Raw genomic sequence first — 43,912 nt, 5'->3', positions numbered from 1 at the left:
GGGCGAGCCTTGCTGCGCTGGCCGTTCAGCCTTCGTACATTACCTGGCCTTCGACCAGCGTGTAGCGCACCTTGCCCGGCAGTTCCATGCCGAGGAAAGGCGTGTTCTTGCCCTGGCTCTTCAGCGTGTCGTGGGCGATGGTGACGTGGGTGGCGGGGTCGAACACGCAGATGTCGGCACGGGCGCCCGGCGACAGGTGGCCGGCCTTGGTGATGCCGATGATCTTCGCTGCATCCGAGGTGATGCGGGCGAGGCCGTCGAGCAGCGGCAGGCCGGCGCGTTCGGCCCATTTCAGCGTCAGCGGCAGCAGTAGTTCGAGGCCGGTGGCGCCGGGTTCGGATTCGGCGAAGGGCGTCTGCTTGCCGTCATCGTCAACCGGCGTGTGGTCCGAGCACAGCGCATCGATGCGGCCTTCGGCCAGGCCTCGGCACAACGCTTCGCGGTCGCGCTGGCTGCGCAGCGGCGGGATCAGATGGCAGTTGGGGTTGAAGTAGCCGATGTCCATGTCGCACAGGTGGACATGGTTGATCGACACGTCGCAAGTCACGTCCATGCCTTCGGTCCGTGCGCGCTCGATCAGTTCCAGGCCGGCGGCGGACGACAGGCGGGTGATGTGCAAGCGCGCGCCGGTGATCTTGGCCAGTTCGAGGTAGGTGTACAGCGCCACCGTCTCGGCCGCCACCGGCATGCCGGCGAGGCCGAGACGGGTGGCGACTTCGCCGTCGTGGGCGTTGCCGCCGCGGGCGAGGAAAGGCGCTAGCGGCTGCAGCCATACGCGGAAGCCGAAGGTGGCCGCGTACTGCATCGCGCGCATCAGCACGCCGTTGTCGACGATCGGCACGTTGGCCTGCGAGAAGGCGACGCAGCCGGCTTCGACCAGTTCGGCCATCTCGGACAGGCGCTCGCCCTTGAGGCCGATGGTGAGCGCGCCGACCGGATAGATGTGGGCGCGGTTCAGCTTCTTGGCGCGGTAGGTCAGCATCTCGACCAGGCCGGGCTCGTCCAGCGCGGGATCGGTGTCCGGCGGGATCGCCAGGCTGGTGACGCCGCCGGCCATCGCCGCTTCCATCTCGGATTCGAGCGTGGCGCGGTATTCGAAGCCGGGCTCGCGCAGGCGGGCGGCGAGGTCGATGAAGCCGGGGGCGACGACCAGCCCGCCGGCGTCGAGCGTGCGTTCGGCGACGAAGCCGTCGGGGGCGTCGCCGAGGGCGACGATCTTGCCGCCGGCGACATAGACGTTCTGCACCGCGTCGGTGCGGCGGGCCGGATCGACGACGCGGCCGTTGGAAATCAGGATGTTCATTCGCGAATCCTTGTGCCTGTTCTGTCCGGGGCTCAGTGGCTGCCCAGCATGCTCATCACCGCCATGCGCACGGCGATGCCGAAGGTAACCTGGGGCAGGATCACCGCCTGCGCGCCGTCGGCCACGGCGGAGTCGATCTCGACGCCGCGGTTCATCGGCCCCGGGTGCAGCACGATCGCGTCGGGCTTGGCCAGCGCCAGCTTGTCGGCGGTCAGGCCCCAGACCTTGAAGTATTCCTGCGGCGTGGGCAGCAGCGCGCCGTTCATGCGTTCGTTCTGCAGGCGCAGCATCATCACCACGTCCACGCCCTTTAGGCCTTCGCGCATGTCGTGGAACACGCGCACGCCGAGCTTCTCGACTTCGGTCGGCAGCAGGGTCCTGGGGCCGATCACGCGCACTTCGGGCACGCCGAGCGTGGTCAGCGCGGCGATCTGGCTGCGCGCCACGCGCGAGTGCAGCACGTCGCCGACGATGGCCACCGTCAACTGGCTGAAGTCCTGCTTGAAGTGGCGGATGGTGTACATGTCCAGCAGGCCCTGCGTCGGGTGCGCATGGCGGCCGTCGCCGGCATTGACGACGTGGATGTGGTCGCGGCCGGTGGCCTGCAGGTGCTGGGCGATCAGCATCGGCGCGCCGCTGGCGGCGTGGCGGACGACGAACATGTCGGCCTGCATCGCGCACAGGTTGTCGACGGTGTCGAGCAGGCTCTCGCCCTTCGAGGCCGAGCTGGTGTTGATGTTCAGGTTCACCACGTCGGCCGACAGGCGCTTGGCGGCGATCTCGAAAGTGGTGCGGGTGCGCGTTGAGTTCTCGAAGAACAGGTTGAACACGCTCTTGCCGCGCAGCAGCGGCAGCTTCTTGACCTCGCGCTCGGCCACTTCGGTGAAGGGCGCGGCGGTGTCGAGGATGGCGGTGATGATGTCGCGCGGGAGACCGTCGAGCGTCAGCAGATGCTGAAGTTCGCCGTGCTTGTTGAGCTGGGGGTTGCGCATCGGGCTTGCCTCGGAATCAGCGATTGGCGATGGGGTGTAAGGGTTTTGTCGGAAGCGTGTTACGGCAGATCGGGCATCAGCCGAGCTGGGTCAGTTCCAGCGTGAGTCGGCCGGCTTCGTCGCGCTGCAGTTCCAGGTTCTGGTCGCGCGGCAGGGCTTCGGGCAGGGTGTGGGCGCAGTAGCGGGCGGCGATCGGCAACTCGCGGCTGCCGCGGTCGACCAGCACTGCCAGCTCGATCCTGGCCGGGCGGCCGAAGTCGAACAGGCCGTTCAGCGCGGCGCGGGTGGTGCGGCCGGTGTAGAGCACGTCGTCGACCAGGATGATGTGCGCGCTTTCGACGCTGAACGGGATCCCGGTGCGCTGCGGCTTGGCGTGCAGGCCCTTGCTGCCGTAGTCGTCGCGGTAGAAGGAAACGTCGATCGCGCCCAGCGGCTGGCTGATGCCGAGTTCCTTGTGCAGGCGTTCGGCCAGCCACAGGCCGCCGGTGTAGATGCCGACCAGCGCGGTGGCCGGCGTGACGTGGGGGCGGATCTGCTCGGCGAGCTGCCGGCACAGGGCTTCAGCATCGAGAATGTTCATGGCGATGGGCGTCCAGGAAGGTTTGCAGGATGATCCGGGCGGCAGCGGCGTCGAGCACCGCCTTGCGTTCGCCCCAGCCCTTGAGGCCGGCGCGGGAGAGTTCGGCTTCGGCGGCGACCGAGGACAGGCGTTCGTCGGCGGGGAAGACCGGCAGGCCGAAGCGGCCGTGCAACTGGTTGGCGAAGCGGCGGCAGCGGGCCGTGAGTTCGTGTTCGCTGCCGTCGAGATGGACGGGGATGCCGACCACCAGCGCCACCGGCCGCCATTCGGCGATCAGCCTGGCGATGGCCTTGAAGCGGGCGTCGTTGGATTCGTCGTGCAGCGTGGTCAGCGCGCTGGCATGGCCGGTTTCGAGTTCGCCGCCGGCCACGCCGATGCGTGCCAGGCCGAAATCGAAGCCGAGCAGGGTGCCGCGCGCGGGCAGGGTAGGCGGGGCGGCGGATGCCGCGTCAGGCATGCCCCGCGACCTCGCTGAGGTTGGCGAAATCGACGCCCAGCTTCTGCATCGCGGCGGCCAGGCGTTCTTCGGGCGGCAGTTCAAACACGATCGACATGTCCGCCGGCACCGTCAGCCAGGCGTTGTCCATCAGTTCCTGTTCCAGTTGGCCGGCGGTCCAGCCGGCATAACCGAGCGTGACCAGCACTTCGCGCGGCTCGCCCTGGGCGCCGATCGCCTGCAGCACGTCGCGGCTGCTGGTGAGGCCGACCTCGTCGCTGACCTTCAGCGTCGAGTGCCAGTCGCCGAGCGGCCGGTGCAGCACGAAGCCGCGATCGGTCTGCACCGGCCCGCCGAAATACACCGGCTGGGTGTCGAAGCCTTCTGCTTCGAGCGGCACCTCGATGCGTTCGAACAGCGTGGCCAGCGTCATGTCGATCGGGCGGTTGACGATGATGCCCAGCGCGCCCTGTTCGTTGTGCTCGGCGATGTAGGTCAGCGCGCGGGCGAAATGGGGATCGGCCATGTGGGGCATGGCGATCAGGAAGTGATGCGTGAAGTTGGCCGTGGGGGTTTCCATGCCTGCCATTTTACGCACTTCGCCCGCGTTCTTGTGTGGCGAGGAAAGGATGCCGGCCGCGATTCCGGCTCTGCTGCGGGCCTGCGTCGCAGAAACGGCCGGGTGAGCCGATAATCGCTTCCCGTCCATCCGGATCGCAACGATGAATTCAGCCCTCGTCTGGTTTCGCCGCGACCTGCGCAGCTTCGATCACGCCGCGCTGTATCGGGCGCTGCGTTTCGCCGGCCGCGTGCATTGCGCCTTCGTGTTCGATACCGCCATCCTCGACGCCTTGCCGTCGCGCCGCGACCGCCGCGTCGAGTTCATCCATGCCAGCCTCGCCGAGCTGGATGCTGCGCTCGACGCCATGTCGCGCGCGGCCGGCGGACAGGGGGCGGGCATCATCGTGCGCCACGGGCGCGCCGAGGACGAAATCCCGCGTCTCGCGGTGGAGCTGGGCGTGGCCAAGGTCTTCGTCAATCGCGACTACGAGCCGGACGCGATCGTGCGCGACAGCCGGGTGGCGCAGCGGCTGGCCGAGGCCGGCATCGGCTACGAGGACTTCAAGGACCAGGTGGCCTTCGAGCGCGGCGAGGTGCTGACCCAGGCCGGCAAGCCTTTCAGCGTGTTCACCCCGTACCGGAACGCGTGGCTGAAGGCGGTCGACGATTTCCAGGTGAAGCCCTACCCGGTGGAGCGGTACGCGCACCGCCTGGCGCCCAAACCCGCGGGCGAAGCGCTGCCCCGCCTTGCCGGCATCGGTTTCGAGCCGGCCGGCCTTGCCGAGCTGCGGATGCCGACGGGCATGAGCGGCGGGCGCAGGTTGTTCGAGGACTTCGCCGCGCGCATCGGACGCTATGCGCAGACGCGGGATTTTCCGGCGATCAAGGGCGTCAGCTACCTGTCGGTCCATCTGCGCTTCGGCACCGTGTCGATCCGCCAGCTCGCCGCGCACGCCTGGCGCGATGGCGGCGAAGGCGCGCAAGCCTGGCTGGGCGAGCTGATCTGGCGCGATTTCTACCACCAGATCCTGTGGCATCACCCGCATGTGGTGGCGCGGGCCTTCCGGCCCGAGTACGACGGCGTGGCGTGGGACGACGCGCCCGAGCTGTTCGCCGCCTGGGCCGAGGCGCGCACCGGCTACCCGATCGTCGACGCCGCGATGCGGCAACTGGCGCAGACCGGCTACATGCACAACCGCCTGCGCATGATCGTCGCCTCTTTCCTGAGCAAGGACCTCGGCATCGACTGGCGCCTTGGCGAGCGCAATTTCGCCGTACACCTGAACGACTACGACCTCGCCGCCAACAATGGCGGTTGGCAGTGGGCCGCGTCGACCGGCTGCGATGCGCAGCCGTACTTCCGCATCTTCAATCCGGTGACGCAATCGCAGAAGTTCGACCCCGGAGGACGCTTCATCCGCCGCTACCTGCCGGAACTGGCGCGTGTGCCCGACGCCTTCATCCATGCGCCGTGGACCATGGGCGGCATCGACCAGAATGCGTGCCGCACCCGGATCGGCGTCGACTACCCCGCGCCGGTCGTCGACCATGCGGCGGCACGCGAGCGCACGCTGAAGCGCTTCGGCGTGTTGAAGGCCTGATCGAAACACTGGATACATCGTGCAGTTGCGGGACAATGCAGGGCCCTGTTCCCGACTGTCTGCCGACCATGAACGCCCCAGACCATTCCGCCGCCCCGTTCGACTTCGACTGCATCATCGACCGCCGCGGCACGCCGGGCGAGAAGTGGGGCCGCTATGCCGGCCGTGACGTGCTGCCGCTGTGGGTGGCGGACATGGACTTCGCTGCGCCGCCTGCCGTCATCGAAGCGCTGCGCCGGCGCCTCGACCATGGCGTGTTCGGCTACACCGATGCCTGGCCTTCGCTGGAGCAGGCGGTGGCCGAGGGCCTGCAGCGCGACCATGGCTGGACGATCGAGCCCGACTGGCTGGTGTGGCTGCCCGGCGTGGTGACGGGCTTCAACCTCGCCTGCCTGCTGGCCGGCGAGCCGGGCGACGGCGTGCTGACCGCCGCGCCGGTCTATCCGCCTTTCCTGTCCGCGCCGGCCAACACCGGCCGCGTGCTGCAGCGCTGCGAACTGGTGCTGCGCGACGGCCGCTGGCAATGGGACTGGAATGCGCTCGAAAGCGTGGCGGATGCACGCAGCCGCATGCTGCTGCTGTGCTCGCCGCACAACCCGGTCGGGCGCGTGTTCGACACCGGCGAACTGCGCCGGCTGGCAGATTTTGCCGAGCGCAGGGATCTGCTGATCTGCGCCGACGAAATCCACTGCGGCCTGGTGCTCGACGAGGAGCGTCCGCACCGGCCCATCGCCGCGCTGGACGAGGCCACGGCACGGCGTACGATCACGCTGATGGCGCCGTCCAAGACCTGGAACATTCCCGCGCTGTACTGCGCTTTCGCGGTCATCCCGGACGCCGCGCTGCGCCTCCGCTACCGCCATGCGATGCGCGGCCTGATACCGCACGCCAACGTGCTGGGCATGGTGGCGACCGAAGCCGCCTACCGCGACGGCGGGCCGTGGCGCGCCGCGCTGCTCGACTACCTGCGCGGCAATCGCGCCCGCGTGCTGGAAGCGGTGGCGGCGATGCCGGGCCTGGCGACGATCTCGCCCGAAGCCACCTACCTGGCCTGGATCGACTGCCGCGGCCTGATGGCCGAGCGCGGCATCGACCACCCGGCGGCCTTCTTCGAAGCCGCCGGCGTCGGCCTCTCGGACGGCCGCCCCTTCGGCGCGCTAGGCTGGCTGCGGCTGAACTTCGGCTGCCCACGCGCGACGCTGGACGAGGCGCTGCGGCGGATGGCGGCGGCGCTCACGAGGTAAGGACGAAGCGGTTGCATCATCTGCCTTCCGCGTGTTGTTGCAGAAGTTGCAGCAGACGCTTGCTTGCCTCGATGTCGCCTTTTGCATCGCCGTGCCGGGCGCACCAACGTTCGAGTACGAATTTCTCCTGGTCATATAGCGTTGCCCATGCGTTGGGCGAGGGCACGCGGCTGTAAAGATCCTGGAACAACGCTTCGATCTGCGGCAGCGCCTGCTGCAGCCGGCCTTCGGCCATGGCGAGATACAGGTCGAGTTCGATGCGGCTGGCCACCAGCCAGAAATCGGCCTTGCGTGCGAGCTGCTCGTCCAGTGACTGGCGCACGGCCGCTACGTCCTCGGCCGGGAACCCTGTCTTGCCGGGCCTTTGCGGGCATACCAGCATGGCCGCGATGTAGTTGATGGCGGGATAGAAGAACTGCGGGTGACCCTGTTCGAGGGCAAGTTCCTTGCCACGCTTGTAGGCAGCCGCCATCGCTTCCAGCGCTTTGTCCTCAGCCTTCTGGCAAGCAGTCAGTTGCTGCTGCGCATCCTTGTTCGCGGCTTCGTCCTTGCCGGCGGTTTCCAGCCACGCCTGCGCGATGCCGCATGCCTTGCGCTCGACCATGGCAAGGCGTTTGCAAGCCGAGCCGTTCAATGAATGGCGTTCGATCGTGGGCTTCAGCTTCACCAGGGTTTCGAGCGCATGCCGTGCGCTCGTGATCTCGTCGCGAGCGGATTCGAGCTTGTCGTCGAGCTCCTTGCGGATTTTGCCCTGTTTCGATTTTGGCGCACCGGCGTCGACATCCAGCTTTGAAACGCGCTTCCATGCCCGCCGCGCGCGCTGGTTGGCCAGTTGTTCGGCAGCCCTCAGCGAGGCGCTGCCGTCTTCGACGGTCAGCGCATGCTCATACCATTCGATGCCTTCATCGACGAGCCCGCTCTCGATGCATGCGGCGCCGAGCGCCTCGGCCACTGATCCGATGTTCCGCCCCCAGCCGGCCCCGAAGCGTGCAGCAAGGTGGCGCACGTGCTCCTGCAGCACGCTGCGGTCGCCCTGGCCATATCGGGCATCGGTGGCGATCTTCTCCAGCGCGATCTTCAGGCCCGTCGCCGAGGCGATGCCGCTGTATTCGCTCTGCACATCCGTGATCGCTGCGGGTTTTGCGGCATCGTCGTCGTTCGGGCTGCGCAGGCGCCATTCCGGATCGCCGTAGCATTGATAAGCCGCCCAGGTGTTGCTGTCGGGATAGCTGCGCCAGGTCGCCTCGCGCGCATTGCCGACGGCTTCCATGAAGGTCCTGCGGTCCAGCAAGGCCTGGTAGAAGGTTTCCGCAAACAACTGGGCCGGTTCGTCGTCCACTGCCCAGCCCGCTGCCACCACGCAGCGCACGCCGATTTCGATCAGCGCCTCGGCCGTGCTGGCGGCGAAGTCGCTGCGGTTGAACGGGTCCGGCGCCTGGGCGAATTGCTGTGTCGGCAGTGCCGCCAGATGGCAGCAGTTGACGAACACCAGCTCCGGCACCGCACGCATCTGCCTGATCTCGCGCGGCCCCAGCACCGTGCCTTCGGACAGCACCACGCCGCCTTCGGCGCCGGGCTCGCCATGGCCTGCCACGTGGACGATCCGGTAGGGGTGGGACATCAGCGCATTGATGATCGTCGTCGCATCATGTCCGCCCAGCAGATCGAAGGTATGGTCCGGCCCGACGCCGCGCCGGCTCTTCATCAGCTTGCTGACGGCACGGGACTCGTTCAGCGCGCCTTCGAGCCTGCCGTAGCGTGCCGGATCGCATTTCGGTTCGCCGACGATCAGCACATGGTCTTCACGGCCGGTGTCGCGCACCGCATCACGGTAGCTGCTGGTCCTGAGCTTGCGGATCAGCCGGCTGCGGATGCCCCAGGGCATGTGCTCGTGCTCCCGGCCGCGTTCCGGCGCGGTGTCCAGCAGTTCCCAGGGCACGACGGCCGTGCCCTTGTCCACCTCCAGCACCATCTGGCTGCGCCCGGCCAGGAAGGGTTCGATCTCCAGCGGCACCAGCAGCTGGAACAGGGTGCGCCCGATCTGCGGTCCGCACTGGTGGTCGTTCGAGGCCCGGCTCAGCATCTCCTGCAGCAGGCGTGGCTGCGAGCTCAGTGCCCGTACTTCGGTGCGTGCCCGCTTCGTGTCCAGGCGGAACTGGATGTCGGTGCTGCCCAGCGGCTCGGTGGCTTGCTGCGCGGCAGCGGTCTGGTGGTCCGGGTGGCCACCCATCGAGGTGATGGAGATGAAGTCGTATGCAGCCCCGCGGTAGGCCGAATCAACCTGCCGGCGCAGGGATGCGGTGCCGGTTTCGACCGTCGGCGTGATGTCGAGCTCGCCCGGCCTCGCCGTCGCATGCACCTGCAGCCCGCGCCAGGCTTCGGCGGCGCGCTCCAGGTAGAGCTCGACCAACTGCAGATGGGCGATGTGCGGCCAGACCGCGCGCCTGCGGCGCTGGTTCAACTGCGCGATGCGGCTGTTGGCGGCGCGCACGCCATGGGCGATGGCGCGCGCCGAGTTGCCCGGCTGGATGCCGATGCCGCCGCTGCCGATCAGCACGGCTGCCAGTTCGATGCCAGCAGGACCCTGGTCGGCTTCGGCCTGGCGTTCGGCCCAGGCCAGCACGCCCTGGCAGACCGACTCGGCCAGCGTCGCTTCGGTCAGATTGCCTTCGGCGCCGAGGCCGACCACGATCACGCCCTCGGGCTGGGGCAGCAGGGCATCGTGCTGCGGCGCCGCGTGGTTCAGGAAGATCTGCGCTGCCCCGATCGTCTGCGGATAGCGGCCGACCGACAGCGCATCCTCCATCACGCCGCCCACCAGCGCGTTCACCGCCACTTCGGCGCCCGACAGCCGCGATGCCGTGTAGTGCCCCACCAGCAGCGGCTGGCGCACGAAAGCCAGGTTGGCGTTGAGCACCGTGACGCGAAGTGCGGGCGCTGCCTGGCGTGCGGCGGTGTCGTCCTGCTGCCTTTGCGCCAGAGCGAACACCGCATCCATCGAATCGGCCGGGCGCTCGCCGGCCAGGCGGCCGCGCGAAGGGCGGCTGCGCACGTGCGACACGGTCTCGAGCGCATCTTCCCGGCTGCCGTCGCGCCGGACCTCGGTCGTCAGCAGCTTCAGCTGTGAGGTATCGCCTTTCTCTAGCAATTCGCGGAAGGCCTCGAAAGACCTGCGGTGCGAGGGCAGCTTGCCGTGCTCGACATCCAGCGTCCAGGTCCGCACCTGCGGCAGCCTCGCCGATGTCAGCGTCACCCGGCCGTCGCCGCCGTCGCGGAGATCGAGGTAGACAAGGCCGTCGTTCGCCCACTCATAACCATCGGGGGTGTAGCGCGACTGCCCCACGACCAGCAGCAGGCGATCGGCCCAGCGCTGCAAGTCCCTGTCGCGCTGCTCGTCCAAGCGCTGCCGCAGCGCGACGGCCTGATCCAGAACGTCCTTCGTCGGCACGCCCCATTCGTAAGCGCCGAGCTGCAGGCCGACGTCGTGCCACAGGCTGGCCTCGCGTACGCGCCGCAGGTCTTCGTCTGCCAGCTTCTTCCAGGTTTCTGCTTTCGACAGTTCCAGCCGGGGATCCGTCAGGCCCGCCTGCAACTGCAGGAAGCCCGGAAACTCCGCCATGGCCTGGCGCGCCTTGCGGTCGCGGAAGGGTGCGCCCACGCTGGCCAGCAGGTTGCCGAAATTGTCGTCGCCGGACAGCGTCTGCATCGGCGCCCAGGAACCGCCGTTCGGCGTGCCCAGCATCAGCAGGCGCCCGCCTTCATGCAGGCACACGCGCTGCCAGACTTCCGGGCACTCCAGCATCATGGTGCGCACCAGCAGCCCGCCCATGGAGTGGGCGACGAAGCGCACCGGCTGCCCGCTGGCCGCACGCGCGTCCAGCGCCTCGGCGACGCGCTGGCCGAGCCGGCGCGCTTCTTCCTCCAGTGGCCGGCGCCAGTCGAAGCCGAAGGGGATCACCTCGTGGCTTTGTTCGAGATGTTCGACCAGATCGTCGTAGAAATTGCCGAGCGGCCCATCGTCGCGAATGTGTTGCTGCCCCGGTTCGTAGGCCAGCCGCAGCAGGCCGCCGAGCACGCGCCAGCTCAGCCAGACGCGCTTGCCATCGACCTGGATGTGGCTGCCCAGGATGCCCGGCAGCAGGAACACCGCCGGCCGCTCCGGCATCGGCACGGACTGGCTGCGCATCGCGGCGCGGCGCCCGTCCGCGCTTTCGCCCTTCCACGACAGCGGGCCGATCGGCGCGAAGCCCGCAGGCGCGTCGCGCAGCAGCCCATCGACGATGGCGTCGGCCGTGAGCTTGTTGCGGAAATAGTTGAAATGGGTGGCGTCCGCGCTCTTGTCGAGCATGTAGCTCGCGCCCTCGTTGCGCGGCGAGCCACCGTACATCGAGCTGGTCTGGACCACGATGTCGTTGTCGGTCCAGTAGAAGGCATCAGCCAGCAGGGTCTTGAGCCAGCTCAGCACCGAATCGCCCTCGATGTCGCCGGCCACCACGCGCAGCTTGCCCGGAACCAGCGCCTGGGCATCGTTGAGCCACTGGACCAGCGGATTGTCCGGCGTCATCGCGTACAGGCCGGGCAGCGTCTCCGGGTCGAAGCGCTCGCGTGCGACGGCAGCCAGGAAATCCGTCAGTGCCGGTAGCATCGGTATGCCGGCCAGCTTCAAGGACCAGCGCACGATCGACAGGTAGGCGTCCAGCCGGCGCGATGCCAGCAGCGTGCCGCGGGCCGGGCAGGCCACGCGCACCACGCGCTCGACCGTCACCTCGCGTTCGCCCAGCGCCTTGGCCAGGGCCTGCAGTTGCTGGAGCTGGTCGCGGTGCTTCTCGTCCTCGAAGATCGCACGGTCCGCGTCGGTGAGCTCACGCGTGGCTGCCATGCGCGCCAGCACTTCGGCCACCAGGCCGCCGCGCGAATGCGAGACCAGGTGCAGCTTGACCGGCACGCCCTTGGGCAGTGCCTGGACCAGCTGCAGGGCGTTGCCGATCGGGTCCTCGCCCAGCGTCGCGTGGTCCAGCGCATAGACCTGGTCGGCGTAGTGGGCGAACAGCTCGCCCACCCGCGCCGGGTGATGCTCCCACAGTTTGCCGAAAGTGCTGGCGGTGTCGACGAAAGTGCCGTGCAGCAGCACCAGCACGGGCTTGTCCGGCGCCGGCACCGGGATGCTGTTCAGCCGTCTGTCGTTCTTGAGCTTGCCGAGCTGCTTGGCCTTCAACGGGTAAACGCCGGGTGTGACGCCGCTGTCGATCTGCCGCGCGATGGCTGCGGCAGCTCGCTTGGCAGGCTCGCGGTCGCCGAGCACATTGGTGATGATCTCCACGGCCTTCAGCAGCACCTTGCCCAGAAAGCCGGAGCCGCGTGAAACCGCCGCCTTCTCCAGTCCGCGCCACTGCAGCTCCGCCGGTACCGGTACTTCGTCGGGATACTGCAGCTCTCCCTTCCCGCCGCGTTTCAGTGCTTGCCCGTCGGCCTGTGCCAGCAGCAGGTCGCGTGCCGCCTCCGGGTGCAGCACCAGTTCCGGCCCGCCCTCGATGTGCAGCACCACCACGTCTTCGCCGACCGTTGCGCTGGTGCGCAGCATCGGCCCGCCGTCGCGGCGGGTGGCCAGTTGAATGAAATCCTTGCGGCTGCCGGGCAGGTCCGGCGAGGTGGAGGCGGGGGCGATGTCGCCGCTGCGGGATGCCGGGCGCTGGCCCGGAATCAGGAAGGTGATCTCGCGGGGGCTGGCGTCGGACATGATGGAAAATCCTCGTGGTGGGGAGGAGAGCGCTACCCGGAGACAGGTGCGAACGTGGGGCACGCCGCATGACGGTGTTCATCGAGCGCCACCCGATTCGAGAATAGCAGGTCCTCGTGAATTCGCTTCACGATCCTTCGGGCGCGGCAGGGAATGTCGTGGGGATGGCGGCATGCTCCGCCCGGCGTCGCCGGGCGGAGCGCATGAAAGCTCAGGCGGTTTCGGCCCGGGCCCGGGTATAGCCTGCCAGCAGCGCCAGCAGTTCCTCTTCCTGGTAGGGCTTGCCCAGGTAGTGGTTGGCGCCGATCTCCTCGGCGTAGCGGCGGTGCTTGTCGGCCAGGCGGGAGGTGATCATGATCACCGGCAGCGCGCGGGTCCGCTCGTCGGCGCGGATGTTGCGGACCAGGTCGAAGCCGTCCATGCGCGGCATCTCGATGTCCGACAGCACGACGTCGGGCAGGATGTCGACCAGTTGCTCCAGCGCATCGACGCCGTCCTTGGCGGTGATCACGCGATAGCCTTCGCGTTCCAGCAGGCGGCCGGTGACGCGGCGTACCGTCAGCGAGTCGTCGACCACCATCACCGTGGGCTGGCGCAGCAGTGTCGACGAGGTTTCGGCCCGGATGCCCGATACGTCTCCATTGTCCTCTGCGCCGTCCCCGGCGTCGCTGCCCAGGCTGCGGCTGGCGAGCGCCACCGGGTTCAGGATCAGCGCGATCTCGCCGTCGGCGAGGATCGTGGCGCCGGCCATGCCGACGATGCGGGCGAGCTGCGGGCCGGCGTTCTTGACGACGATTTCCTGGTTGCCCTGCAGGCTGTCGACGTGCAGCGCCAGCGTCTGGGCGCCGGCGCGCAGCAGCAGCAGCCAGTTGTAGCGCTGTTCTTCCGGCCGGGAGTCGCGATCGCCGAGCAGGCGCGGCAGGTAGCGGTAGGCGTAGCGCTCGCCCTGCCAGTCGGTGCCATGCTCGGCCTGCACGCGGCGCAAGGCGTCGGGCTTGAGCTCCATGGCCTGCGCCACCAGGTTCGACGGAATTGCCCAACTGCGGCCGCAGGCCTGCACCAGCAGGGCCTGCGTCACCGCCAGCGTCAGCGGCAGGTGGATGCGGACGCTGGTGCCCCGGCCGGCCTGGCTGCTGACGTCGATGCGGCCGCCGACCGCGGCGGTCTGCGACTTGACCACGTCCATGCCGACGCCGCGGCCGGAGACTTCCGACACCTGCCGGGCGGTGCTGAAGCCGGACAGGAAGATCAGGTTGGTCAGGCGCCTGGCGTCGGGGTGCTCATCTGCGCCGATCAGGCCGCCGGCGCGGGCGCGCTCGGCGATGCGCTCGAAGTCGAGGCCGCGGCCGTCGTCGCTGAGTTCGATGGCGATCTCGTTGCCTTCCTGGGTCGCGCTCAGCACGATCTGGCCGATCTCGGGCTTGCCGGCGTCGTGGCGTTGCTGCAGCGCCTCGATGCCGTGGGCGACGGCATTGCGCAGCAGATGTTCGAGCGGTGCCGCCATCTGTTCCAGCACGCTGCGGTCGATCTCGATGCGGCCGCCGCGGATGTCGAGCCTGGCGCGCTTGCCGAGTTCCTTCGCGCTCTGGCGCACGACGCGGTAGAGGCGGTCGGCGAGGCTGTCGAAAGGCAGCATGCGCACGCGCATCAGGCCTTGCTGCAGCTCGCGGGCAGTGCGCGCCTGGCTGCCGAGCGCGAGGTCGGCGCCGTCGAGGTCTTGCAGCAGGGTCTGCTGCACGGTGGTCACGTCGTTGACGCTCTCGGCCATCATCCGCGTCAGTTCCTGCAGGCGCGTGTAGCGGTCCATTTCCAGCGGATCGAATTCGCCGTGCTGCGATTCGGCCTGGGCGATGCGCGACTGCATCTGCACTTCGGCCTGGATCTCGACTTCGCGCAGCTGGTTGCGCAGGCGGATGACGTTCTCGGTGAGATCGTGCAGCGAGCGCCGCAGCGTGCGCAGCTCGCCTTCGATGCGGGTGCGCGCGATGCCGATTTCGCCGGCCTGGTTGACGAAGCGGTCGACCTGCTCCGCCCGCACGCGCAGCGTCGCCGCGGCGATCGGTTCGGCTTCGGCAGCGGGGGCGGGCGCAGGCGCGGCCGCTGCGGTCGCGGCGGCCAGGATGTCCGCCGCCGGCTGCGCCGGTGCCTCGGCCTGCAGGCCGGCGATGCCGTCGATCATCTGTTCGGCGGCATCGAGGCCGAGGACCAGATCGTCGGCCAGTGTTCGGGGATCGCTCTTGTCGGCCAGGCCGTCTTCGAGGCGGGATTCGAGCTCGTGCAGATGGCTGCCGAGCGTCATCGCGCCGGCCATGCGCGCGCTGCCTTTCAGCGAATGCAGCAGGCGGGCGATGGTCGCGGGCGGCTGCGCGGCGCCGGGGACGGCCTGCCAGTCGCGCAGCGCGGCATGCAGCGTGCCGAACAGCTCGGCGGCTTCCTCGAGGAAGATCGGCAGCAGTTGCGGGTCGAGTTCGTCCTGCGGCGGCGGCAGCAGGCTGGCTGCCGCGCTGCGGGCGTCGGCTGCCGGGGCTGATGCCGGAACCGGCTCGGCAGCGGGCCCGGCGGCATCGCCGGCTTGCGGCACGCTGCGGGCATAGCCGCATGCCTCCAGCTCGATCGCCAGGGTTTCCGCGCGGGCAGGCATGAACTGCATGCCGATCTCGGCCAGCATCAGCCGTAGCGTGCCGGCGGCGTCGCGGAGCAGGGCCAGTTCGTCGTCGGTCGTCGTCCTGCCCTGGTCGCGCAGGCGGCCGAGCGCACTTTCGAGTGCGCGCGCCAGTTCCCGCGGGGGCGGCAGTTGTGCCGTGCCCGAGATGCCGGCCAGGGTGTGGGCGGCGCGCAGCGCGGCCTCGCTCGGCGATTCCTCCGGGTGCCGCGAAAGCTGGGCGACTTCCTGCTCCAGGGTGCCGATGTGCTGCAGCGCCTCGGCCTGGTAGAGCGCGAACAGGGCGGGCGAGATGTCGACGTCGCCGATGCGGACGACATCGGCCGCAGGCAGCGGCGCTTCGTCGCGTTCTTCGGCGGCAGGCTGGGGCGCGGCCTCGGTCGCAGAGGGTGCGATGATGGCTTCGAGCGGCGCCGCATCCTGCTGCGGCGGAAGATCGAAGGCTTCCGCGGCATCGGCTGCCGGCAGCTCGGCTGCGGACGCTGCGATCGCCATTGCCGGGTCGGTATCCGGCACAGCATCATCGCTGCCGGCTTCGGCTTCGGCTTCGGCTTCGGCTTCGGCTTCGGCTTCGGCTTCGGCTTCGGCTTCGGCTTCGGCTTCGGCTTCGGCCGCGCCTGCCGCTGGCAGCGGCAGGATTTCGCCGTCAGCCGACAGGTCGAGGGCGGGAAACTCGGGTCCGTCTTCGGCTGCGGCAAGGCCGTCGGGCTGGGGTGCGTCGATGGCCGCAGGTTCGACGATCGCCGTCTCGCCGTTGCGCAGGCGCTCGGCTTCGGCAAGTAGGGCCTGCGTGTCCGGGATGGCGCCGCTGCCGTCGCGGAGCACTTCGACCCAGGCCGAGAACACCTGGTGTGCCGCATCGATGAGGTGCAGCACGGCGGGCGTCAGCGGCCAGTCGAGCTGCAGCCAGCGGTTCAGCGTCTGTTCCATGCCCCAGGCGGTTTCGCCCAGGGCGTTCAGCCCGACCATGCGGCCGCTGCCCTTGAGGGTGTGGAAGCCGCGCCGGATCGTGGTCAGGTGTTCGAGCTGCTGCGGCTCGCTGCGGGCGAGTTCGAGCTGCTCGCCGATGGTGGCCAGGACTTCGGTCGCTTCCTCGATGAAGATGCACAGCAGCTCCGCATCGATCTCGGCGTCGCTGCCGGGCAGCGAGGGGGGCGGGATGGCGGGAGCCGCCGCGGCCTCGAGCGGCGCGGGTTCGGGCGGCACCAGTGCTTCCAGTTCTTCGAGCGAGGCCTCGTCCAGCGCGGTGTCGGCGGCGGCTCCGGCAACTGCCGGCGGCTGCGCTTCGCCGGCGGGGATCGCTTCGGCTGCTTCCTGCGCGGGCGAAGCAAACGATGGAGCGGGCAGGCCGCTGCCGTCGGGCTGCGCTGCGCCGGCCGCCGAAGCCGGCGCCTCGGCTGCTGGGGCCGGCTGTGCTCCGGGCGCCACCGCGTCCTCTGTCGTGTCCGTTTCCGGGCCTGCAGCGGGCGTGCGCCGATGTTCGGGGTCGAGCAGTTCGTCCAGCCTGGCGGTGCCGAGCGGCAGGGCTTCGAGATAGAAGCCGAGCGCCGACAGCTGATGGGCCAGGGTTTCGAAGGCGCTGCGGTCGGCTTCGGCCGGGGCCTTGGCGAGGTGGGCGATGCGGGTGCCGGCGTCGCGCACCAGTTCGAGCGCGCGGGTTTCGCCGAGCAGGCTCAGGGCGCCGACGATCTGCTGCAGCGGCTGGTGAAGCTGGGCGAGCGGCTCGTGCCTGGCCTGGTTGCGGAAATAGTCGTCCAGCGTCTGCTCGACCTGGGCGAGGCTGGCGCGCATCTCGTGGCAGAGCTGGGCGAGCGCCTGCTTCTCCTGGGTCTCGCGGGCGCCGCTGAGGCCGGTGACGGCAAGGTCGGCGGCTGGCGTTTCGCCGCGCTGCAGGGTTTGCAGCCGTGCCAGGCGCTGGTCCATCTGCGCGGCCAGGCCGGTGTCCGGGATGTGCTCGCCGAAATCGGTTTCGAGCAGCAGCAGCGCGGTGGCGACTTCGAGCGCCAGCGCATCGGAGTGCTGCAGCGGGTCGCGGCGCAGCCATTGCGCCGTTTGCTGCAGGCCGTCGAGCAGGCCTTGCGTGGCCGGGCGCCCGAGCGGCTGCGCGGCGCGGGCGAGCGCGGCCAGCTTGTCGTCGAACGTGGCCAGGGCGATGGCGGTGCCGCCGCAGAATTCATCCCACTGCGCACGTACGCCGTCCAGCGATTGCCGCAGGGTCCGGAGCAGCGGGCCGAGCGGAATGTCGCTGACGGCGGCGCCATCCGGCGGCAGCAGGGCGTCGAGCTGCCAGCAGGTCCGCACCGCCTGTTGCTGGGCGGTGTTCGCCGGCATCGTCGCGACGCGGTAGAGGATGTCGCGCAGCAGGCGGTCGGGTACGGTCGGCGTGCCGCCGAGCAGGCGGCGGAACTGTGCATCGATCTGGGCGCACAGGCGCTTGAGCGGCGTGTCGATCGGCTGGCTGCGGTTGATCAGGCCGTCGTAGAAGGCCAGCGCAGCCCACCACAGGCTGCGCTGGGCCGGCGTCGGCTGCAGGACCTCGACGGTGGCGATGGCGTCGCGCATCACCTGTGCGCCCTTGCGTGCGTCGCCGCGCAGCCATTCGAGCAGGCCGCGTTCGAAGCGCGAGCGCGCATGGCGCAGCGCGGCCTGGGCGACGGTGGCATCGAGCGCGGGCGGCGCCTTTTCCCGCCGCGGGGGGCGGCGTGACAGGTCGGGGTGGAACAGGTCGGCGGCGCAGGGCAGCGGCAGGCCGCGGACGGCGGCGATCTCCTCGTACAGCGGGGCCAGCCTGAGCGCCTGGTCGGGGGCGCCGTGGGCGATTTCCTCGAGGTAGTTGCCGAGGCTGGCGACGGCGCGCGAGGCCAGCGACAGGCGCTCGGCATCGATCGGGCACTCGCCGCGCGACATCTGGCCGAGAAACTGCTCGGTGCCGTCGGCGAACTGGGTCGGGCCGTCGAGGCCGATGATGGACAGCGCACCGCGGATCTGGTGCAGATGCGTCTGGGCGAACTGCAGGCGGGCGGCGGCGTCCTCGGCAGCACCGGCTTCGGCCAGGGCGTCGGCGGCGCGCTGCAGTGCCGCGTCGATCTCTCCCTTGACCCAGGTCAGCGGCCCCAGATCCGTCTCGGTGGCGTGTGTCATGGCTGGTGTTCCGCGCGGGGTTCAGACCTTGAAGCCCGAGACCGAACCCTTCAGTTCGACGGCGAGGTCGGCGAGCTGGCCGATCGACACCGCGGTCTGCTGGGTGCCGAAGGTGGTCTGCTCGGTGACGGTGAGGATGTTCTTCATCGTCTCGGCGACGCGGCTGGCGGTGGCGGCCTGTTCCTGGGTGTCGGTCGAGATGCGTTCGATCAGGCGGGCGGCTTCGAGCGAGACCTGGTCGATCTCGGACAGCGCCTGGCCGGCGGCGTCGGACAGCTGGGTGCCGGCGACGACGTCGCGGGTGGCGTTCTCCATCGCGCCTACCGCGTCCTGGGTGTCGGTCTGGATGGTCTTGACGATCGCGGCGATCTGCTTGGTCGCTTCCGCCGAGCGCTCGGCCAGGCGCTGCACTTCTTCTGCGACGACGGTGAAGCCCCGGCCCGCCTCGCCGGCCGAGGCGGCCTGGATGGCGGCGTTGAGCGCGAGCACGTTGGTCTGCTCGGTGATGTCCGAGATCAGCTCGACGATTTCGCCGATCTCCTGCGAGGATTCGCCCAGGCGCTTGATGCGCTTCGAGGTCTCCTGGATCTGGCCGCGGATGCCGTTCATGCCGCGGATGGTGTTCTCCACCGCATTCGCGCCCTTGCGCGCGGCGTCCAGCGAGCGCCTCGCCACCTGCGCGGACTGCAGTGCGCGTTCGGACGAGTCGGTCATCGATTGCGCCATGCGCTGCACCGTGGCGCCCGCTTCCTCGATTTCGCGCGACTGGCGTTCGGTGGCGTCGAGCAGTTCGCGCGAGGTGCGCTGTGCGGCTTCGGTGGCGGTGGTCACGCGGGTGGCGGCGTCGTTGATGCGGCCGACCAGCACCGACAGCTCTTCGACGGTGTAGTTGACCGAGTCGGCGATGGCGCCGGTGATGTCCTCGGTGACGGTGGCGCGTACGGTGAGGTCGCCGTCGGCAAGGTCGCCCATTTCGTTCATCAGCCGCAGGATGGCCTGCTGGGTGAGGTTGCGCTCATTCTCGGCGTCCTGGCGCTGCTGCTCGGCGGCGGCGCGGCGCCGGGCCATGTCGCTGCGGTAGGCGCGGGCCATCGCCAGCAGGGCCAGCACGCTGGCGAGCGCGCTGGCGGCGATCAGGGCGTGGAGCAGGCCGAGGCCGCCGTGGGCCTGCTTGAGGCCCTCGGTCAGTTCGGTGCTGCGCGCGAGCAGCGGCACCGAGTCGCCGAAGATGCGGCTGCCGGCCTGCTTGGCCTGGACGGATTTCTGGATGTTGCCGAGGATCTCGCCGGCGGCTTCGAACGTGGGCGTGGCCGCGGCGGCGAGCGCGGCGACGCTGTCGCGCAGTTCGCTGTCGCCGGCGATCTGCGTGAGCGCGTCGATCTCGCTGCGCAGGGTTTCGATGTCGCGGCCGAGGACGAAGGCGACTTCCGGCTCGATGCTGTCGCCCACCAGCAGGGCGTTGGCGTTCTTGGCGATGCGCTGGCTCAGCATCATGCTGCGGCCGGCCGGGCCTGCCGGGCCTGCCGCGGCGCCGTCGGCGCCGAGCTGGCGGGCGATCCTTTCGCTCTGCTCCAGCAGCGCGGCGTCGTCCCGGGTGATGGTGGCGACGGCGCTGCCGAGCGCGATCAGGCTCTGGCGCTGCGACAGCAACTGGGCGGCGTTGCGCTCGGTGCCCTGCCAGGCGGTGCTCAGCGCTTCGACCTGCGGCCGGAGCGAGGCCGTCACCGGCGGAATGCTGGAGGCGTCCACAGCGCCGCCCTGTTCGAGCGCCTGCAGCAGCGTGGCGAAGCGGTCGCGGCTGCTGCCGAGTTCGGCGAAGGCGGCGTTGTCGCCGCGCAGCGCGAGCTGGGCCGACTTGGCGATACGCTGCGACAGCATCTGGATTTCGCTCGAGGCGCTGATCTGCAGCGTGGCGTTGGCCGATTCCCGCTGCTGGAAGACCACCAGGCCGGCGGTGGCGAGGGCGAAGATGCCGAACAGGATGCCGTAGTTGCGCATCCCCGTCGTGCCGGCCGGCGGCGGCTCCGCCTTGCGGACCGGCGGCGACTCCATGATGGTCGCGCTGTCGTTGTCGGCGGAGGCCGTTTTCTTGCCGAAGAGTTTCAATGCCATGTTGCGTGCTCCACCATGTGCGTGGGGTAAGCGGGAGTCGGGCGGAAGGCCGGAGGATTCATTCGAACGAGGCGTCCAGGAAGCGGGGGGCCGCCAGCAGCCTGGCGGCGTCGAGCTGCAGCCAGGGGTGGCCCTGGGCGTCGCGCAGGCGCTTGCCGACCCAGGGGCGTGTGTCGCCGCCGGGATCGGCTTCGAAATCGTCCGCGCTGCGCAGGCCGGCGGACGCCGTCACCAGCAGTGCGCAGTGGATGCCGAGCCGGGTGCCCGCCAGCAGCAGGCGCGAGCGCCCGCCGGCCGGTGTCGGCGCCTGGCCGTGGAAGCAGGCCAGGTCCACGACGCCGTACAGCGTGCCGCGCACATTGGCCAGGCCGCGGTACCAGGGCTGCGTCAGCGGCACCGCGGCCAGCGGCGGTGGCGGCAGGATCTCGCCGGCTTCGGCGAGGTCGATCAGCCAGTTCTCGCTGCCCGCCTGGAAGCCGAGCAGGCCGCGGCGGTCGGCCGTGCGGGCCTCGGCCAGGCGGCGGGCGAGGCGTTCCTGGAATTCGCGCAGGCTGCTGCGTCTGGCCATGGCCGCCTCAGCCGATGGCCCGGATGCGGGCGAGCAGTTCGTCGTGGTCGACCGGCTTGACCAGGTAGGCCAGGGCGCCCTGGCGCATGCCCCAGATCTTGTCGGTCTCCTGGCCCTTGCTGGTGCACAGGATGATCGGGATGCTGCGCGTGCTCTCGTGGCGCGAGATCGTGCGGGTGGCCTGGTAGCCGTTCATGCCGGGCATGACGACGTCCATCAGGATCAGATCGGGCTTGTCGGCCTTGCTGCGCTCCACCGCCTGCTCGCCGGATTCGGCGGTCAGGACCTTGTAGCCCTCGCGGGACAGCAGCTCCTGCAGGGCCAGGCGTTCGGTGGGGGAGTCGTCCACCACGAGAATCGTGCTGATCGGCATTGTCGAAGTCCTGCGGAAAGGGATTCAGCGCGTCGTATCGCGACGGGCGTGGGTCGAGACGGCCTTGAGCAGGCTGTCCTTGGTGAAAGGCTTGGTGAGGTATTCGTCCGAGCCCACCATGCGGCCGCGGGCGCGGTCGAACAGGCCGTCGCGGGACGACAGCATGATCACCGGGGTGGCGGTCAAGCGCGCGTTCTTCTTGATCAGCGCACAGGTCTGGTAGCCGTCCAGCCGGGGCATCATGATGTCGACGAAGATCACGTCGGGCTTGTGGTCGGTGATCTTGGCCAGGGCGTCGAAGCCGTCTTCGGCGAGCAGGACTTCGCATCCGGCCTGGCCGAGGAAGATTTCGGCGCTGCGGCGGATGGTGTTGCTGTCGTCGATGACCATGACCTTCAGTCCGGCAATGTCCATTCAAGTCATCCTTGGTTGTTCATCGTGCCGAGGGGCCGGGACTCAGATCTCGACCAGTTCGAAATCGTCCTTGCCGGCCTGGCAGTCGGGACAGGTCCAGTCGGCCGGGATGTCCTCCCAGCGGGTGCCGGGCGGGATGCCTTCGTCCGGCAGACCGGCGGCTTCGTCGTAGATGAAGCCGCAGATCCGGCACATCCAGGTCTTGTACGAGGTGTCGGGAGCAGTGTCGGCCATGGTTCGACCCAGATGGGGGCAAAGGGTAAAATCAGGCGCATCTTAACCCATTCCAAATGCCGCCTCCGTGGCGGACTTCTCACCCATGCCGATTGAAATTCCGGACTTGCCGCCGGCCGTGCTGTGCTTCGGCGCGGGAGATGCGACGGCCGGCAGTGGCCTCGCGGCCGACGTGCTGACCCTTTCGAGCATGGGCTGCCACCCCCTGCCGGTGCAGACTGCGGCGCTGCTGCGCGACACGCGCAGCGCCGACGAAATATGGCCGCAGGATGTCGAGATCGTCGTCGCGCAGGCGCGCGCGGTGCTCGAGGACATCCCGGTCGAAGGTTTCAAGCTCGGTTTCTGCGGCAGCGTCGACAATGCCCTCGCCATCGCCGAGCTGCTGTCCGACTACCCCGGCCTGCCACTGGTCGTCGAGCCGGCGCTGTATGCCGCCGGCGACCTGGGCGAGGCCGGTGACGAGATGGCTGCGGCGCTGGCCGACCTGGTGCTGCCGCAGACCACGCTGCTGGTGGTCGGCCGGCACGAACTGTGCCGCCTGGCCGGCGTGGCCGGTGGCGGCGACGACGGCGACGAACTGCCGGGGCTCGACGATGCCATCGAACGGGTGCTCGACTGCGGCACCGAGTACATCCTGCTGACCGGCGGCGGCGAGCAGGCGCCCGAGGTCGTCAATCGCCTGGTCGGGCAGGAAGGCACTTTGCGCACCGACGTCTGGCCGCGTCTCGGCGGGCGCTTCCTCGGTGCCGGCACCACGCTGGCCGCCGCCGCCGCGGCGGCGCTGGCGCACGGCATGGCCTTGCCCGAGGCGGTGCGCGAAGCGCAGGAGTTCACCCAGCAGGCGCTGCGCCATGCCTACCGGGCCGGCATGGGACGGGCGCTGCCCGACCGTTTCTTCTGGGCGCGCGGCAAGAGCGGCAACGATGGAGAGGACGATGAGTGAGAGCATGGCCTTGCGCGGCCTGTATGCGGTGACGCCCGACGAAACCGACGACGAACGGCTCGTCGCCCTGACCGCGCAGGTGCTGGCCGGCCGGCCGGCGCTGCTGCAATACCGCAACAAGCTCGCTGGAGCGGCGCAACGGCGCACGCAGGCCGCGGCGCTGCGGGAGCTGTGCCGTGCGGCGGGCGTGCCGCTGATCATCAACGACGATCTCGCGCTGGCGCTCGAAGTCGGTGCCGACGGCGTCCATCTCGGCCGCGACGACGGCGATCCCGCCGCCGCTCGGCGGGCGCTCGGCAGCGACTGCATCCTGGGCGTGACCTGCTACGCCGACCTGGCGCGCGCCCGCGCCGGTGCCGCCGCCGGCGTGGATTACGTCGCCTTCGGTGCCATGTTCCCGTCCTCCACCAAGCCTTCCGCGCCGCCCGCGCCGTTCGCGCTGCTCGGCCAGGCGAAGGCGGAGTTGGGTTTGCCGGTGGCGGCGATCGGCGGCATCACGCTGGACAACGCCGCCGAAGTGGTCGCCGCCGGCGCGGACCTGATCGCGGTGATCGGCGACGTGTTCGCGGCGCCCGATCCGGCGGTCCGCGCCGCAGCCTACCGGGTCCTGTTCCAGGGGGAAACGGGGCGGGCTTGAGTTGCGTCAACGGCAGCCGCGGTATCGAAGCAAGCCGGATCTGCCTTGATCCCGATGCTGGACCCTGCGCGGCAGCGGGGACGATAATGCCGCCTTTGGAATCCAGCCGAGGACGAAGACCCCATGGCCAGCCGTAACGAAACCCTCTTCCAGCGTGCCCAGCAGACCATTCCCGGCGGCGTCAATTCGCCGGTCCGTGCTTTCCGTTCGGTCGGCGGCACGCCGCGCTTCCTCGAACGGGCGGAGGGCGCACGGGTGTGGGATGCCGACGGCAAGGCCTACATCGACTACGTCGGCTCCTGGGGGCCGGCGATCGCCGGCCACGCCCACCCGGCGATCGTCGAGGCGGTGCGCGAGGCGGCGCTGAAAGGCCTGTCCTTCGGCGCTCCGACCGAAGCCGAGATCGAGATGGCCGAGCTGATCTGCGCGCTGCTGCCGTCGGTCGACATGGTGCGCCTGGTCAGCTCCGGCACCGAGGCGACGATGAGCGCGATCCGCCTTGCCCGCGGCTTCACCGGCCGTGACGCCATCATCAAGTTCGAAGGCTGCTACCACGGCCACGCCGACAGCCTGCTGGTGAAGGCCGGCTCCGGCCTGCTGACCTTCGGCAACCCGTCCTCGGGCGGCGTGCCGGCCGATTTCGCCAAGCACACCATCGTTCTCGACTTCAACGACCTGCAGCAGGTCGAAGAGGTGTTCAAGGCCCGCGGCGACGAGATCGCCGCGATCATCGTCGAGCCGGTCGCCGGCAACATGAACCTGATCAAGCCCCGCCCCGGCTTCCTCGAAGGCCTGCGCAGCCTGTGCACGCAGTACGGCGCGGTGCTGATCTTCGACGAGGTCATGACCGGCTTCCGCGTCGGCCCGCAGGGTGTGCAAGGCCTGTACGGCATCACGCCGGACCTGACCACGCTGGGCAAGGTCATCGGCGGCGGCATGCCGGTGGGCGCTTTCGGCGGCCGCCGCGACATCATGGAAAAGATCGCGCCGCTCGGCGCCGTGTATCAGGCCGGCACGCTGTCGGGCAGCCCGGTGGCGGTGGCGGCGGGCCTGGTGTCGCTGAAGCTGACGCGCGAGCCGGGTTTCTACGAGGGTCTGACGGCCAGCGCGAAGCGGCTGGTCGATGGCTTGAGCGCTGCGGCGCGGGCGGCTGGCGTGACGTTCAGCGCCGATTCCGTCGGCGGCATGTTCGGCCTGTATTTCGCCGACAAGGTGCCGGCCTCGTTCGCCGAAGTGATGACGGCGGACAAGGATCGCTTCAGCTGCTTCTTCCACGCCATGCTGGACGCCGGCCACTATTTCGCGCCGTCGGCCTTCGAGGCGGGCTTCGTCTCGGCCGCGCACGGCGAGGCCGAGATCGACGCGACGGTGACGACGGCGCGCGAGGTGTTCGCGGCGCTGGCTTAGGACGCCGCGCGCCGGGCGAGTTCCAGTTCACGGCGGACGGTGCCGTCGCGGGCCACCGCCACCGAGCCGAGCACGCCGGTGGCCGGGTCGGCGACGACGGCGAAACTCATTTCCACATAGATCGTTTGACCTGCCTGGTTCTGCGCGCGGGTCAGCATCGCGCGGCGGCCGAGGCGGGTGGTGCCGGTCGCCAGCGCGCGGTCGTAGCCGGACCAGTGCGCCGCACGCAGCCGTTCCGGGATGATCAGGTCCAGGCTCTGGCCGATGGCAGTGGCGGCCGGAAAGCCGAACAGCGCCTCGGCGGCGCTGTTCCAGACACGGATGATGCCGTTGCGGTCGGCATAGATCAGGGCGTCCGCCATCTGCCCGGTGATCAGGCGGTGGAGGCCGGCAGGATTCGGGTCGTCGTTCATGGTGGGTCGAGCTCCTGTTTGCTGCGGGCGGCACATGCCCCGCAGGGGTGCCTTCGATGAGGCGGCTGCCCTGGCGGGCATGGCCGCTCAGAGCAGGAACAGCGTCGCCAGGCCGAGGAAGATGAAGAAGCCGCCCGAATCGGTGAGCGCGGTGATCATCACCGAGCCGCCGATCGCGGGGTCGGCGCCGAGGCGCTGGCGCAGCATCGGAATGATCACGCCGGCGCTGGCGGCCAGCAAGAGATTCAGCGTCGTCGCGCCGGTCATCACCAGGCCCAGCGAGGCGCTGTCGTACAGCCACCATGCCAGCCCGCCCAGCAGCCCGCCCCAGACCACGCCGTTGATCAGCGCCACGCCGAGCTCCTTGCGCAGCAGGCGCTGCATCGCGGATTGCTCGACCTGGCCCATCGCGATCGCGCGCACGATCATTGTCGTCGTCTGGTTGCCCGAATTGCCGCCGATGCCGGCGACGATCGGCATCAGCGTCGCCAATGCCACCAGCTTCTCGATCGAGTCCTCGAACAGGCCGATCACGCGCGAAGCAACGAAGGCCGTGACCAGGTTGATCGCCAGCCAGGCCCAGCGGTTCTTCACCGAATCCCACACCGAGGCGAAGATGTCCTCTTCCTCGCGCAGGCCGGCGTTGCTCAGAATTTCGGCTTCCGATTCCTCGCGGATGTAGTCGACCACGTCGGCCACGGTCAGGCGGCCGATCACGCGCTTGTCGCCATCGACGACCGGTGCGGACACCAGGTCGTAGCGCTCGAAGGCCTGCGCGGCGTCGTCGGCCTCGTCCTCGGGGGTGAAGCTGATCACCGTTTCCGAGCGCATCACTTCGGCGACTTCCCGCTCGGGGTCGCTGATCAGCAGGGTTTCGAGGGTCAGGATGCCCTTCAGATGGTCTTCGCGGTCGACGACGAAGAGCTTGTCGGTGTGGTCGGGCAGGTCGTCGAAGCGGCGCAGGTAGCGCAGCACGACTTCGAGGGTGACGTCCTCGCGCACCGTCACCATGTCGAAGTCCATCAGCGCGCCGACCGAGTCCTCGGGATAGGACATCGCGGTGCGCAGCTGCTCGCGGCCTTCGGTGTCGAGCGACTGGAAGACGTCCTGGATGACTTCGGGCGGCAGGTCGGGCGCGAGGTCGGCGAGCTCGTCGGCGTCGAGCGATTCGGCGGCGGCCTTCAGCTCTTCCGGCGCCATCGTCTCGATCAGCGATTCGCGCACCGCGTCCGAGACTTCGAGCAGGATCTCGCCGTCGCGCTCGGCCTTGACCAGGTCCCAGACGTAGAGGCGCTCCTCCAGCGGCAGCGACTCGAGGATGTAGCCGATGTCGGCGTTGTGCAGTTCGTCCAGCTTGGCCCGCAGCCCCGCTTCGTGCTGCTTGTGCACCAGCGTCTCGACCAGTTCGTGGCGCGGCATGTCCTGGCGGTGGACGAGGTCCTCGACGACTTTCTGGCGTGCGAGCAACTCCTGCACTTCGCGCAGGTGCTGCTGGACGTCGTCGGGATGGAGTTCCTCTTCCTGCGTCATGGGGGCTGCCGGCTTGGGGGGACGGAACCCTGGATTCTACGGGCTTGATGTGACGCTTGCGACCCTTGTACACCGTTGCATGGAAAATTTGCTGCATCGCAACGAATGGCGCCGAGGGAATGCCGTTCAGGGGACCTGCGAGGCCTGCATGCGGCGCTGGATGCGGTTGGCGTGGGCGGCCAGGCGGGGGCCGTAGTTGCGCTCGTAGTGGCGGGGGTTGGGCAGCATCACGGCCAGTCGCGCGGCCTGCGACGGTCCCAGATTGGCCGCCGAGGTGCCGTAATAGCGCTGCGCGGCCGCTTCGGCGCCGAAGATGCCGTTGCCCCATTCGACCACGTTCAGGTAGACCTCGAGGATGCGGCGCTTGTCCCAGGTGGTCTCGATCATCACCGTCAGCACGGCTTCCTGGCCCTTGCGCAGCCAGCTCTTCGATGGCGACAAGAACAGGTTCTTGGCGAGCTGCTGGCTGATCGTCGAACCGCCGGCAGCAAGGCGGCCGCGCTGCTCGTTCTTTTCCAGCGCGCGCTGGATGCCTGTCCAGTCGAAGCCGCCATGATCCAGGAAGCGGTCGTCCTCGGCAGCGACCACGGCGCGCTTCAGGTGGATGGAAATATTTTCGTAATCGACCCACTGGTGGCGCAGCGTGGCCTTGGGATCGGCTTCGCGCAGTTCGGTCAGCCGCATGCGCATGAAGCTGGTGCTGCCCGGATCGAAGCGGCTCCACCAGATGACCTGGGTCAGCAGCACGAGTTGCCAGAACAGCAGCAGGAGAAGCAGAACCAGCAGGCCGCGGCCCAGCAGGCCGAACCAGCGCGTCCCGGCCATGGGCAAGGACATGCAGCCTCAGCCGGCGCCGATCTGCCGGCGCAGATCGGCCAGCACCGCGCCGCCATCAGGCTGAACGCCGCGCCACAGCGCGAAGCTCTCGGCGGCCTGTTCGACCAGCATGCCCAGGCCGTCGGCCACCCGTGCAGCGCCGTCGGCGAGGGCTGTGGCCATGAACGGCGTATCGTCGCGGCCGTACATCATGTCGTAGGCGAGTGCGCCGTCGGCGTACAGGCCGGGCGGCAGCGGCGGCACCTCGTCGGACAGGCTGGAGGCGGTGGCATTGATGACGATGTCGAATTGCTGGCCGGCGAGGGCGTCGAAACTGCTGGCCGACAGGCGGACGTCGCCTGCCTCCGGCATGAACAGTTCGACCAGCTCTTCGGCCTTGCTGACCGTGCGGTTGGCGATCGTCAGCACCGCAGGGCCTTCGCCCAGCAGCGGCAGCATCACGCCGCGCACTGCGCCGCCGGCGCCCAGCAGCAGCACGCGCCGGCCAGCGATTTCCCGGCCCAGGTTGATCTTGAGATCGCGCACCAGGCCGGCGCCGTCGGTGTTGTCGCCGAGAATGCCGTCCGCGCCGAAGGCCAGGGTATTGACCGCGCCGGCGGCCTGCGCGCGCGGGGTGTGGCGGTCGGCGAGGGCGAAGGCCTCGAGCTTGAACGGCACGGTGACGTTCATGCCCAGCCCGCCGCCGGTGCGAAAGGTCCGGACCGTGGCAGCGAAGCCGTCCAGCGGGGCGAGGATGGCCTCGTAGCTCATGTCCTGCCCGGTCTGGCGGGCGAAGGCAGTATGGATCTGGGGCGATTTGCTGTGGGCGATCGGGTGTCCGGTGACGGCGTAACGGTCCATGGCGGAAGTCTCAGTTGGCGCGAACCTGGTTGGTATTGGTGAAGGTCCAGGTGCGGGTGATTTCGATGATGTCCGTGTCCCTACGGATGTCCGGCGGGAAGGGGGCATAGGGTGCGGCCAATTGAACGATGCGCACGGCGGCCTCGTCCAGTAGTTTGTGCCCGGAGCTGCGGTTGACGACGACTTCCTCGACGCTGCCGTCGGCCTTGATCGACACCCTCAGCAACAGGCTGCCGTAGAGGCGCCCGCGCGCGGCCTCCGGGTAGTTCAGCGTGCCGACGCGCTCGACCTTCAGGCGCCAGTCCTCGACATACTGGGCGAAGCGGTACTCCCTGGCCTTGGCGCCGATGCTGGTCCTGCGCGGGCGCTTGGCGATCTCGTCCAGCTTGCGGTCGATCTCCGCTTCGAGGCGGGCGATGGCGGCGGCGCTGTCGAGCAGATCCAGGCCGCGGGGCTGCGGAGCGGGGGTGGGAGTGGGCTGTTCGACCTTGGCCGGTGCGGCAGCGACCTTGGCGGGGGATTTCTCGCGGGTGACGACCTGCTTCTGCTCGCGCACCGGTTCCTGCGTGCGCTGCTTGGCTTCGACCAGGGCGTCGCCTTCGCGCTGCGTCGGCTGGGGCGGTAGCGGCGAGGTGGGGCGGGCTTCCTGTTCAGAGGTGCCGCCGGCATCGACGTTGGCCTGCGCCAGCACGTCGGCTTTTTCCGGCGCCTGGGCATGGCGGGTGTTGACCAGCACCACGGCCAGCCCAGGATCCCGGGTCGCCGGCTTGGCGTCCGGCATGCGGAACTGCAGGCTCAGCAGCAGGGCGTGCACCGCCAGTGAAACGGCGAACGCCCCAGCCAGCAGGCGATTGCCCTTGCGCAGGGCGGCCGCCGTTGGTGTGTGAGCGCTGAGGGCCTGTGCCATCGCCGGGGCTCAGAGCGGGCCGAAGGCGTCCGCGGTCTGGTTTTCGTCCTGCTGCTCGGGCTCGGCCAGCGTGCGCAGGAAGCGCGCGTCGACATCGACGTCGAGCAGATCGGTGCCTTCCACCATCAGCCGGACCTGGCTGCCCGGAATCTGCAGCGGCATCGACGGCACCCGGAACACCAGCGGAATCTCGTTCAGGCGCACGACGTTCTCGCGCAGCACCGTGGCATCGACTTCGCCGCGGCCGTGCTGGCGCAGCCAGCGCAGGCACCAGTAGCGCTCCATGCCGCGCTGGAATTCGGCGTATTCGGCATAGGTCAGCTCGAAGTCGCGCAGTGCCGCCATCAGGTCGGCCGACTTCGGCGCGAAGGCCGGCTCGGTGTCCTGCAGCACGGCAATGATCTGCCACTGGTTGACCAGGTCGACGTAGCGCCGCAGCGGCGAACTGGACCAAGCGTAGCATTCCACGCCCAGCCCTTCGTGCGGTGCGGCGACGGTGGTCATGCGCACCTTGCCGCCGCCCTGGGCGCGATACAGGCCGGGCACGCCGGCTTCGTCGAGCAGGCGGCCCCAGGTGACGTTGGCATGGATCATCAGTTCGGCGACCAGCTTGTCCATCGGCGAGCCGCGCTGGCGGCGGCCGATGCTGACGAAGCCGGGGCCGTCGGCGGTGGGCTGGTTCCAGTCGACGCTGAAGCCGAAGTCGATGCGGTCCTCGTTGCCGCCGGCCTTGCCGCGGCCGGCTTCGAGCACCGTCGCCAGATCCCACAGCAGCGTCAGCTCGCGCTTCCACGGGAAATCCGGGCCGTCGCCATGCACGGTGTCGTCGTTGAACAGCGGCTCGATGTCGTGGTGGCGCAGGTTGGCGACGATCGGCACCATCTCGACCCGGCTTTCCTCGCCGACGATCGCCAGGCCGGGGGTGATGTCGAGGTACAGCGACACTGCCGGGCAGTCGCGGCCTTCGCTCAGCGTGAAGCTCTGCACCACTTCGTCGGGCAGCATGGTGATCTTGCCGCCGGGCATGTAGACGGTCGACAGCCGGCGGCGGGCGATGGCGTCGAGCCCGGTGCCGCGGTTGAAGCCCAGCGCCGGCGCGGCGATGTGGATGCCGATGCGCCAGCCGCCTTCGGCGCGCGGCACGACCGAGAAGGCGTCGTCGATCTCGGTGGTCGAGGCGTCGTCGATCGAGAACGCGGCGACGTCGGCGCGCGGCAGTCCGGCCGGCAGCATCGCCGGGGCGAAGGCGGGGAAATCGGCGCCTTCGGGGAAATGCTCGAACAGGAAGCGGTTGTAGTGGAAGTCGTAGCTCGAGCCCAGCGCGCCGCACTTGAGCAGCAGGCGCGCGGCCGACAGGCCGGTGTCGACGCAAGCGGCTTCGAGCGCCTTGATCTCGTTGCGGTTGCGGTCGGGGCGGTACAGCGCCTGCGGCAGCAGCGCGGCCAGCTCGGGCGGCAGCCGGCCCTCGACCAGTTCGGCGCGCATGTGCTCGATCAGCGCAGCCTGCTGGCGCTTCTTCTCCAGGCCGGCGAGCGCCGCCTGCAGGATGTCGGCCGGCGCCTTGCGGAAGCGCCCCTTGCCCTTGCGGTGGAACCAGATCGGCGCCGAATGCAGGCGCAGCAGGAGGGTGGCGGCTTCGACCGCGCTGGGCGGGTGGCCCTGGTATTCGGCGGCGAAGTCGGCGAAGGTGAACTCGTCGTCGCCGCACACTTCCCACAGGAACTCGATGTCGAGCTCCTCGGCGCCGGCTTCGGCGCGGCTCAGCAGGTCGGCGGGCCCGGGTTCGCGGAATTCGAGCAGCACGTTGGCACGCTTGAGCTTCACCCGCTTGCCGTGGGTGTTCTCGACCTGCAGCGTGGCTTGGTTGTCGGCGAGGATCGTGCCGGCCTTGAAGGCCCCGTCCTCTTCATACAGCACGAACATCGGCATCCGCCTGAAAAAAGCAAGCTGCGTAGTTTACTGGATTCGGGCGGCTTGCCCCAAAGCCGTGTCGACCGCCGTGCGGCGCGGCGGTTGCACGGGCGGAGGTCAGCGCGGCCGGCGCGCGGCGCGCACCATGTCCACCGAATAGATCGCGAGCGCGATCCAGATCAGCAGGAAGCCGATCAACTGGCCGGAGTCGAAAGGCTCGCGGAAGATCCTGATTGCGATGATGAAGCCGAGGCTGGGGGCGAGGTATTGCATGAAGCCGATGGTGGCCAGCGGCAGGCGGCGGGCGCCGGCGGTGAACAGCATCAGCGGCAGTGCGGTGATGATGCCGCTCAAGGGCAGCAGCCAGTCGGCGGTGGCGCCGGTGCCGAAGCCGAGCGTACCGCCGGCATGCATCCAGGCCAGCCCGGCGAGCGCCAGCGGCGCGACCAGCAATGTTTCGATGAACAGCCCGCTGACGGCTTCGATCGGCGCGCGTTTGCGCAGCAGGCCGTACAGGCCGAAGGTGCCGGCCAGATAGAGCGAGATCCACGGCAGGCTGCCGAGCTGCCATACCCGCCAGGCTACGCCGGCGATCGCGATCGCCACCGCGATGCGCTGCAGCGGGCGCAGGCGCTCGCCGAGGATGGCGGCGCCGAAGGCGATGCTGACCAGCGGATTGATGAAGTAGCCGAGCGTGGCCTCGAGCAGGCGGCCGGCGTCGATCGCCCAGATGAACACCAGCCAGTTGCTGCCGGTGAGCAGCGCGGTCAACGCGAGCAGGCCGAGCAGGCGCGGCTGGCGGCAGACTTCGCGGACGCGCGCGAAGCCGCCGGTGAAGGGCAGGAAGGCGAGCAGGCCGGCAAGGAAGACCAGCGACCACAGGATGCGGTGGGCGACGATCTCGAAAGGCGGGATGCTGCCGACGGCCCTGAAGTAAAGCGGCGACAGCCCCCAGATGGAGAATGCGGTCAGTGCGGCCAGCATGCCGCGGCGCCGTTCGGCCTGCTCGATGGCGGGAGATTTCATGGGTGCCGGAAGAGGGAAGAAGGGCCGGGTGCTTGTGAGGGAGTCAGGCCGGACGTCGCGCGATGGCGACCAGCGTGCGAGCTGGCACGGTGAAGCCGCCGTGGCCGTCGCTGTGGCTGGCGAGGTCGTCGGCGACGGCGGTGCGCAGCGCCTGCCGGGTGGCTTCGGACAGGCGGCCGATGGCCTCGGCCGCGCCGCCGGCGAGATCGAGGAAAGCTTGCCAGTAGGCGTCGGCGCTGCCGAAGTGGCAGCTGAACTCGCAGGGGCGGATCCCGATGTCGACGAAGCCGGCCTGGGCGAGCAGATCCTGCAGCACCTGGGCTTCGCCGAAGCGGAACACCGAGGGCCGGGCGACCTTGGGCGGCGGCAGCAGGCGGGCGATGCAGTCCTGGGCGCGGTGGATCAGCGGCACGCTCTCGCGCGGCCCCCACACCGACAGCGCGACGCGTCCGCCGGGGACGAGCACCCGGTGCATCTCCGCCAGCGCGCGTTCCGGATGGGGAAAGACGAACAGCGCGAGGCCGGCCAGCACACGGTCGACGCTGGTGTCGGCGAGGCAGAGGTGTTCGGCATCGGCGGCGGCGAAGCAGGGCGCGTCGACATGCCCGCCGCAGCGGCGGGCGCCTTCGGCGAGCATCGCTTCGGCGATGTCGGTGGCGAGCACGCTGCCGCCCGGCGCGACTCGTAGCGCGGCATCGCGCGCCAGCAGGCCGGGGCCGCTGGCGAGGTCGAGCACGCGCAGGCCGGGTTCGAGCGCGGCGGCGTCGAGCAGTGCTGTGGCCAGCTCGACGCGCAGGTGGGCGCCGTCGGCATAACGCGCGGCGATGCGGTTGAAACCGGCGCGCTCCATCGCCTTGAAGCGGCGGGGGTCGAAACCGGCCGGGGACGAAGGGGGTTCGGAAGGCGAGGACATGTCCTGCGAGACTGTATCAGCGCTGGGGGTTGCCGAGACCGGCGAAATCGATGATGGCGTCGAGGTAGTCGTTCCAGCGCGAAAAACCGTGGTCGCCGCCTTCGAGCACGGTCTGGCGGGCGCCGGCGTACTTCTCGACCGCGTGGCGGTAGTCGAGCACTTCGTCGCCGGTTTCGGCGAGCAGCCAGTAGCGCTCGGGCCGGGTGATGGTGGGTACTTCGAGCGCGCGCAGTTCGTCGATGTGGCCGTGGGTGAATTCGAAGCTTTCGCCGGTGTAGAGGTTGTCCTGGGTGCCGACGTAGGCCTCCAGCGACAGCGGCGCGACCACCGCCGGATTGACCAGCACCGCGCGCAGGCCGTGGCGTTCGGCGAGCCAGGTGGCGTAGTAGCCGCCGAGCGAGCTGCCGGCCACGGTCGGCGCCCCGCCCGCCGCCCGGGCCCGCGCGCTGGCGTTTTCGGCCAGCGCGATCGCCGCGCGCGGCGACACCGGCAACTGCTCGCACCAGAAGTACTCGCCGAGTCCGCATTCGGTCATGCGCGCCTTCAGCGCCCGGGCCTTGATCGAGGCCGGCGCCGAGCGGAAGCCGTGCAGGTAGACGATCATCACGCTGTCCTCGTCAGGCTTCCGACCATTCCACCCAGCCGAAATACCAGGTTGCCAGCACGAACAGGCCGAAGGCGATGCGGTACCAGGCGAAGGCGACAAAAGTGTGGTTGGAGATGAACTTGATGAAGCTCTTCACCGCCCACATGCCGGCGACGAAGGAGGCGACGAAGCCGACCGCGAACACCGGCAGGTCTTCCAGCCGCAGCAGGTCCCAGTTCTTGTACAGGTCGTAGGCGGTGGCGGCGAACATCGTCGGGATGGCGAGGAAGAAGGAGAATTCCGCCGCCGTCTTGCGCGACAGGCCGAAGATCACGCCGCCCATGATGGTCGCGCCCGAGCGCGAAGTGCCGGGGATCATCGCCAGCGCCTGGGCGAAGCCGACCTTGAGGGCGTCGCCCCAGCCCATCTCGTCCACGTCGTTGATGCGCGGATGGTAGGCGCGCTTTTCCACGTACAGGATGATCAGGCCGCCGACCACCAGCGCGGTGGCGACCGTGATCGGGTTGAACAGCAGGCCCTTGATCGTGGAATGGAACATCAGGCCGAGGATCGCGGCCGGCAGGAAGGCGATGAACAGCATGCCGACGAAGCGCTGCGCGGCCGGCTGCGTGGGCAGGCCGACGGCGACCTTGATCAGGCGCTCGCGGTAGTCCCAGCACACGGCGAGGATCGCGGCCAGCTGGATGACGATCTTGAACACCTTGCTGGTGTCGTCGTTGTAGCCGAGCAGGTCGCCGACGATGATCAGGTGGCCGGTGGACGACACCGGCAGGAATTCGGTGAGGCCTTCGACGATGCCGAGGATGAGTGCGACGAGGAGGAGAGGGAGATCCATGCGGCTGCGGGAGGGGCTGGGGAGGAAGCGCGCGATTATACCGCCGGGAATGTTGCAGTGCGGCCAGGCTCACGGCGATGTCATTGCTTCGAGGCGGTCGAGAAAGCGCAGTGCATGCGCCCGGTCGTTGCCGCACATCTCGAGCGATGGTGGCAGGCTGCCGCACACCGCGGGCCGGCGCGGGTCGCCGAACAGACGGCAGCGGTCGCCTTCGTCCAACTGGATGCAGCGCATGCCGGCGGGCTTGCCGCCTTCCATGCCGGGAATCGGCGAACTGATCGATGGCGCGATGCAGCAGGCAGCGCAGCCGGCGCGGCACTGCACCTCAGGCTCCGGCCCGCACGGCGTCCCACCACGCCAGGATGTCGTCGAGTGCAGGCTTCAAGCGGGTGTATTCGCCGCCGGTGAAAGCCGCCCATTCGTCGAGGAAGCGCTCTCCCACCGCGGTCAGCAGGGGCACGCCGGCGAGCATCGATTGACCGATCTCGTCGCGCAGGCCGGCGCCCGACGCTTCCTGCGCAGCGAACTTGTTGATGACGACGAGCTGGACGCCGCGGCCGAGCGCGCCGTGCACCGCGACCGCGGCGCGTGCCAGCGCATCGGGATCGAGGCGGCAGGAGGCCGAATTGCTGCTGTCCGGCTCCAGCGTCAGCGGGATGCGCTCGCCGGTCTCGAGGTTCTCGAGCGCCATGCCACAGGACGCGGCACGGGCGTCGGCGATGTCGTGCTGCAGCACGCCGCCCAGCTTCACGCCGCGCGAGGCGAGGCTGCGGGCCGCTTCGGCGAGCAGCAGCTCGATGTTGTCGGTGGGGGCATAGACGACGGCGGCGAGCGGGCGGGCGGTCATGGTCGGGCGTGGAAGCTGGAAGCGAACGGAAGCCCCGCCATTGTCGCACCGCCGTGCCCGCAGGGGGCGATGCGGGGGATAATGCGCGGCCTGATGAAAACGACCGTCCATCCATGAGGGCTGAACACCGGGGCGCATACCGCCCGTCCGAAGCACGCAAGCCCGACGAGGCTTTCGGCGACTGCCTCAGCGCCGACCGCCCGCGCCTGCGGCGGCTGAGCCGTGAACTGGCACGCCGCCCGGGCGCGGAGCCGAAGGCGCAGGAGCGGCATGCCCGCCTGCAGGCCGATCTGGAAGCCCTGCTGGAGCGTTCGCGCGCCGCCTTCGCGACCCGCCGTGCAGCCCTGCCGGTGCCGGACTTCCCGCCCGAACTGCCGGTGTCGGCGCGGCGCGACGAGATCGCGGAGGTCATGGCCGAACACCAGGTCATCATCGTCTGCGGCGAAACCGGCTCGGGCAAGACCACCCAGTTGCCCAAGATCGCGATGACGCTGGGGCGCGGCGTGGCCGGCCTGATCGGCCACACCCAGCCGCGCCGGCTGGCGGCGCGTGCCACCGCGAGCCGAATCGCGCAGGAGTTGAACAGCCCGCTGGGCCAGGCGGTGGGCTACAAGATCCGCTTCACCGACAGGACCGGCGAGCGCAGCCACATCAAGCTGATGACCGACGGCATCCTGCTCGCCGAGACGCAGACCGATCCGCTGCTTGCTGCCTACGACACGCTGATCATCGACGAGGCGCACGAGCGCAGCCTGAACATCGACTTCCTGCTCGGCTATCTGAAGACGCTGCTGCCGCGCCGGCCCGACCTGAAGCTGATCGTGACTTCGGCGACGCTGGACGCGGAGCGCTTCGCCAGGCATTTCGCCGATGCCGCGGGCCGGCCGGCGCCAGTGATCGAGGTCTCCGGCCGGCTGTATCCGATCGAGCTGCGCTACCGGCCGGTGGAGAGCGACGGGGCCGATGCCGCCACGGCGGCGCGCCCGGCTGCGGCGAGGGGGGAGCGTGGCGAGCGGCGCCGGGACGATGGCGGCAGGGGCCGCGACCGCGATCTGCTGGATGCGCTGGTCGATGCGGTCGACGAGGCGCAGCGCTGCGGGCCGGGCGACGTACTGGTCTTCCTGCCCGGCGAGCGCGAGATCAGGGAAGCTGCCGAGGCCTTGCGCAAGGCGCACCACCTGCCCGGCACCGAGATCCTGCCGCTGTTCGCGCGCCAGTCGGCGCAGGAGCAGGCGCGGGTGTTCTCGCCGTCCAACGGGCGCCGGGTGGTGTTGTCGACCAACGTTGCTGAGACTTCGCTGACCGTGCCCGGCATCCGCTACGTGGTCGATACCGGCCTGGCGCGGGTCAAGCGCTATTCGCCGCGCAACAAGGTCGAGCAGCTGCAGGTCGAGAAGATCGCCCAGTCGGCGGCGCAGCAGCGTGCCGGCCGCTGCGGCCGGGTCATGGACGGCATCTGCATCCGCCTCTACGACGAGGACGATTTCAAGCGCCGCCCGGCGCACACCGATCCCGAGATCCTACGCTCCTCGCTGGCCGGTGTGATCCTGCGCATGAAGGCGCTGAAGCTCGGCGCGGTGGAGGATTTCCCCTTCATCGACGCGCCCGGCTCGCGCCTGATCGGCGACGGCTACGCGCTGCTCGCCGAACTCGGCGCGGTCACCGACGACGATGAACGCAGGCTGACGCCGAGCGGCATCGAACTGGCGAAGCTGCCGCTCGATCCGCGCATCGGCCGCATGATCCTGGCTGCACGCGACCGCGGCGCGCTGGCCGAAATGCTGGTGATCGCCGCCGCGCTGTCGGTGCAGGACCCGCGCGAGCGTCCGCAGGACAGCCCCGGCGCGGCCGACCAGGCCCACGCCCGCTTCCGCGGCGGCGAGCAGGACCAGAAGTCCGAGTTCCTGTGGTACTGGCAGCTGTGGAAGGCCTGGGACGAAGTGCAGCGCCACGAGTCGTCCAGCAAGCAGAAAGCCTGGTGCAAGAAGAATTTCCTGAATTACATGCGGATGCGCGAGTGGCGCGACGTGTTCGCCCAATTGCACACGCTGTGCGCCGAGCACGGCTGGAAGGAGAACGACCAGCCGGCCAATTACGAAGCCATCCACAAGGCGCTGCTCGCCGGCCTGCTCGGCAACGTCGGCTGCCGGATTGAGGATGCTTCGGGGCAGCAGGCCGGCGCCTATCTCGGTGCGCGCGGCATCAAGTTCTGGCCGCATCCCGGCTCGGCGCTGGCGAAGAAGGCCGGCAAGTGGATCATGGCGGCGGAGCAGGTCGAGACTTCGCGCCTGTTCGGCCGCTGCATCGCCCGCATCGAGCCGGAATGGGTCGAGGAGATCGGTGCCCACTTGCTGCGGCGGCAGGTGTTCGAGCCGCACTGGTCGAAAACCTCCGGCGCGGTGCGAGCCTGGGAGCGCGGCACGCTGTACGGCCTGACGATCTATCCGCGCCGCGGCGTCGCCTACCGCGACATCGACCCGGCGCTGTGCCGCGAACTCTTCATCCGCGAAGGCCTGGTGCAGGGCGAGATCGCCGACGGCGCCGCACGCAACATGGCTTTCCTGGCCCACAACCGGCGCCTGGTGGCGGAGATCGAGCGCCTGGAACACAAGTCGCGCCGCCCCGACGTGCTGGTGGACGAGGCGCTGATCGAAGCCTTCTACGACAGCAAGCTGCCGGAGGACGTCTGCGACGTCGCCGGCTTCGAAGCCTGGCGCAGGAAGGCGGAGAAGGCCGAACCCAAGCTGCTGCACCTATCGCGCGAGCAGTTGATGCGGCACGAGGCCGAGGGCGTCACCACCGACCGCTTCCCGGCGGCGATGGAGGTGCTCGGCCAGAAGCTCAAGCTGGCCTATCTGCACCAGCCGGGCGAGGCCGACGACGGCGTGACACTGACGGTGCCGCTGGCGATGCTGAACCAGATTCCCGCCAACCGCTGCGAATGGCTGGTGCCCGGCCTGCTGGAAGAAAAGGTGGCAGCGCTGATGAAGACCGTGCCGCAGAAGCATCGCCACCGCCTGCAGCCGGTGGCCGACAGTGCGGCGGCCTTCATGGCGGCCTGCGAGGCGGGCGAGTTCGATACCGACGAGCCCTTGCTGAAGATGCTGCAACGTTTCGTCGAGGAGCGCGTGCAGTTGAAGCTGCCGCTGGAGAGCTTCCGGCCGGAGAACCTGAAGCCGCACTGCTTCATGAACTTCCGCATCGTCGACGAGCATGGCCGGGTGATGGGGCAGTTGCGCAACCTGATGGAGCTGCGTGCGCGCTTCCGCGACCAGGTGGCGGCGCGCTTCTCTGCGGCGAAGATCGGCGGCGCGATGGCGGAAGCCCTGTCCGGAGCGGGCGTGGCAGGGGGCGGAAAAGCTGCACAGCATGCTGTGGCAGGCCGGGCGGGGAGCGAGGCGCGAACGGCTGCGGCGTCGGGTGCGTCAGCGAAGGATCGGGCGGGCAAGACGGAGGAGCAGGGGCGCGCCAAGCAGGGGCGTGCCGGGCTGGAGGGCGCTGCGGCGGTGGCCGAAACCCCGGCGCCAACCCTCTCCGGCTTCACCGCCTGGTCTTTCGGTGATCTGCCCGAATTGCTGGAGGTGCGCGTCGCCGGGCGGGAAGTGATCGGTTTCCCCGCTCTGCACGACGACGGCGACAGCGTGTCGCTGCGCCCCTACGACACCCCGGAGGAAGCTGCGCGCGTGCATCGGCGCGGCCTGGCGCGGCTGTTCGCGCTCAACCTGAAGGACCAGGTGAAGGCGGTCGAGCGCCTGCCCGGGCTGCGCGAGCTGGCTTTGCAATACATGAATTTCGGCACCGAGGCTGAGCTGAAGGCGCGCCTGGTCGAAGCGACGCTGGCCCGCTGCTGCCTGCTCGAACCCTTGCCGGTCAGTGCCGATGGCTTCGCGCGGCGCTGCGCCGAGGCCAAGCCGCGTGTCAGCCTGGTCGCGCAGGAATTCATGCGCCTGACCGGGCAGTTGCTGGCCGAGCATGCGGCCCTGCAGAAGCGCCTGGCAGGTTTGAAGACCTTCCCCGACGTGGTCGCCGACATCCAGGCGCAACTGGCGGCGCTGCTGCCGAAGGATTTCCTGCTGGTGTTTCCGTGGGAGCGGCTGGCGCACTTCCCGCGCTATCTGAAAGGCGCTTCGGCGCGGCTGGACAAACTCCGCAACAATCCGGCGCGCGACGCGCAGTCGATGGCCGAGTGGAAAGGCCTGGCACAGGCCTGGGAGCGGGAGCGCCAGGCGCGCCGCCGTGCCGGTGTGGAAGATCCGGCGCTGGAGGAGTTCCGCTGGCTGCTCGAAGAACTGCGCGTGGGCTTGTACGCACAGGAGCTGCGCACGCCGATGCCGGTATCGGTCAAGCGCCTGCAGAAGATCTGGGACAGCCGGCCGCGCTGAACGAGGGCGGCCGGTGTGCCGTCAGCGCAACGGGATGACGATCGGCGGAACGTCGAAGCCGATCACCACCGCGGGCGCACGGCCGTAAGCGTAGCCGTAGCTGCGTTCGCGGTAGGGCGGCGCGTAGTGATGGTGGTGGTGCACCTCGCGCTCGCGGTAATGGCGCGGGCGTTCGCGGATGATGACCTTCTCGCGATACACGGTGCGCTTGTCCCAGCCGCGATGCTGCGCGTGGTGATGCTTCTTCTGGTGCCAGCCGCGATCGTGGCCGCCTGCCATCGCCGGTGCCGCGGCGGCGAGGACGCCGCCACAGATCAGGGCGGCAAGGATCCTGCGAGTGAAGGGAGTGGGATTCATGGTCTGCCTCGTCTGTGCCCTTGAGTGAATGATGTCGTTCGATGGCCCGGATGCTAGACGAGGCGGCGATTCGTGCGCTGCGGCAGAGTGTAAGCAGTCTTGCGAGGAAGAAATGGCATCCGGGCTTTGATTTTTCAGACGTTCTTGTTAGACTGCCGGGCTTTCCTTGCTCCACCGGACCGCATGCCGGGGAGCTGCAACAACCAACCGCAAGGAGTTTGCATGCGACATTATGAAATCGTCTTCATCGTCCACCCGGACCAGTCCGAGCAGGTGCCGGCGATGGTCGAGCGCTACAAGACGCTCGTGACCGGCCGCAACGGCCAGATCCACCGCCTGGAAGACTGGGGCCGCCGCCAGATGGCATACCCGATCCAGAAGGTGCACAAGGCCCACTACGTGCTGATGAACATCGAGTGCGACGGCGAAGCGCTGGCCGAACTCGAGCACGCCTTCAAGTTCAACGATGCTGTGCTGCGCCACCTCATCATCAAGATGAAGAAGGCCGTCACCACGCCTTCGCCGATGATGAAGGAAGAAAAGTCGCGCTCGCTGACCACTTCGACCGAAGAAGCCAAGCCGGCCGACAGCGAAGCGGCTGCCGCCTGAGTTGCCTGATCCCGGGTTGAACGAACTGCGCCTCGACGCGCGTCTGGCAGAGTTGCTGCCCTTGCGTCGAACCCCTGCAGGTGTGCCGGTTGCAAGCTGTGTGCTGGCACACGAATCGAAGCAGATCGAGGCGGGCCTGGCCCGCGAGGTTTCGGTCGAGATGCAGGCGGTGGCGGTCGGCGATCTCGCCGGCGTGCTGGCAGCGGCGAAACCCGGGGCGGTGGTGCGGATCAGCGGCTTCCTCGCGGCGAGGAGCCTGCGCAGTCGAAGCCCGGTGCTGCACCTGAATACAATCGAATTTCTGGAAGGAAACTGAAATGGCTTTCAAGCCCAAGTCCAAGTTCAAGAAGAAGGATGATCGCGGCGGCCGTGGTCTGTTCAAGCGTCGCAAGTTCTGCCGCTTCACCGCCGAGAAGATCGAAGAAGTCGACTACAAGGATGTGGACATCCTGAAGGACTTCATCACCGAAAACGCCAAGATCATGCCGGCGCGCATCACCGGCACCAAGGCGGGTTACCAGCGCCAGCTGTCGGTCGCCGTCAAGCGCGCCCGCTTCCTGGCCCTGATGCCTTACACCGACCTGCACCAGTAAGAGAGGAGCGAACACATGCAGATCATTCTTCTCGAAAAGGTCGTCAACCTCGGTGCCCTGGGTGACGTGGTCAAGGTCAAGGACGGCTACGCCCGCAACTACCTGATTCCGCAAGGCAAGGCCAAGCGTGCCACCGAAGCCAACATGGCCGAGTTCGAAGCCCGCCGCGCCGAGCTCGAGCGCGTCCAGGCCGAAAGGCTGGCCGCCGCCCAGGAACTGGCCGGCAAGCTGGAAGGCGTGTCGGTCCAGGTCACCCGCAAGGCCGGCATGGACGGCCGCCTGTTCGGTTCGGTCGGCAACGCCGACGTCGCCGAAGCGCTGGGCACCCAGGGTTTCGAAATCGATCGCGCCTCCATCCGCATGCCGGAAGGCCCGCTGAAGCAAGTCGGTGAAGTCCAGCTCGAAGTCGGCCTGCACGCCGATGTCGTGGCCACCATCACCGTTGCAGTGGTCGGCGATCAGCAGTAATTCCTGCGAGCTTTCGTACGCAGATGAAAAGGGCTGCCTTCCGAGGCGGCCCTTTTTGCTTCCTGGTGCAGTGTTTGTGCCCGGTGCTGCTACGGCGCCGGGTTCCAATGTGGACGCAGCATCGTATGCCCCTTCTAACTAGAATGCGGGATGCTGCTCCCCAAGGGTGTTCGTGATGAGTTCTTCGTCTTCCGGTTTCCCTGATTACCTGCCCGATCCCCAGATCGCGCATATCAAGCTTCCACCCCATTCGCTCGAGGCGGAACAGTCGCTGATCGGCGGCATCCTGCTCGACAACCAGGCCTGGGAGCGCGTCGCCGACCTGGCGAACGAGGCGGATTTCTACCGGGACGACCACCGCCGGATCTATCGGCACATCACCAGGCTGGTCGATCAGGGCAGGCCGGCCGACGTCGTCACGGTTTACGAGTCGCTGGAAAAGAGCGGCGAGGCGGAGCAGGCGGGCGGTCTGGCCTATCTCGCGGAAATTGCCAACAATACGCCGTCGGCAGCGAACATCCGGCGCTATGCCGAGATCGTCCGTGAGCGGGCGATCCTGCGCAAGCTGGTGGCGGTGGGGGACGAGATCGCGGCGAGCGCGCTGAGTCCGTCGGGCAAGGATGCCAAGGCCCTGCTCGACGAGGCCGAGGCGAAAGTGTTCGAGATCGCCGAAGCTGGTGCGCGTCATGCCAGCGGTTTCGTCTCGATCCAGCCCATCCTCAAGCAGGTCGTCGATCGGGTGCAGGAGCTTTACGACCGCGACAACCCGTCCGAAGTCACCGGCGTGCCGACCGGGCTGGTGGACCTGGACGAGAAGACATCCGGCCTGCAGCCCTCGGACATGATCATCGTCGCCGGTCGCCCGGCGATGGGCAAGACCACGTTTGCACTGAATCTCGCCGAGCACATCGCCATCGAGCAGCGTCTGCCGGTGGCGATCTTCTCGATGGAAATGCCGGGCACGCAACTGGCGACCCGCTTCATTTCCTCGGTCGGCCGTATCGACATGCAGAAGATCCGCAGCGGCCGGCTCACCGACGACGACTGGCAGCGGCTGACGATGGCGATGGGCAAGCTCTACGACGCGCCGCTCTACATCGACGAGACGCCCGGCCTCAATCCGATCGACCTGCGTGCGCGGGTGCGCCGGCTGGCGCGCCAGTGCGGCCGGCTCGGCCTGGTGGTGATCGACTACCTGCAACTGATGAGCGGCACCCGGGAAGGCGACAACCGCGCCTCCGAGCTGTCGGAAATCTCGCGCTCGGTGAAATCGCTGGCGAAGGAACTGCACGTACCGATCATCGCGCTGTCGCAGCTCAACCGCAGTCTGGAGCAGCGGCCCAACAAGCGCCCGGTGATGTCGGACCTGCGCGAATCGGGCGCCATCGAGCAGGACGCGGACATCATCATGTTCATCTACCGGGACGAGGTCTATAACCCGGATTCGCCGGACAAGGGTACGGCCGAGCTGATCATCGGCAAGCACCGTAACGGTCCGACGGGCACGGTCCGGCTGACCTTCATCGGCGAGAACACCCGTTTCGAGAACTACGCGGGCGGGCAGGGTTTCTGATGCCGGTCAGGGCTTGGTGTGCGTAGGGGCGGTTTCAGCCTGGGCGCGGAGCCGCGACGGCAGTCGGTACAGATCAGGCTGGGCGGGGCCCATCGGCCGCGAGCTTCAGAGATGCTGGGTTTCACCTGAGGCGCAATCGTTACGGTGCGGCCTGTGCGGCCCGCTCCATCCTGCTCCGGTGACGGCCCGTCCGCTCGTCCGTGTTCTGGCTGATGATCTGATCAATATTTCTATTGTGAGTAGTTGTTGACGGTTTTGTGTTGGTGTCTATAATGCCGATCTTTCTCGCGGCGCCCGGGTTTGATTTTGGGTGATGCGG

General features: G+C 68.9%; 37 protein-coding genes. 11 read left to right on the top strand and 26 right to left on the bottom strand.

The window, feature by feature from the left end; all coding sequences use genetic code 11:
- Window positions 1-25 precede the first annotated feature (25 nt).
- The 5 genes from NX068_RS19910 to NX068_RS19890 form a co-directional block, all read right to left on the bottom strand.
- Window positions 26-1,303: a dihydroorotase gene (locus NX068_RS19910; RefSeq protein WP_263462960.1), complete on the bottom strand. Its 1,278-nt coding sequence runs from the start codon at window positions 1,301-1,303 to the stop codon at window positions 26-28.
- Window positions 1,304-1,335: 32 nt separating this feature from the next.
- On the bottom strand, window positions 1,336-2,295 hold the full coding sequence (locus NX068_RS19905) for an aspartate carbamoyltransferase catalytic subunit (protein WP_263462959.1): 960 nt from the start codon (window positions 2,293-2,295) through the stop codon (window positions 1,336-1,338).
- 76 nt (window positions 2,296-2,371) lie between these two features.
- Complete coding sequence (gene pyrR, locus NX068_RS19900; protein ID WP_263462958.1) at window positions 2,372-2,875, bottom strand: bifunctional pyr operon transcriptional regulator/uracil phosphoribosyltransferase PyrR; 504 nt, start codon at window positions 2,873-2,875, stop codon at window positions 2,372-2,374.
- Window positions 2,856-3,332 carry a Holliday junction resolvase RuvX gene (ruvX, locus tag NX068_RS19895; protein WP_263462957.1) on the bottom strand — a complete coding sequence of 159 codons (477 nt, stop codon included), beginning with the start codon at window positions 3,330-3,332 and terminating at the stop codon, window positions 2,856-2,858. Before ruvX ends, pyrR begins: the two co-directional genes overlap by 20 nt.
- Window positions 3,325-3,900: a YqgE/AlgH family protein gene (locus NX068_RS19890; protein ID WP_442806768.1), complete on the bottom strand. Its 576-nt coding sequence runs from the start codon at window positions 3,898-3,900 to the stop codon at window positions 3,325-3,327. Before NX068_RS19890 ends, ruvX begins: the two co-directional genes overlap by 8 nt.
- A 133-nt stretch (window positions 3,901-4,033) precedes the next feature.
- Between NX068_RS19890 and NX068_RS19885 the strand changes: the two genes are divergently transcribed.
- Both NX068_RS19885 and NX068_RS19880 read left to right on the top strand, forming a co-directional pair.
- The gene (locus NX068_RS19885) at window positions 4,034-5,473 is read left to right on the top strand and encodes a cryptochrome/photolyase family protein (protein WP_263462955.1); all 1,440 of its coding nucleotides are present in this window, start codon (window positions 4,034-4,036) and stop codon (window positions 5,471-5,473) included.
- 68 nt (window positions 5,474-5,541) lie between these two features.
- A complete protein-coding gene (locus tag NX068_RS19880; protein ID WP_263462954.1) occupies window positions 5,542-6,717 on the top strand; it encodes a MalY/PatB family protein in 1,176 nt (391 codons plus the stop codon).
- Between the two features lie 16 nt (window positions 6,718-6,733).
- Here the strand turns inward: NX068_RS19880 and NX068_RS19875 are convergent, their stop codons facing one another.
- The 7 genes from NX068_RS19875 to NX068_RS19845 form a co-directional block, all read right to left on the bottom strand.
- Complete coding sequence (locus NX068_RS19875) at window positions 6,734-12,454, bottom strand: DUF7379 domain-containing protein (RefSeq protein WP_263462953.1); 5,721 nt, start codon at window positions 12,452-12,454, stop codon at window positions 6,734-6,736.
- A 211-nt stretch (window positions 12,455-12,665) separates the two neighbouring features.
- Window positions 12,666-18,257 (bottom strand): hybrid sensor histidine kinase/response regulator, encoded by a 5,592-nt coding sequence (locus tag NX068_RS19870; RefSeq protein WP_263462952.1) that lies wholly within the window; start codon window positions 18,255-18,257, stop codon window positions 12,666-12,668.
- 21 nt (window positions 18,258-18,278) lie between these two features.
- Window positions 18,279-20,369 (bottom strand): methyl-accepting chemotaxis protein, encoded by a 2,091-nt coding sequence (locus tag NX068_RS19865; RefSeq protein WP_263462951.1) that lies wholly within the window; start codon window positions 20,367-20,369, stop codon window positions 18,279-18,281.
- A 58-nt stretch (window positions 20,370-20,427) separates the two neighbouring features.
- The gene (locus NX068_RS19860; protein ID WP_263462950.1) at window positions 20,428-20,937 is read right to left on the bottom strand and encodes a chemotaxis protein CheW; all 510 of its coding nucleotides are present in this window, start codon (window positions 20,935-20,937) and stop codon (window positions 20,428-20,430) included.
- A gap of 7 nt (window positions 20,938-20,944) precedes the next feature.
- A complete protein-coding gene (locus NX068_RS19855; RefSeq protein WP_068635333.1) occupies window positions 20,945-21,310 on the bottom strand; it encodes a response regulator in 366 nt (121 codons plus the stop codon).
- 24 nt (window positions 21,311-21,334) lie between these two features.
- The gene (pilG, locus tag NX068_RS19850) at window positions 21,335-21,724 is read right to left on the bottom strand and encodes a twitching motility response regulator PilG (RefSeq protein WP_263462949.1); all 390 of its coding nucleotides are present in this window, start codon (window positions 21,722-21,724) and stop codon (window positions 21,335-21,337) included.
- A 42-nt stretch (window positions 21,725-21,766) separates the two neighbouring features.
- Entirely contained in the window at window positions 21,767-21,919 is a 153-nt protein-coding gene (locus NX068_RS19845) for a rubredoxin (RefSeq protein WP_327084837.1), read from the bottom strand.
- A 124-nt stretch (window positions 21,920-22,043) separates the two neighbouring features.
- On the opposite strand from NX068_RS19845, the gene thiD reads away from it, so the two are divergent.
- From thiD to hemL, 3 genes are all read left to right on the top strand, one after another.
- On the top strand, window positions 22,044-22,901 hold the full coding sequence (thiD, locus tag NX068_RS19840; protein WP_263462946.1) for a bifunctional hydroxymethylpyrimidine kinase/phosphomethylpyrimidine kinase: 858 nt from the start codon (window positions 22,044-22,046) through the stop codon (window positions 22,899-22,901).
- Window positions 22,894-23,538, top strand: a complete 645-nt coding sequence (gene thiE, locus NX068_RS19835; RefSeq protein ID WP_263462945.1) for a thiamine phosphate synthase — start codon at window positions 22,894-22,896, stop codon at window positions 23,536-23,538. The genes thiD and thiE overlap by 8 nt, the downstream gene beginning before the upstream one ends.
- Before the next feature lie 123 nt (window positions 23,539-23,661).
- Window positions 23,662-24,945: a glutamate-1-semialdehyde 2,1-aminomutase gene (gene hemL, locus NX068_RS19830; RefSeq protein WP_263462944.1), complete on the top strand. Its 1,284-nt coding sequence runs from the start codon at window positions 23,662-23,664 to the stop codon at window positions 24,943-24,945.
- On the opposite strand, the gene NX068_RS19825 is transcribed toward hemL, so the two are convergent.
- From NX068_RS19825 to NX068_RS19770, 12 genes are all read right to left on the bottom strand, one after another.
- A complete protein-coding gene (locus NX068_RS19825) occupies window positions 24,942-25,358 on the bottom strand; it encodes a PAS domain S-box protein (protein ID WP_263462943.1) in 417 nt (138 codons plus the stop codon). The genes hemL and NX068_RS19825 overlap by 4 nt on opposite strands.
- 87 nt (window positions 25,359-25,445) lie before the next feature.
- Window positions 25,446-26,888 carry a magnesium transporter gene (mgtE, locus tag NX068_RS19820; protein ID WP_263462942.1) on the bottom strand — a complete coding sequence of 481 codons (1,443 nt, stop codon included), beginning with the start codon at window positions 26,886-26,888 and terminating at the stop codon, window positions 25,446-25,448.
- A 126-nt stretch (window positions 26,889-27,014) separates the two neighbouring features.
- On the bottom strand, window positions 27,015-27,725 hold the full coding sequence (gene mtgA / locus NX068_RS19815) for a monofunctional biosynthetic peptidoglycan transglycosylase (protein ID WP_263462941.1): 711 nt from the start codon (window positions 27,723-27,725) through the stop codon (window positions 27,015-27,017).
- Between the two features lie 6 nt (window positions 27,726-27,731).
- Entirely contained in the window at window positions 27,732-28,565 is an 834-nt protein-coding gene (gene aroE, locus NX068_RS19810) for a shikimate dehydrogenase (RefSeq protein WP_263462940.1), read from the bottom strand.
- Between the two features lie 10 nt (window positions 28,566-28,575).
- Window positions 28,576-29,472: an energy transducer TonB gene (locus NX068_RS19805; RefSeq protein WP_263462939.1), complete on the bottom strand. Its 897-nt coding sequence runs from the start codon at window positions 29,470-29,472 to the stop codon at window positions 28,576-28,578.
- 9 nt (window positions 29,473-29,481) lie between these two features.
- Complete coding sequence (locus NX068_RS19800; RefSeq protein WP_263462938.1) at window positions 29,482-31,395, bottom strand: ribonuclease catalytic domain-containing protein; 1,914 nt, start codon at window positions 31,393-31,395, stop codon at window positions 29,482-29,484.
- Window positions 31,396-31,500: 105 nt separating this feature from the next.
- The gene (rarD, locus tag NX068_RS19795; protein ID WP_263462962.1) at window positions 31,501-32,367 is read right to left on the bottom strand and encodes an EamA family transporter RarD; all 867 of its coding nucleotides are present in this window, start codon (window positions 32,365-32,367) and stop codon (window positions 31,501-31,503) included.
- A gap of 85 nt (window positions 32,368-32,452) precedes the next feature.
- A complete protein-coding gene (locus tag NX068_RS19790) occupies window positions 32,453-33,322 on the bottom strand; it encodes a class I SAM-dependent methyltransferase (RefSeq protein WP_263462937.1) in 870 nt (289 codons plus the stop codon).
- A gap of 16 nt (window positions 33,323-33,338) precedes the next feature.
- The gene (locus NX068_RS19785) at window positions 33,339-33,926 is read right to left on the bottom strand and encodes a YqiA/YcfP family alpha/beta fold hydrolase (protein WP_263462936.1); all 588 of its coding nucleotides are present in this window, start codon (window positions 33,924-33,926) and stop codon (window positions 33,339-33,341) included.
- A gap of 13 nt (window positions 33,927-33,939) precedes the next feature.
- Entirely contained in the window at window positions 33,940-34,764 is an 825-nt protein-coding gene (locus tag NX068_RS19780; protein ID WP_263462935.1) for an undecaprenyl-diphosphate phosphatase, read from the bottom strand.
- 69 nt (window positions 34,765-34,833) lie between these two features.
- Window positions 34,834-35,088 carry a YkgJ family cysteine cluster protein gene (locus tag NX068_RS19775; RefSeq protein WP_263462934.1) on the bottom strand — a complete coding sequence of 85 codons (255 nt, stop codon included), beginning with the start codon at window positions 35,086-35,088 and terminating at the stop codon, window positions 34,834-34,836.
- A 1-nt stretch (window position 35,089) separates the two neighbouring features.
- Window positions 35,090-35,611, bottom strand: coding sequence for a DUF2478 domain-containing protein (locus NX068_RS19770; protein ID WP_263462933.1), 522 nt, complete (start codon window positions 35,609-35,611; stop codon window positions 35,090-35,092).
- A gap of 113 nt (window positions 35,612-35,724) precedes the next feature.
- Between NX068_RS19770 and hrpA the strand changes: the two genes are divergently transcribed.
- The gene (gene hrpA / locus NX068_RS19765) at window positions 35,725-39,993 is read left to right on the top strand and encodes an ATP-dependent RNA helicase HrpA (RefSeq protein WP_263462932.1); all 4,269 of its coding nucleotides are present in this window, start codon (window positions 35,725-35,727) and stop codon (window positions 39,991-39,993) included.
- 21 nt (window positions 39,994-40,014) lie between these two features.
- Here hrpA and NX068_RS19760 read toward each other — a convergent pair whose 3' ends face one another.
- Window positions 40,015-40,350, bottom strand: coding sequence for a hypothetical protein (locus NX068_RS19760; protein WP_263462931.1), 336 nt, complete (start codon window positions 40,348-40,350; stop codon window positions 40,015-40,017).
- A 222-nt stretch (window positions 40,351-40,572) separates the two neighbouring features.
- Between NX068_RS19760 and rpsF the strand changes: the two genes are divergently transcribed.
- The 5 genes from rpsF (at window position 40,573) to dnaB (ending at window position 43,593) form a co-directional block, all read left to right on the top strand.
- The gene (gene rpsF, locus NX068_RS19755; protein ID WP_263462930.1) at window positions 40,573-40,959 is read left to right on the top strand and encodes a 30S ribosomal protein S6; all 387 of its coding nucleotides are present in this window, start codon (window positions 40,573-40,575) and stop codon (window positions 40,957-40,959) included.
- Window position 40,960: 1 nt separating this feature from the next.
- Entirely contained in the window at window positions 40,961-41,275 is a 315-nt protein-coding gene (gene priB / locus NX068_RS19750) for a primosomal replication protein N (RefSeq protein ID WP_263462929.1), read from the top strand.
- A 1-nt stretch (window position 41,276) separates the two neighbouring features.
- Entirely contained in the window at window positions 41,277-41,552 is a 276-nt protein-coding gene (gene rpsR / locus NX068_RS19745) for a 30S ribosomal protein S18 (protein WP_002933051.1), read from the top strand.
- Window positions 41,553-41,567: 15 nt separating this feature from the next.
- The gene (gene rplI, locus NX068_RS19740; protein WP_263462928.1) at window positions 41,568-42,020 is read left to right on the top strand and encodes a 50S ribosomal protein L9; all 453 of its coding nucleotides are present in this window, start codon (window positions 41,568-41,570) and stop codon (window positions 42,018-42,020) included.
- 175 nt (window positions 42,021-42,195) lie between these two features.
- Window positions 42,196-43,593 (top strand): replicative DNA helicase, encoded by a 1,398-nt coding sequence (gene dnaB, locus NX068_RS19735; protein ID WP_263462927.1) that lies wholly within the window; start codon window positions 42,196-42,198, stop codon window positions 43,591-43,593.
- Window positions 43,594-43,732: 139 nt separating this feature from the next.
- Here the strand turns inward: dnaB and NX068_RS19730 are convergent.
- The coding region (locus tag NX068_RS19730) for a hypothetical protein (RefSeq protein WP_263462926.1) at window positions 43,733-43,912 on the bottom strand (180 nt) is incomplete at its 5' end.

Source organism: Thauera carbonicopians (genome assembly GCF_025699485.1).
Lineage (GTDB): Bacteria > Pseudomonadota > Gammaproteobacteria > Burkholderiales > Rhodocyclaceae > Thauera.
This window is presented reverse-complemented; position numbering and strand designations above follow the sequence as displayed.

Coding starts and splice junctions, on each gene's coding strand:
- NX068_RS19910 (WP_263462960.1), bottom strand. CDS start 1,303: ATGAACATCCTGATTTCCAACGGCCGCGTCGTCGATCCGGCCCGCCGC.
- NX068_RS19905 (WP_263462959.1), bottom strand. CDS start 2,295: ATGCGCAACCCCCAGCTCAACAAGCACGGCGAACTTCAGCATCTGCTG.
- pyrR (WP_263462958.1), bottom strand. CDS start 2,875: ATGAACATTCTCGATGCTGAAGCCCTGTGCCGGCAGCTCGCCGAGCAG.
- ruvX (WP_263462957.1), bottom strand. CDS start 3,332: ATGCCTGACGCGGCATCCGCCGCCCCGCCTACCCTGCCCGCGCGCGGC.
- NX068_RS19890 (WP_442806768.1), bottom strand. CDS start 3,900: ATGGCAGGCATGGAAACCCCCACGGCCAACTTCACGCATCACTTCCTG.
- NX068_RS19885 (WP_263462955.1), top strand. CDS start 4,034: ATGAATTCAGCCCTCGTCTGGTTTCGCCGCGACCTGCGCAGCTTCGAT.
- NX068_RS19880 (WP_263462954.1), top strand. CDS start 5,542: ATGAACGCCCCAGACCATTCCGCCGCCCCGTTCGACTTCGACTGCATC.
- NX068_RS19875 (WP_263462953.1), bottom strand. CDS start 12,454: ATGTCCGACGCCAGCCCCCGCGAGATCACCTTCCTGATTCCGGGCCAG.
- NX068_RS19870 (WP_263462952.1), bottom strand. CDS start 18,257: ATGACACACGCCACCGAGACGGATCTGGGGCCGCTGACCTGGGTCAAG.
- NX068_RS19865 (WP_263462951.1), bottom strand. CDS start 20,369: ATGGCATTGAAACTCTTCGGCAAGAAAACGGCCTCCGCCGACAACGAC.
- NX068_RS19860 (WP_263462950.1), bottom strand. CDS start 20,937: ATGGCCAGACGCAGCAGCCTGCGCGAATTCCAGGAACGCCTCGCCCGC.
- NX068_RS19855 (WP_068635333.1), bottom strand. CDS start 21,310: ATGCCGATCAGCACGATTCTCGTGGTGGACGACTCCCCCACCGAACGC.
- pilG (WP_263462949.1), bottom strand. CDS start 21,724: ATGGACATTGCCGGACTGAAGGTCATGGTCATCGACGACAGCAACACC.
- NX068_RS19845 (WP_327084837.1), bottom strand. CDS start 21,919: ATGTGCCGGATCTGCGGCTTCATCTACGACGAAGCCGCCGGTCTGCCG.
- thiD (WP_263462946.1), top strand. CDS start 22,044: ATGCCGATTGAAATTCCGGACTTGCCGCCGGCCGTGCTGTGCTTCGGC.
- thiE (WP_263462945.1), top strand. CDS start 22,894: ATGAGTGAGAGCATGGCCTTGCGCGGCCTGTATGCGGTGACGCCCGAC.
- hemL (WP_263462944.1), top strand. CDS start 23,662: ATGGCCAGCCGTAACGAAACCCTCTTCCAGCGTGCCCAGCAGACCATT.
- NX068_RS19825 (WP_263462943.1), bottom strand. CDS start 25,358: ATGAACGACGACCCGAATCCTGCCGGCCTCCACCGCCTGATCACCGGG.
- mgtE (WP_263462942.1), bottom strand. CDS start 26,888: ATGACGCAGGAAGAGGAACTCCATCCCGACGACGTCCAGCAGCACCTG.
- mtgA (WP_263462941.1), bottom strand. CDS start 27,725: ATGTCCTTGCCCATGGCCGGGACGCGCTGGTTCGGCCTGCTGGGCCGC.
- aroE (WP_263462940.1), bottom strand. CDS start 28,565: ATGGACCGTTACGCCGTCACCGGACACCCGATCGCCCACAGCAAATCG.
- NX068_RS19805 (WP_263462939.1), bottom strand. CDS start 29,472: ATGGCACAGGCCCTCAGCGCTCACACACCAACGGCGGCCGCCCTGCGC.
- NX068_RS19800 (WP_263462938.1), bottom strand. CDS start 31,395: ATGTTCGTGCTGTATGAAGAGGACGGGGCCTTCAAGGCCGGCACGATC.
- rarD (WP_263462962.1), bottom strand. CDS start 32,367: ATGCTGGCCGCACTGACCGCATTCTCCATCTGGGGGCTGTCGCCGCTT.
- NX068_RS19790 (WP_263462937.1), bottom strand. CDS start 33,322: ATGTCCTCGCCTTCCGAACCCCCTTCGTCCCCGGCCGGTTTCGACCCC.
- NX068_RS19785 (WP_263462936.1), bottom strand. CDS start 33,926: ATGATCGTCTACCTGCACGGCTTCCGCTCGGCGCCGGCCTCGATCAAG.
- NX068_RS19780 (WP_263462935.1), bottom strand. CDS start 34,764: ATGGATCTCCCTCTCCTCCTCGTCGCACTCATCCTCGGCATCGTCGAA.
- NX068_RS19770 (WP_263462933.1), bottom strand. CDS start 35,611: ATGACCGCCCGCCCGCTCGCCGCCGTCGTCTATGCCCCCACCGACAAC.
- hrpA (WP_263462932.1), top strand. CDS start 35,725: ATGAGGGCTGAACACCGGGGCGCATACCGCCCGTCCGAAGCACGCAAG.
- NX068_RS19760 (WP_263462931.1), bottom strand. CDS start 40,350: ATGAATCCCACTCCCTTCACTCGCAGGATCCTTGCCGCCCTGATCTGT.
- rpsF (WP_263462930.1), top strand. CDS start 40,573: ATGCGACATTATGAAATCGTCTTCATCGTCCACCCGGACCAGTCCGAG.
- rpsR (WP_002933051.1), top strand. CDS start 41,277: ATGGCTTTCAAGCCCAAGTCCAAGTTCAAGAAGAAGGATGATCGCGGC.
- rplI (WP_263462928.1), top strand. CDS start 41,568: ATGCAGATCATTCTTCTCGAAAAGGTCGTCAACCTCGGTGCCCTGGGT.
- dnaB (WP_263462927.1), top strand. CDS start 42,196: ATGAGTTCTTCGTCTTCCGGTTTCCCTGATTACCTGCCCGATCCCCAG.